The organism is Compostibacillus humi (genome assembly GCF_014637175.1).
Taxonomy (GTDB): Bacteria; Bacillota; Bacilli; order Bacillales; family Amphibacillaceae; genus Oceanobacillus; species Oceanobacillus humi.
Window position 1 is genome coordinate 1 of the sequence record NZ_BMEV01000010.1, and the last position, 57,671, is coordinate 57,671.

A 57,671-nucleotide genomic window follows, 5' to 3' on the forward strand; every position below is an offset into this window, starting at 1 on the left:
GCGAAAATAAAAACAGCTTAGGGGAACCTCGAATTTCCCCTAAGCCATCCGATTACATATTACCAAATAATGTCACTAAAATTTATTCACCAACACCATTTGACAAAGAACCGAAATTTCACTATAATAGGTGTAGCTGTTTGTCATTTTTTGTCGGGAAGCAGGGGGAAGCAGTGATTACTTTAAACAATGTTACAAAAACTTACACACAAGACCAAACGGTGTTCCATGCGGTGGATTCAGTATCCTTATCCGTAAAAAGCGGGGAAATTTATGGGATCATTGGCAGAAGCGGGGCAGGAAAGTCAACTCTCCTTCGTATGATTAATCTTCTTGAAATTCCAACGAGCGGTTCTGTTATCGTCGATGGAATGGAATTAACAAACTTGAAGGGGAGAAAATTACGGCTTGCACGGCAGTCCATCGGCATGATTTTTCAGCATTTTCATCTAGTCACCAACAAAACGGTATTGGCGAATGTTCTCGTTTCTTTAGAGTTGGCGAATTACCCGAAAAAAGACAGGAAAAAGCGTGCACTGGAAGTGTTGCGCTTTGTCGGGCTGGAGGAACATGTTTCGAAATATCCCGGTCAGCTGAGCGGCGGCCAGAAACAGCGGGTCGCAATTGCGAGAGCATTGGCAAATAAGCCGAAAATTTTATTGTGTGATGAGCCGACATCGGCATTAGACCCGAATACGACTAGAGAAATTCTTGGCGTGCTGAAAAATATAAATGAACGCCTCGGGGTGACCATTGTTATTGTCAGTCATGAGATGGACGTAATAAAGAGCATTTGCAGCCGGGTTACCGTAATGGATAAAGGAAAGGTATATGAAACTATCGAGGTGGCGCCTCAAGGAATTGTTGATTCAGATCATACTCCTGAATGGTTTGTAAGACAATTGCGGGAGGAGGGGGATCATGCCTGAAGTTCTGGTGCAATATCAGGCAGAAATTTGGCAATCAATAGGGGAAACCTTTATGATGGTAGGTGTGTCGATTTTATTTGCCATCGTTTTAGGATTACCTCTCGGGACGTTGCTTTTTCTGACGAGAAAAGGGCAGCTAATGGAAAACCGAATCATTTTCTCTATATTAAACTTATTTGTTAATATCGTTCGCTCTTTCCCGTTTTTGTTATTTGTCGTTTTCCTTATTCCTTTTACAAGATGGATTGTCGGTACGGCGATCGGCACCGCTGCAGCAACCGTACCGATGTCGATTATGGCCATCGCTTATTATTCCAGGCTGGTGGAACAGTCGTTAATTGATGTTCCGAAAGGCGTTATCGAAGCAGCCATATCGATGGGCGTTTCCATCCCGGAAATTGTGTTTAAATTTTTACTAGTCGAAGCAAGGTCAGGTTTAGTGTTAGGGTTGACTACTTCCACCATCAGTTTCATATCCTATTCAACGATTGTCGGCGTCGTTGGCGGCGGAGGAATAGGCGATTTTGCTATCCGCTATGGCTATCAGCAATTTGAAACCGAGCTTATGATTTATATGATTATTATCATGATTATTCTGGTTCAGTTGATTCAATTTACCGGGACTACGGTTTCCAAAGCAATTGATAAACGATAATACATCATGGAGGTAAACGCAATGAAAAAAATACTTATGTTATTAGCAGCTATCGTACTAATTTTGGCAGGCTGCGGCCAATCAGAAAATCGTTCAGAGGAGAGCGGGACAAAAGAAGAAGGAACAGAAACGACGCAAGAAGAGATAAACATTAAAGTGGCTTCAATAAATCCGCCGATGACAGAAATACTTGAAGTAGCTCAGCCGCTGTTGGAAGAAGAAGGAATCAATTTGGAAATCGTATACGTAAGCGATAATATTCAGCCGAACAATGCAGTAGTAGAAAAAGAAGTAGATGCTAACTTCTTTGGACATGGCCTTTGGATGGAAACGTATAATGAAAACAATGGCACCGATTTAGTTGTTGTAAAACCTATTTATCATGCAACCCTCGGGCTTTATTCAAAAAATTATGGTTCCGTCGAGGAACTGCCTGAAGGTGCCACGATTGCCATTCCTAATGACCCGACTAACCGCGGGCGGGCATTAGCTTTCCTTGATGATCAAGGTGTCATTAAGCTGAAAGAAGGAACAGGAATATATGGAACAGTACAAGACGTGGAGGAAAATCCGAATAATTTTGAACTGCAGGAAGTAGATCTTCTTATGCTTGCAAGAATGTATGATGATGCCGACGCATCCGTCATGTATCCTTCCTATGCTGCACCGCTTGATTTATTGCCAAGCCGGGATGCGCTTCTCGTGGAAAATCCATTGGAAGAGTTTGCCATTTCCTTAGTGGCACGGGAAGATAATGCCGATTCGGAGCCAATTCAAAAATTGGCGGAAGCAATGACAAGTCCGGAAGTAAAAGCATTTCTTGAGGAAAATTATCCTGAATCCGCCATTCCCGCTTTTGAATGATAATAAACCACCAAAAATGTATATAAGCAGACACGAAAAACTTCAGTCAGCAATTTTTGCGGATTGAAGTTTTTTTACATTACCCTATTTAAGAGAAAACGAAGTGCGATGTTGCAATTTGGGTTAAATCCGTCCGTATACCTTATGGAATAATTTAAAGCTGTCCCCGGTCAAGAACATCTCCGGCAAATTGACATCTTTATAAAAAGGGATGTCGGCTGAGAAAGCAGCCGGGTTGCCCGATGGCAAGGAGAGGACTTATCTCTCCTTTTCTTTCCAAAGCTGTTCAAGGATAATGACGAGTCCTGTCCCGAGCAATAGTCCGTTACTCATTACATTTTGAACAATGGATGGCAGCTCTGCAAAAACTTCTGCCGGCAAAAACATCGTTCCCATCCCTATGAGGTAGCTAATGCCTGCAATCGTCACTTTTCTGGAGTCAAGCGGCTGCAACGTTAAATTATTGATTGCAAGTCCGACTAATTGGACAAAGGTTGCCATTAACGCTGCGTTGGCAATGGGAGACGGAATGCTGGAAATCCATTGAATCAATGGCGGGAAAAAAGTAATGAACGTTAAAAGCAATGCTGCATACAAAAATGGCCGTTTCCGATGTTGCCCCGTCAAAGCGATAAAACCGCTCGACACAGCTAAAGGAACATTGGCGATGGCAGAAAACATGCCGGCTAATCCGTGTCCTATACCGGAAAAGGCAGTTCCCCGATTTACTTGGGCGCTATAATTTTTATCCTTCACACCTAGCGTTTGATTCATTGCTACAATTGACGCCACGAGGTTGGATATAAGAATAATTGCGGTGATTAATGCCATCGGAATGACACTCATATCAAAAGCAGGAATGCCGAAGGCGAACCATTCGGGAACGGAAAAAAGCTTCGCAGGTTGTACTTGCTCCGCATTGCCAATAAAAATAATATGCATTATCCAGCCGATCAAAATTCCGATAAACACGGCATAGCTGCTTAGCCATCCTCTCGCAAAACTTGATAATCCGAGGACGACAAAAAAGGTGAAAAATGCGATGGCAGCTTCAGGCAATTGAATCGTTAAGGAATTTCCCTGCAAACCGAGCATTCCTTTTAAAAATGTGCCGCTTAGTTGTACTGTAAGAAGCAAAAAGAAGGTCCCCGTTACGAGTGGAGTGAAAATCGGCAAAATTTTTTGTGACAGTTTCAATACACCAAATAAAAACAGGAAGAAACCGGTGAAAATCATTGTCGTTTCCAATGTTCGCAACGTATCTTCGAGGGGGATACCGCTTTGTACCCCGGTAACAGCCATTACTGCAAAAATGCTGATCCATATTCCAGCAGGTCCTTCAACAATCGGCAAACGGTGACCGATGAACGCTTGGATAAAGGAGGTCAGTCCGACAACAAAAAAGGTCCGCTGCATCAGTCCGGACACTTCAGTGCTGTTCATTTCGAAAATGGCCCCGATAACGATAGGAATCGCGACGGAACTCGCCAGCAGAAAAATAAACCATTGAGCTGTTTCCATCGTAGTTTGGATAACCTTTGGTTGTTTATTCAATGAACACACTCCTATACATGACGAAACATCGTTAATATGAAATATTTTATCATTTATCCGCAGCCGGAATAAAACATTTCATCTAAAAGGGATTGACTATCTCTGCTTATACGGAAAATTCCCTGGAATGGCAAAAAGTCTTTTGGTTGAGAAGCATAAATTAATAAAGGTATTATTAAGATAGGATAGATGAATTGAAGGAGTTTTTCAGATGAAGCGAATATTTTTTGTCATTCTTGGCTTTATATCTTTAGGGTTTGGCATTGCTGGAACCGTATTGCCGGTACTCCCCGGTGGTCCCTTCTATTTGTTTGCCGCCTACTGTTTTACGAAAAGCTCCGAACGGTTAGACAACTGGTTTAAGAGCACGAAAATTTATGACAAATATGTCGTAGGATTTCGGGAAAAGCGAGGGATGACGAGAAAGGAAAAAATTCGCATCAATATAATCGCGGACTTTTTTATATTATTTTCTGTCTTCTATGTAGATATCCTAATTGTGCGCATCATATTAATTGTACTTATGCTTTACAAACATTATTACTTCATCAAAAAAATCAAAACGATTCCTCCAGAAGAAAATTCTGCCTAGGCAAAATCATGGTAAGGGGACCCTGAAATCAGGGTCCATTTTTTATGAACGTTCCACCTGGCAGAAAGAGTTATTCCCGCATTTTAGGCAGAACGAAGTCATTTCAAGAAGATAAGGCAAAGGAAAGAGGGAAATTTCAGTTATCCGTAGAATAGTAAGTATTCAGACGGCAGATTGGTAACTTGTATGACTGTAGGAGGGAGAAAAAAGGTGAAACCGTTAATTTTTATCCACACAATATCAGCCATTCTATTTATCGGCAATATTATGACTGCTGCCTTTTGGAAAATGAAGGCGGAATTTACGAAGGATGAAACACATGTTCATAGAACGGTAAAAAATATTATGCTGGCTGACTATATTTTTACGATTCCGAGCACCATCGGTTTACTTGGATCTGGGTTTCTATTGGCATTCCAAAGCAATTACTCCTTGCAGGAAATCAACTGGCTAACCGTATCGATAGGATTATTTATTTTAACCGGAGTGATTTGGTTGTCGCTTTTACTGCCGCTGCAGCGAAAAATGATGAAATATAGCGGTACGCCATTTAACGATAAAAAATACTGGAAAATATCAAGGACCTGGGATGTCATTGGTACGATTTCTGTTCTCCTGCCGGTTAATATTTTGTACTTGATGATTGCGAAACCTTTTTAAAAAATGGATACAGACGAGTTTCTGCTGAAGACAATGATAAGTTTATTACAATCTTTTTACAAAAAAGCCTTTAATTGAAAAGGAAAAAACGATAAGATGAAACTATGCTTCTAAAAACCTATGTCATAATGGGATAACGATGTAATAGATTTTAATCTAAACAAAATTAAAGGAGAAAAATATGGCGATTATACACGAAAGCAAGCAGAACAGCATGAAGGAAAAAGCCAGTCAATATTTTTTCATTGCGATGCTTTTCTTTTCTATACCAATTATTTATTTTATTTCCTTTACGCAAGGAGTTTACTTGTACGGAATTTTTCACATATTTCCCTTTATGCTGGGCGGTATCGGGATGATTTTTTTAAATAAGCATTCTATGTTAAAAGCTGGAATTGAAGGAAAAGAAGCAGCAGCTCATGCTTTACGTAAGCTGCCTGATTATTATGAAGTATACGAAGGTATAGAAGTACAAAGGGATTCTAAAACGGTCCGATTCGATTATGTCGTTGTCGGAGATAACGGAATTTTTGTTGTTAATGTAAAAAATCATAATGGAACGATTGAAGGAAGGGAAGACGCTTCCTCCTGGCAACAGCATAAAGTTGGCCGGAAAGGCGGGCATTATTCAAACACCATCCGTAATCCGATCAAACGGGTCAGATGGCAAGTTCATGTATTAGCAGATTATTTAAAAGAAAAGCAAATTTCCGCCTGGGTCGAAGGAATCGTATACTTTGCCAATCCATCCGTTAGGGTGAATGTTCATACAGAAAGGACTCCTGTCATCGATTCGCCGGAAGCTTTACAAAGCTACATAGACAGCTATGTTCCGAGAAAACTGCTGGAATCGCATGATTTAAATACGATAAGAAGCATTTTCATTCATGACGATAGGAAACATGAAGAGGATAAGAAAAAACTAGAAAATACGGTTTACGCCAGAAAAAATTAGGGAAGGAGACAGGGATAGATGCTAGGAATTATTGGACTATTTATCGCAGTTGGAATTATTATAACGATTAGTTCGCGGAGGGACGTTCATTCAGGACCCGAATTCGAATCTTCCCGAGAAGATCATTTATTCACCCATGCTGCAGCTGGAGCAGGGGGAGCGGCCAGCATGTTCTTCCTGCAGCAGATCATGGAACAGCAACAAATCAATGAAGAAATGTTCCGTCAGATGGAGCAAATGAATCTTCAGCAAATGACAGATTTTGCTATGCAGCAGCAATGGCTGGAGCAGGAAGAAATTCAACGGATGATTGAACAATCAATGGATCCGGTCATTAACCCCGGCTTGGATATTGTAACCGATGAAGTATTCCACGGAATTGATCATGGCACCTCTGATGTACATCACCATGCGGACCAGCTCGATATAGATACAAATATGCATGACGATTTGTACGGAGATGATCCTTTCTTTGACGATAATCACTTGGATATGGATGACCACTTCCAAACGGATCATGATTGGAATAGCGGAATGGACCATATGGACAACCATTTCCATGATACCCATCATCATTTTTAAATCCGTTTGCTGCCAAATATAGCTTGTTTTCTCTTTTTGTTGTAAAATTAAATAAAATCAGAAAACGAATGTTTAGGAGGCTATTTCATGGCAGAAAAGCTAACTGGGAAAACATTGGAGCAAATCATGACCGAGATTGAAAAGGCTTTGAACGAAAAACCAGAGCCAATGAAAGGGCTGAAAGCAACTTTTCAGTTTGATATTAAGGAAGAAGGAAGTTATCAGCTGCAAATAGCTGACGGCAAAGCAATGATAACGAGTGAATTGGAGGATACTCCCGATTGTACCCTTCAACTATCCTTCCCAAATTTTTGCAAGTTTCTCTCCGGGGAAATGAAAGGAACTGCAGCGTTTATGACAGGGAAATTAAAAGTTCAAGGGGATGTATCAAAGGCGCTAAAACTGGAATCCTTATTGAAGGAGTTTGATTTTCCTGTTTAATCTCTTGCATGGAAAGGCGATGCCTGTAAAAAGGCTCGCCTTAAATTAATGGGGTATTTGCAATATATTATGAACAGAAAAATATTTTGCAGGAGGAACAGAAATATGCGATGCGGTGCAAAATGTTTCCTTATTCAAACCGAGGATGCAGACGGAAAAAGGCAAATTACTTCGGTGAATGCAAGGACTCCGGCGGAAGCCAGGAAACGTTTCCGGGAAGAATCGGGCAAAGACATACAGATTATCTCTGTCCGTGAGAAAAAGAGAAGCGGCTCTACTTAACTGTAAAGGAAATTGTGTTATAGTATATGTTATATTTAACCATTTTTCAGGAGAGTAGAAATGAAACAATATATCGGTGACGGCATGTTGCTCGTTACGGCCTTTGTTTGGGGAAGCGGATTTGTCGTAACAGCAATTGCCCTGGATTATTTAACCCCTTTTCAAGTGATGGCAGGAAGGTTTATCCTGGCATCTATTATTCTATCACTACTGTTTGCTTATAAATTTAAAAGTTTCACGAAAGCAATTGTATGGAAAGGGGCAATTTTAGGGACGATATTATTTATTGGTTTTGCTTTGCAGACTGTTGGCTTACAGTTTACGACCCCGTCCAAAAATGCTTTTTTAACTGCAGTGAATGTTGTTATCGTCCCTGTTATTGCCTACTTTATCTTTAAACGGAAAATCGACCGTCATGAAACGATTGGCTCGATTTTGGCCATCATCGGTATCGGATTTCTGACGCTGCAAGGAACACTTACGATGAATATCGGGGATGCCCTGTCTTTAGCATGTGCCGTTGCCTTTGCATTTGATATATTTTATACAAATCTATTCGTTCAAAAGGAAGATGCTATTTCCTTGACAATCGTACAGTTTTATACAGCTTCTTTATTAAGCGTGCTCATTGTTTTCCTGCAGGGGGATATACCGGTTTCTTTCGAAAGGGAAGCGATATTATCCATCGTCTATTTAGCGGTGTTTTCTACGACCGTTGCTTATGTTTTTCAAAATGTTGCCTTCCGCTATACGACAGCAACGAAAGCTGCCATTATCCTTTCTTTAGAATCATTTTTCGGAATGCTTCTATCCGTCCTGTTGCTTCATGAAGCATTAACGGGCCGGATGGTCATTGGTGCAATCCTTATCATGGCTGCCATCCTCATTGCCGAAGTGAAACCGAGCTTTCAGCATAAAAAGATAAAAGAAGGAATGTAAAGATTAATGTTCTGGCTTTTGGCCAGGACTTTTTTGTTTAACAAAATGATGGTCGGAACATACTATACCCGACCTCTGAGAAAGGAATGATTGCATGAAAAAAATCGGGATTATTGTCGGCAGTATTCGGAAAGACTCGTTTTCAGGCAAAATTGCTGAAAATATTGCGGAATTATTTCCAGACGGCTATGAGACAGAAACGATAGAAATTGCCAATTTGCCATTATACAATCAGGATTATGACGCCAACTCACCGGAAGTGTACCATACGTTTCGGAACAAAGTAAAATCTATGTCTGCCATCCTATTTGTCACCCCCGAACATAACCGGTCTATTCCCGCAGCTTTAAAAAATGCTTTAGATGTCGGATCACGCCCATATGGAGAAAGTGTCTGGAACGGAAAACCGGCATTAATTATTAGCCATTCAATAAGCAATTTAAGCGGTTTCGGCGCCAACCACCATTTGCGGCAGGTGCTTACGTTTCTAAATATGCCGACAGTCCAGCAGCCGGAAGTATATCTGGCCAATTCCCAAGATTTACTGGATGATAGCGGAAAGTTTCAAAGCCGGGATACGGTGGAATTTTTACAGTCAGTTGTGCAAGCTTTTATTGAGTTAATAAACAAATATGAAGATAGCTAGTTCTCGGCTTCCCTTAAGGCCCGTCATTTTAGTTATTCACATTTCTATCAATAAATTGTCGAAAAATGTTTGAAATTGTCGGTTTTGCATGTTACAATATAATCAGAACAAAAGGGGCTATAAATAAATTTGAAAACGTTTCCTATTTTTGAGGAAAAGTCGCTACGATAATAGGGGCAGCCATGGGATGGGTATGTAATCTAAGTAAAAAATGCTTTCAATGATCCTTTTTGGATATTGGGAGCATTTTTTTCAATCATTATTTGCTAAAATAGAATTGAGTATGGAGGAAGCGAAAAGGGGAAAAGTATGCGAGAGGAAAAACGTATTCCGAGAATATTATCTCTACTGGAAGCATTATGGAAACAGCAGCCCGAACTGCGTTTTCATCAGCTCATTTCCAATTTACAGCATGTCTATTCGGATGAAAATGCTAATTATGGAAAACAGCAGGTAAGGAAATTAGACGAATCCGGTAATTGGGTGCCATCTGCTTGTTTGGATTTCTTTTACTTGGAGGACGAAAAATGGGAAGCTTTTTTGCAAGAACAACTAACAAAGACAAACGATAACATCCTATGGTTTCATCATGTTACGGATCATAAAGATTGTACCCATTTTTACATCGACGAAGAGAATGAATTGCTTCTGTCTTCGTTACACTTGGTCAACCATAAATATTATCCTGTCTACTATGACAATGAGGAAAAAGATTACTATATCGTTAATGAAAGCGGGAAACGCTGCTATTCTATAGATATTGCCGTTAAGGTAAAGATGTTAAAACAGAGGACGTAGACTTTTATCTTAGAGGAAATGGAGTAATAAAACTTTTCCTCTATTTTTAAATAAAAGCAGTACAGTGAAAACTGTACTGCTTTTTTATCGGCAGAAGGGATAAAAATTAATTTTTATGCCTTTATGCCTTTTATTGCCGTATACAAGTCTAAACTTTAAACTTTTGAATCAGCTGCTGTAATTTCTCTGACATTTCGGCTAATACTTCCGCGGATGAAGTGATTTCTTCCATCGTTGCCAGCTGCTCCTCTGTCGTAGCCGCAACATGTTCGGCAGATCCGGCATTTTCTTTCGCATTGTCTTGAATGATGGCCGATGAATTGGCCACCTCGTTAACAGCTTGGATTACTGCTTCTGCTTCTTTTCGAATCTGATCTGTTTTTGCCACCATTTCTGCCATTTTGTCATTGACAAGGGTGAATTTCTCTTCGGTTAGTTTTGTAATTTCCAGTCCCTTCTCCACGTTTGAATTCACTTCCTGCATTGACTGCACCGTTTTGTGGCTGTCGATTTGGGTTTCCTTAATCAAGTTTTCAATTTGTTTTGCTGATTGCTGAGATTCTTCCGCCAATTTTCGCACTTCATCGGCAACGACGGCAAATCCTTTTCCATGCTCGCCGGCTCTTGCAGCTTCGATAGCAGCGTTTAATGCAAGCAAGTTCGTTTGTTCGGCAATTTCACTCATAATTGTTAAAATCTTGCCGATTTCCTTTGATTTTGAATCCAATGTTTGCAAGTATTGGTCAGACTGAGCAACCGATTGTTTAATGGAATTCATCTGTTTTAACGTCTCATTGACATACTTGCTCCCAATGGTTGATTCCGTATAGGTGTCATCGGTAATCTTTTTAGCTTCTTCTGAAAAAGCAACGATCTGGTTTGCTCCTAAAGTAATTTGTTCTAAATCCTGTTTTGTTTGACTGATTGATTGTAATTGCTCGTCAGCACTTTTAGAAATGTCGAGGATGGAACCGGATATTTCCTCCGATGCTTTGACAGACTCATTGGTACTGGCAGACAATTGTTCGGCAGATGCAGCAAGCTGTTCGGAATTTATGGAAATCTGTAACGTTAATTCTTTCATTGATTGTGCCATCCGCTTAAATGCAGCGTAAAGTGTACCAATTTCATCTTTATTTTTAACTTTTGCCGAAAGGGTATTTTCCGCTTCTCGCAAATCGCCGCTTTCAATCTGAATCGCAGCCTTTTCTAATATGGAAAGGGGCTTAATTACCCGGCGCAAATACAGTAACATACCAGTGGTAAATAGGATAAACAGAATGACGAATACTCCGATAATGAGCGGCAGATTATTGCTTATTACATCATGGAAAATATTTTTCACATCTTCCGCAGCGATATCAAGGCCGATTACTCCAACGATATCCCCATTTTCATTTGTTAACGGGACATAGGAAGACACGTATTGGCCGTATTCAGGATCATCAACAATGCCTGTACTTACCGGCTTGCCCTCGTGAATAGGTGTGAGATCTACCGGCTCTAAAACTTCTCCGATTTCGGATGCCATTTCAGACCCTTTTGGTTGTCCGTCAATCAACAAAACAAGGTCTCCATTCTCTTCAATGGATGCAGTAAATAGATATAGTGCGTTCATCTTTTCTCGAAAGTCATTTAATTCATTTCGCAATTCCCAATATGTATCCGTTTCAACAGGATTACTAAGAAATTCATTGTAGGCATCCATATCTAACTTGCCAGCAACGTTTTCAGCAAGGTTTACAGCATAGTTTGATAATGTATAACTTGTTGTCCGATCCGTTACTAATATTGTGGCGAGAACGACAAATACGGAAAATAGGAGCAGACCAATCGTAACAGAAATTCCAATTCGTCTAACAATAGTCGTTTTTTTCAAAGTTACACCTTCCCCTCGAAGTTTCATAAATTATATTGCACTATTAATCGTAAAAAAAAAAATTATACCGACAAAATTATACATATTTTTTTCTGTATATTCAAATAGTATGATTATTCTGTTTGGAGTTTTCGCCCGTGAATACAATCTCTATGATTGAGGAAAAAAGGAAAGATGGAACTAGATTTCGATGCACTTATCTTGCGGAAAGATGAATTTTGGCTAATCCATAGTGATAGAATCGAAAAAATTTAAGGGGTTTGATGGAGAAAGCAGAGATCGTATGTCAAGAGTAGGTCGCTACATCCAATAAAGCGCTTTAGGGAATACGAAACAAAAAACGCTTGAACCCAGAAGAATACGGGATTCAAGCAGCTTATAGCATTATTATTTCCACTGTCTGAAAAACTTGGAGCAGTTCAATTTCGCAAGGTGCAGTTATTATTATTATTTGTATTATATTTTTACTTTTTCTGAAATCAATTTATATATTCTATCACTCACTTCTTCTTCTGTAAGGTCCAATGCGATAGCTAATTCCTTAAATAATATGTTCTCGATTTGTTTCAGAAGCCTGCTGTCATTTTCGTAAAATTTTTTGCCGTTTATTTCTGTTTCTATTTTTTTGCGAATTAGTGCATTGGCAACGCGGGAAATTTCTTTCCTGTTGCCCGAGTTAATTATTTTGGAAAAGGTTTGATGTCGTAATTGGGCTTTTTCAATCCAATCTGACCCGTCATCGGTATGGAATGATGCGATAATTGTTTCGGCTTCTTCCTTGTCCATTAATTTAAGTATATTTTTTTCGTTATCTACTGGTGCATTTATCGTTAATCCTTGGCTGTTTTCAATTGGGTGCAACACGTAGTACGTTTTCTTCCGACCTGCGAAGGTTTTCTCGCAAATATTATCGATACGACAAATACCATGTCCGGAATAAATAATTAATTCCCCAATATTATGCATGGAATTAGCTCCTTAAGTAATATTGTCAACTTAGTTGACTATATTAATTGTAAACCTAATTGATAAAAATGTCAACTTGATTGACAATGGATGGCTGCTTCTGTATATTAATTTTGATAATGTTATAGGAGTGGAATGATGAGCAGGGAAAGAACAGAATTAGATTTAATAGATTTAATTAGTGAACGGCATCAAACACTACGCAAGTTGCTGCAAGACAAATGGAACGAACGGAGCAATATATATTTATCCAATTCGGAATGGTTTATTTTAGCAAGAATATATCAGCAAGGAACAACGACAATCTCAGATATTACCAAAACGGTCGATATCTCAAGGCAGGCAACCCATAAGTTTATAAGGCAGCTTGCGGACAAGAATTTAGTTGAGATACAGAGCCTTGAAAATAATAAGAAGAAAAAGGCAATCTGTTTAACTGAACTAGGCAAGGAATGCTATGAGAAAAATGTCGGAATGAAGATCGAACTTGAAGGAAAAATTGCCAATCAGATTGGGAAAGAAAAAGTTCATGCACTGAAGGAAATACTGCAATTAGATTGGGGATTGTAGTTGGCGTAAACATTTCGTTTACGCTTTTTCTTTCGTACATAATTCCCTTTTCTGTGAGAAATGATAGTAATAACAAGATAAAAGGAGAGCAGAGAAATGGATGTTTGCCCTTTATGCAATGGGTTAGAGACGATTCGGATTCAGTGTCCGCAATGTCAGTCGGCTATGGAAGACCAAGGGAAAATTACCGATTACTTTGATGACTACAGCCCTTATTTGGATATCGAAATAATGAAGATGACGGATGGCAATCCCCGTTCTTTGGAAGAACACCAATGCCTTCATTATTTTTATTGCAGCAGATGTAAATATGAGGAAATAAAAGGAGTTCAGGAATAGCCGCTTGAAAAATACATTCCCTCACTGGTCCCTCCTTAGTAAATTTATTCTCCCTCGCAAGACTTTGCATTTATTCCAAAATATATTTCAAAAAAGTTCTATATTTCACCTTTTCGAATATGTTTTATAAAAAATAAGGCAATGAATGTACTTGGACATTTGACAATCCAAAAATGTAATCGCTTCCAATAATTGTAGTGCAAAAACGGGAGGTGGTTCATGATTATCCTGCCAGACTAGGAAAAGTTGTCCGTAAAAATAGTCATAGAAAGGTAGGTAATGAATGAGCTTAACAAAGAAAATTTTAATTGCCCTTGTACTTGGGGTTATTGTCGGTATTATTTTTACATTTGTGCCGGAGAGTGCCTTTTCTCCTGTCAATCAATATGTGCTGACGCCAGTAGGGAAAATATTTGTTAACTTAATTATGATGCTCGTCGTTCCCATTGTCTTTGTATCTATTGTGCTCGGTACTGCCGGCCTTGGCGAACCGGCAAAACTAGGAAAAATTGGTGTTCAAACGATTAGTTTTTTTCTCGCCACTACGGCGATTGCCCTATGTATTAGCCTTGCATTAGCATATGTGATAAAACCGGGGACTGAAGGTGTATTTGACGTAAGCATTGCCGATTTCGAAGCAAATGAAGCGCCGCCAATTGTGGAAACGCTCGTAAATATTATCCCGACGAACCCAATTGCTTCAATGACCGCCGGTGATATGCTGCAAGTGATTGCCTTTGCCATCTTCGTTGGAATTGCTCTCGCCTATTTAGGGGAGAAAACAAAAGGAATATATCGGTTATTTGAACAGGCTAATGAGATTCTAATGCTGCTAGTAAATATGATCATGAAATTTGCTCCTTATGGTGCTTTTGCATTGATTGCTTCAGCCATTGGCGGAGCTGGATTGGATGCGATTGGCTCCATGGGTGCTTATATGGGAACGGTTATTTTAGGGTTGTTTGTCCATGCTGGTATAACTTATAGTCTCATAATTTGGTTTCTCGGACGGGCGAACCCGCTTCACTTTTATAAAGGATTTTTCCCGGCTATGTCAGTCGCATTTAGTACATCCAGTTCCAATGCAACCTTGCCGATATCGATGAAAACGGCTCAGGAAAATCTTGGGGTAAGCAAAAATATAAGCAGTTTCGTTCTGCCATTGGGCGCCACCATCAACATGGACGGAACGGCTATTATGCAGGCTACGGCGGCAGTATTTATTTCCCAAGTGTATGCTATTCCTCTTGAATTTAGCGATATTATCATAATTATATTAACGGCAACATTGGCAAGTATCGGTACAGCGGGGGTTCCTGGGGTCGGGCTAATCATGCTGGCCATGGTGTTAAACCAGGTCGGACTTCCGGTAGAAGGAATCGCACTTATCATCGGCATCGACCGAATTCTCGATATGCTAAGAACGGCTGTCAATATTACAGGAGACGCCGCTTGTGCATATATTATTTCTGAAAACGAAAAGCGCAAACTGAAAAAAGCAGGGTAAATGAAAGAAACCGCCACGGCAATTTCGGTGGCGGTTTTCTTGCTAAATCTTCTCCTTATAAAACACAATATCGATATAATTTCCCTTCCCTTTAATAATTTTTAAACCTTGCTCCCTTAATTCACTCCATATTTTATAGTCGAGGGAGAAGGGAGACCGGTTTTTCAAGTATTCCAATTCCTCTTTGCCCACCTTTACAAGGTAGGATTCTTTTTCTCCATTTTGGACAATAATTTCATAGGTTTGCAGCTTCCAAATCACAAGTTCGTACCCTGAATCCCATTCCTTTAATTGGTTCTCCATCGTTTTGGCAACAGTTAGAAGAAATTTCTCTCCGCTGAAGCTTTTGGACATATACCCTCTTATCATTCCGCTGACATTCATTAAATTTTCCTCCTTTATGGCACCAAGAGGCAAACGAAAGAAGCCCTTTATTGCCTGAACACAACAAAGGGCTTAAGGCCGATGTCATCATTCAAAGCAATAAGCTTTGCTGGTTGGAGCACCTTACCATATCCGGCAGGTTGCTGTGAAGTCATTGAGCCAGTTCTCTCGTTCACTCTTGATAACCTTATTTAATTTCCTCCATTATACCATAAATAGGAAAAAATCTATTCGGCTAGTTGTCCCCGGTTATATTTGGATAAATGCCAAATTGTTTTAATTCCCGAACGACACGGGAAACAGGCAAACCGACGACATTAAAATAATCTCCGATAATTTGTTTGACGAAAATGGCTCCATAATGCTGAATACCGTATGCTCCTGCTTTATCATATGGCTCCTCGGTAGCAATATAGGCTTCAATTTCCTCTTTTTTTAATGGCCAAAATTCCACCTTTGTTCGTTCCGCAAACACTTTTTCTCGGTTTTCTGAACGGATACATACACCGGTATAAACGTCATGGATGTTTCCGCTTAATGAAGAAATCATTTCGAAGGCATGAACTCTATTATTTGGTTTTTCCAGGATTTGCTCCTCAAATGCCACAATCGTATCTGCTGATAAAATTACTTCATTGGAGTTGCTTATTGGAACTGCTTGTCCTTTTCGCTTAGCCAGCTCGGTTACTTTTTCCATTGGGTCCTTCGTTTTTATTTCAGATTCATCAATGTCAGGTATTCGTATTGTAAAAGGAATATTCACTTGCTTCAAAATCTGTTGTCTTCTCGGTGACGCAGACGCAAGAATCAATATTTTTTCCAAAACTAAGCCTCCTCTAGAATAGTAAACAAAGATACATAACGACTAGAATGATAAAATTGAAATATGCGCTTGGGATTTATGACTCTTTTTCCATACTATTGTACAAAAATGGAAAAGAAAAAGATACCAGTCTGGAAATACAGACTGGTATCTGTAAAATTTGTTATCGGAATAAGTCTAAAAGTCTCTCCCAAAATCCTTTCTCTTCTTTCTTCTCCGCTATTTCCGTTTCTGCTTCTTCCTTTGTCACACTTTCCGTTTTGATGACAAATTGAACCGAATTAATCTTTTCATTATTTTTCTTGGAGACGAAGGAAACTGGCTCAAAGTCGGATGAGTCATACTCCTCCATCATACGGTCGATTTCTTCTTGCATTTCTTCCGGCAAATGCATCGTCGATTTATGCAACTCGTTCGTTCCCTGATGGAGCTCGGAAGCTCCCGTTTCCAGATTATTTGTTCCTTCCGACAGACCGCTGATTCCCGAGTGAACATCGTCATAGGCGCGGGACAACTGTTTTACTCCATCCGTATAGCTGACCAGTCCGTCATGGAAAGCGGCATAGTGGGAAGCAATGGCGCCTATCCCATCTTGCAGCTTGGATAGAGATTCCTCGATTTCCGTATTATTTAGGGAGGCAGATACTTCTTGTGCCATTTCTTTGACTTGATCTCCCATCGCATTCACCGATTCACTTAAGGCTTTTAACGCGCCGTCAACGGTCAGAAAACCTTCCTGCAGCTGATGATAGACTGCTTTTGCGGTGACGGCATTTTTGTACGCATCTAATAATTGTTGAATGACTTCTTTATCGGCGTTGCTATTTAATAAAGACTGAACAGATTCCTCTGAAATCGGGGCGGAAGGCAATGTTTCCATTACATCGTTCATTGTTTCGTATGCGCTAACGTAACCTTCCCGCAGTGCGGCAATTTGGTCCTTCGTTTCATACAATCCATCTGCCAGTTTATATAATCCGTCAAATAATGCATCGATTTCATCCAATGCCGGTGAATTGCTATCCTGCATCGATTTTTCCATCGTTTTCAAAGAGTGTTGAATCGATTCGGATGCTTTCACCAGCCCGGCGGATGACTGGCCTAACTGGGAGATTCCGTCTTTATACTGGGAAGAGCCATTTTTCAATTCGCTTACGCCGCTATTTAATTGGGAAACCCCGTCTTGAAATTGAGATACTCCTTCATTGACAGATTCGATGGCATCAGCTAACGATTCCATATCCTTTGTCATTTCCTCCGTTTCCGGAAAATCAATGGCCATCGTGGAAGGGACTGCAGAAATTTCGATTCCCGCAAACTCAAAATCAGCGACTTCTGCTTCTAACGTAAAATCTCCCTCTTTGCCTGGCAGGACCGTAAAGTTAACTTGTTTATTTTTGCCGGCGTTGGCAATGATTCCGTCATCTGCTTTAATGTGCTTATAAATATCAGAATCTAAAGTAAATGAAATTTGTAACAGGTAGTTCTCAAAAAATACTACATCTGCTTCCTCGTTAGGAGATGTTTTGATTCGGATTGTTAATTTTCCGTCTTTCCCGAGCATTTCCTTTACATTCATTTTTTTGCCGTCTAATGAATAGGAAAACTGAAAATTCCAAGGCAAAGGCTGATTGTCCAAGTTCCCTTGATAGTAAAATCTCCCATCCGGAGCGTCAAATGAAATTTTATCCCCGTTTTTTTTGATTTCCGATGTATCGGTTAAATTTTTCAGGTTTGAATAATTGCCGTAATCGGTAATGCTGCCAGCTTTTTTTATTTCAAAACTATTTACGATATACAATTCATGCTGTTTTCCTTCTGGTGACAGCTTTGCGTATACGACTTCATCCTTCGCAGAATAATCCCCTGCTTCACCTGAACTTGCAGCCAAAGGTAAGGATGGAAATGCGAGCATCATCGTCATTGCAATTAAAAATATTTTTTTCATAGTTATCGTCTTTCCTCCTTACTAATTAATTTGAAGCATCTTCTGTATAGACGTCTCGTTTCCAGCTCATTTTATTGATCCATTTGTCAAAAATAACGAGCATGGCTGGAAGGAAGCAAATTACCATCGCAAAGGACAGCAATGTTCCCCGGCCCAGCAACAGACCGATGGAAGATACAATTGGATTTGATGAAGTATACGATAGAATAAATCCGACTAAAGATAAGATTAAAGCAGATACGGTAATCGAATATATTTTTTCATCCATCGATTTATGAATGGCTTGAATGGCGCCCATTTCTTTCCGGTTGTTCCGGTAATCTTCCGTTAATAATATGGCGTAATCGACGGTTGCTGCCAGCTGAACGGTGCTGATAATTAAGTAGCCGACATACACTAACGATGTATCGGTAAAATAGGGAATGGATAAGTTAACCCATACGGCAACTTGAATCGTTAACAGCAAAACTACCGGAAAGGAAATTGATTTAAAGGTGATTAGCAGCACGAGCGCAATGGTAGCAACAGTTAAAAAGTTTACTAGCTTGTTGTCCTTTTCCACCGTATGTTTAATATCGTATAGAGACGCACTTTCCCCGACTAAGTGTATTTCTTCTCCATAATATTGCTGTGCAGTTTCTTTTATCTTTTCTACTAAGGAAAAGGCCATATCACCTTCGGTGCCTGTATTCGTATGGAGAATCAGGCGGCTAAAGTTTTCCGAAAAAAAGTTTTCCGTAATCGAATCATCCAAAAATTCCGGAGGGATGGCAGCACTTACTCTGTTCACATAGGATAAGATGCTTGTCACTCCATCTAAATTTTCCAATTCTTGCACTAAAATTTCTTCCTTAGCCAAATCTCCTTTAGGAACGAGCAGTACCATAGGAGCATATTCACCAAATGCTTCCTCAATTTTTGCACTATCTTTCCCGGCACGGGTAGATTCCGGATGCTCCCCGATTCCATAGATAAAGTTCGTTTGTCCCTGTGCCAAAAAGGCAGGAACAATAACGAGAAATACGAGAAGAACGACAGGGTACTTCAATTTTAATATTGGTTTGGCAATACCTTTTGGTTTTGGCAGCAATGCTTTATGTTTCGTCTTATCGATCCATGTATAAAACAGCAGCGTAAACGCCGGCAAAAACACCATTACACTAATAAAACTGAGGAGGATTCCTTTGACGAGATTGATGCCTAAATCCGCACCAATTTCAAAATTCATGAGTGATAGTGCCATAAAACCGAAAAATGTCGTCGACGCACTGGCTGCAATGGCCGGAAACGACCGCTTCATTGCCAGCTGCATGGCCTCATGCGGATCTTCCGTTTTGTTCCGGTAATCGGAAAAGCTATGAAGAAGAAAGATGGCATAATCCAGCGAGACTGCCAGCTGAAGCACCGGTGCTACCGATTGGGTGACGAAGGAAATTTCGCCGATGAAAATATTTAATCCCATATTAATTAATACGGAAATTCCGATGGCGGTAAGGAAGAAAATCGGTTCTGCCCAAGACGTCGTGGACAAAATTAATATAATGATAATGATTGGAATTAATAATAGTGCTGCATTCAGCGATTCGGCGCCGGCCATTTTTTGGGAGACGGCATTATCCAACGCTTCGCCGTCCATGGCATTTTCTTCCCCGATGATTTCATAAATGGCATCGGTTGCTTTTACTTCCTCACCGTCGCGAATCGTCAAAGAAAATAACGCTGTTCCGTCTTTGTAGTAATCTTCTACCGTATCCGAGTCAGCCATTTCAATCGGTGTCGTAATGTCGATCGCATCATCCAGCCAGGTTACATTTGTGACACCTTCGATAGAAGCGAATTTTTCTTTATACGAAAGGGCTTCCTGAATCGAAACGTCGTAAACCATAACTCTTGTATTTGGAACGGATTCATCAAATTCTTTTTCTATCACTTCCTTCCCAACGGTGGAAGGGGTATCCTCCGGCAAGTAGTCTGCCATGCTGTAATTTACAGAAACATAGAATTGCAATATCGCACTAATAATAGCAACGATAAAAAATAAAAGCACAATCGTCTTTTTATGTCGTAAAATGGATGCGGAAATCTTGATGATGATTCACCCTCTCTTGCAATAGGAAAATAACTACTTTATTATTATATCGACACGGTGTTGTTTTAACAACAAAGAGTTCTTTTATATACATAAAGTTGATTAATCGGTTTGACAAAGTATTCATGCAATCAATGACAAAGGAAGGCGGAATGACGATGAACGAGAAAATGGATCGGAGAAAAAAATATACCCGAATGGTTTTAAAAGAAAGCCTTATTGAATTATTGCGCAAGAAGCCGATGTCGCTCATTACAGTAAAAGAAATATGCGAGTTAGCGGATATTAATCGCTCTACTTTTTATTCCCATTACACCGATGTATTTGATTTGTTACACTCCATAGAAGACGAAATCGTTGCCGATATGATTGCTTATTTAAACAAATACAATGTGACTAAAGAAGAAGAGTCTTTGTATATAACCGAGAAATTATTGGAGTATGTTGCTTTGAATCAGGAAGTTTGCAAAACTCTTATATCTGAAAATGGGGATATACAATTTCAAAAACGGGTAATGAAAGTAGCACAGCAGTTTTTGGTTGAAAATTGGGTGGAAGTCAGTGCGCTGGATGAAGAATTGTATGAGTATTTGAGCACCTTTGTTATCAGCGGGTGCATTCACGTCATTAAAGAATGGCTGGAACGAGGAATGGATAAATCTCCGAAGGAAATGGCGAAAATGATTAATACTTTTGCCAACAAAGGATTGGCGTCATTGCGGTCAAGCTAATTTGTGCTTGAGCTGTATAGATGAATGTACCGTGTTCATGAAAAGCGCATACAATATCGTGAAAAATATTTCCGGAAAGGGATGGTATTCACATGTATTATGCGCCTTTCATGTATGTGTATCCTGCATATCCAGCCGTACCGCTGACGTTTCGTACGATTAGAAATGAACAGATGCAGGATGCAAATCACCTGCAATTGAATGATGCTGGAAAACAGCCTTTTGTTGTTAATATTGAAGAAGCGAGTGTGCAAAATCAAAATTATCGTACCGCCATATGGACTGGGGATAGGCTTCAAGTTACGTTGATGAGCATCCCTCCAGGCGGAGATATCGGGCTGGAAGTTCATCCGGATACGGATCAGTTTTTGCGGATCGAAAAAGGGCAAGGTTTGGTGCAAATGGGCCCAAGGGAGGACCAGTTAACATTTCAACGGACGGTCGGTGATGATGATGCAATTATGGTGCCGAGAGGAACTTGGCATAATTTGACAAACATGGGCGCCGAACCGTTAAAGTTATATTCGATTTACGCACCGCCAGAACATCCTTTTGGCACAGTTCATACAACGAAACAGGAAGCAATGATGACAGAAAGGAAGCATTATTAAAGAGGAGACGTACCGCAGGGATTCCTGCGGTATTTTTAATTGTCCGTTCGTGTTTCCCGCATGTTACAATTAGTAAGACGATATTAAATATAGAAGGGATATATTATGAGAACGGTTCATTATCATCCCGATGCATCTTTATATGCGATAAAAGGAGTATTGACGGATCAACAGAATCTGACAATCGGCAAGCTCGGTTCCTTCCGTTTTCCGCCAGGGTTGTATGTGTATGTCGGCAGTGCTAAAAGGAATATTCGTTCCAGAATTGAGCGGCATTTAAAAGTGGACAAAAAATGTCATTGGCATTTCGATTATTTGCGTCCGTATTTGGAGATTACTGAGGTTCATACTTTTCCAGGGCAAGAGGGAGAGTGCGGCTTGTTTCAGCGTCTTTTGGGAGAACAGCAAGGAAAAATTGTTATTCCCGGATTTGGTTCTTCAGATTGTACGTGCAAAGCCCATTTGTTTTTTGTCCCCCTTTGATGTACGGGTCCGGGTTTACTGAAACAGCACCAGCATTTTCTGCTGGTGCTGTTTTCGTCCTTATCCTTGTTTGGAATCAAGGTAATCTTTTATCATTTTTATTTTCCCTAAAGCTTCCGATTCCCGATGGGACAGCACAATGAGCAAATCACCATGGGTTTGAATTTGTCCATACGGCACTTTAAACTTAACTTCCGATTTCCAAAACAATTCATCGAATTGATTGATGCGCTGCTGCTGATCGATAAGGTCGTTGATCAATTGTTCCAGGCTAGGCGGCGCCAAATTCCAGTCGGATACAGAAATGTCAGAACTGAACAGCTCTGCATATTCTTTAGGAATATTTTGTGAATGTTTCTGGCTGACAAACATCAGTTTTTCATGAACGAAAAGTACGTTTCCGATATGCCAGCGAATGGTTTGGGCAAATGCTGGATCTTGACGATCAATAATCCTTTCATCCAATTCCTGGATAAAGGTGAGAAATGAAGTTCTGGCAAAATTAAACGATTTGATTGGCGACATGAACATTTCCTCCTACAATTTTTCAACCTTAGTATAATGGAAGGAATATCAAAATGAAAGCAGGAGGAGTCGAGCCCGGTTTTTAAAGTATTCCAATCATCATTAATAAATTCCTATGGTATGATAATAGGGAGCAAATTAGTAAATATCGTAATCGGTAAAACAACTTTTTTCCCGACATTTGATACCTGAATGGCTTTTCATTCGTATATAAAAATAGAGCAATTATTGTTTCATAGTATAAAGCAAATAAAAAGAAGCTGTATGTTCCTGCAGTTGTTTGGCTTCGAACAAATTATTATTGGAGGGAGTATTTATGGGAATTATTAAAGCGGCAGCAGAAGCGGTACGGGGCGGCTTCGCCGATCAGTGGCAGGAAGTCATTGAAGCGAAGTCGATGAGTGATACGACAGTGATGTCGATTGGGGTGAAGGTGCGTCCCCGGGACAGAAGAAACCAAAATTTTAAAGGGACGGACAGTACGATTTCCAACGGTTCGATTATTCATGTCCATCCGAATCAATTTATGATGCTCGTTGACGGAGGAAGAATTGTCGATTATACGGCTGAAGAAGGATACTACAGGGTAGAAAATTCATCGATGCCTTCTCTGTTTAACGGCGAGCTTGATGAGGCGTTGCGGGAAACCTTTGAGCGGATTAAATTCGGCGGGGTGCCTTCCTCTTCGCAAAAGGCCTATTTTATTAATTTGCAGGAGATTAAAGGGATTAAATTTGGAACGAGAAATCCGATCAATTACTTTGATAACTTTTACAATGCAGAACTGTTTTTAAGAACACATGGTACGTATTCGATAAAAATTGTCGACCCGATTAAATTTTTTATGGAGGCGATTCCCCGGAATAAATCGGTCGTCGATATTCAGGAAATCAATTTGCAATATATGTCTGAATTTATGAATGCCCTGCAGACAGCCATTAACCAAATGTCCAGCGACGGCATCCGGATTTCCCATGTCACTTCAAAGGGAATGGAGCTGGCAAAGTATTTGTCCAACGTGCTGGATGAAGAGTGGACCCGATTAAGGGGTATGCAAATTGAGTCTGTCGGAATTAACAGCATTACTTATGATGAAGAATCGAAAAAGCTTATCAAGATGCGTAACCAAGGCGCCATGCTGTCTGACCCGACAGTACGGGAAGGGTATGTCCAAGGATCAATCGCCCGGGGAATCGAAGCAGCCGGTTCCAATAAAGGCGGAGCGATGCAAGGTTTCCTCGGTGTCGGGATGGGAATGCAAGGTACTGGCGGATTTTTTGGAGCAGCATCGGAAACGAACCGCCGGCAGATGGAGCAGGCAAACCAGCAAGGAAGTACCCAAGCACCAATCCAGCCGAACGAGAGTGCAGCGTGGAAATGCAGCTGCGGACAAAGGAATACAGGAAAATTTTGTACGAACTGCGGCACACCTAAAGAAGCAGCACAAAAAGAGACGTGGACTTGCTCCTGTGGACAGAAAAATAACGGCAACTTCTGCATGAATTGCGGGAAAAAGAGACCGAAACAAGTTGCCTGCACGAATTGCGGCTATACACCGCCGGCTCACCTGCAAATGAAATTTTGTCCGGAATGCGGCACAGCTTTTAAACAGGAATAGGGAGATGAGAATTTGGGGGTTATCGTATATAAGTGTATTAATTGCGGCGGACCGTTAGCGTTTAAAGCCGAAACCCAAGACTGGACCTGTGACTACTGTTTAAGTCAGTTTACGGAAGAGGAAGTACAGCAATTTATCAAAAAAGAAGAACAATCTCAGGAATTTTCTGCGGAAGAACAGGTGAGAGAGCAGGAATTTCAGGAAAAATCAGTCGGATACAGCTGTACGAGCTGCGGAGCGGAAATTGTAACTGATGATACAACGGCAGCGACATTTTGCTATTACTGCCACAATCCGACGATTATTCCGCGGCGTCTGGAAGGGGAATTCCGGCCGGAAAAAGTAATCCCTTTTAAACTAAGCAAAGAAAAAGCGGCGGAACTATTTATTGCATGGTGCAGAAAGAAACCATTGCTGCCAAGGGTATTCGGCTCCCAGTCCCAGCTGGAAAAACTAACGGGAATCTATGTGCCTTTTTGGCTGTTTGATTGTGATGTTTCTGGTAATGTGCAAGGAAAAGCAACGAAAGTGCGCAGCTATGTGCGGGGAGATACGAGAATTACCGAAACGAGGCATTACCGGGTTGGCAGAGAAGGAAAGGCGATTTTTCAAGGAGTTCCGGCAGATGGTTCGAAAAAAATGGATGATGATTTAATGGCTATTCTTGAACCGTTTGATTATCAGGATTTGGAGGATTTCTCCATGTCCTATCTGTCAGGCTACTATGCAGAAAAATACGACATGGACCATAATGAAGTGTATCCGCAGGTTACCCAGCTGCTGCGGACCCATATGCAGACACTGCTTACAAATACAATTCAAGGATACAGCACCGTATCTATCCAGCATTCCAATGTAAAGTTTCATAACGTCAAAGTTTCCTATTGTTTGCTGCCGGTGTGGATGTTTACGTATCAGTTTCAGGGGAAAACGTATGTTTTCGCTATGAATGGACAGACGGGCAAAATTGCAGGCGAACTTCCGATAAGCAAGGCAAGAGCTTTCGCCTGGTTTGGCGGTGTTGCTGCCGGGGTATTTGCCATCCTTAGCGCGGGAGGACTGTTCTTATGGTAAGGCAGATTTTTATTATTATCGCAATTTTTATTTCTTTTTCTCCTTATCTTATTTACGCTGAAGGAACAGAAGAAAGGGTATTTGACCAGGCAGCGCTTTTTTCCCAATCAGAAAAAGAACAACTGGAAAACCTGGTCCAATCAATGATTCAGCATACAGAATTGGATATTGCCATCGTTACTGCAGATGATGTGCAAGGAAAGTCTTCCGCCGACTATGCCCATGATTTTTACAATGAACATTCCCTTGGATACGGAAGTACGGCAGATGGATTATTATATCTGATAAATATGGATGACCGGGAAGTATATATTTATACGCGAGACCGGGGCTATGATTATTTCGACGACTCACGAATTGACAAAGTGCTCGATCAAGTCGTTCCATATCTTTCCGACGGACAATATGCAAAAAGCGCGGAAACTTTCTTACATGAAGCTGAACGGATTGTGTTAACGGAAGGAATCGTTACGAGTCCAGATGGGGAAGAAGAAGGAAGCATCTGGACGGAATTTGCTATCTACCTTGGTATATCCGTCGTTGCTGGCGGGGCGGTCATCGTCGTAATGATACTTGGCAATAGGGGGCGGTCGACTGTCCATGAAGGAACCTATTTAAAAGACGGATCCTTTCAGGTGACGAACCGGATGGATCAATATTATACAACAACCGTTACCCGTCAAAGAATCCAAAGAAACCGGTCCGGAGGCAGCGGACCGAGAATCGGCGGCGGAGGGAGAAGTTTTTAAGCGGGGAATCTAATAAAAAGCAGAGCGAGTGCGCTCTGCTTTTTTATAGCAATGGTTCGGGCTTGCCGAGTAGAAAACCTTGGCCGAAGGTAATTCCTAAACTTTTGGCAGACTCCAAATCCTCTTCATGCTCTAACCCTTCTAAAATAACGCGGGAATCGGATTCAAAAAACTCCAGCAGCAATTTTAGCAGTTTTTGTTTTTTGGAGGATTCCTTTAATCCTTGAGAAAAAAAACGGTCTATTTTTGCAATTGTTGGTTCCAATTCAACAATGGAACGGAAAGTAAATTCCCCTTTTCCCAAATCATCCAGCGCTATTTGAAAGCCATAAGATTTTAATTCATTTAATATGTGATTCAAGTCCTCTAAGTTTTCAACTTTTTCTGCTTCATTCACTTCAAACACAATGTGATTTGCATCGATTTTATTTTTTGCTTGCAGGGATCCGAACTTAAGCAAAAAGTCTTTATGCAACAGTGTAGACGGAAAAATGTTGATGAAAAGATACTTGTCTTCAAGTATTTGCTTATGTTTTTCGATTGTCTGAAAAGCTTCTTCAATCGATATCATATCCACTTCATACAGCTGGTTATTTTTTTTCGCCAGAGAAAAAAACTTTTCTGGATTCGGATGCGATGCCGAACGCAATAAAAGTTCATAACCATATATTTCGTTGTTTTTCAAATGATAAATTGGCTGAAAAACATGGTGGATATTTGAAAATTCCTTTGATGTATATTTCATTAAAATAACCTCTCTGACATTTACTCAAAAAAAGGCCATCCTTTATCTTAAGGACAGCCGAACATTCATCTCACTGTACATTAAAGAATGTCAAAATTGGCAGCCAGGCTATCATAGTTTCTGTATGAAACCTTAGACCCTTAGCTTTGCGTCCTATCTTTTCAGATAGTTTGCCCTTAGCTCATTTTTATATGAAATTTTCATCGAATTTATACTAATCATACCTTATATCCGAACGTCATTCAACATAATTCTACATTTTTCAGTTTCGTTTCGTTGTGAAACCGTTTTCGTCCTAATCCAAAAATAAGCAATTTTGTGTATCTTTTTTAAGAATTTTGATATGATTTAGATTATCCTTCGATAAATTTGAACATAAAGGCAGGTAATGGGAATGTCAGGTCTTCGCTGGTCGGTATACTTCATCGGTCTGGTCATTTTCAGTTTGGGAATAACGATTACAATTAATGTGCAGCATCTCGGGCTTCACCCTTGGGACGTGCTCAATGTTGCTTTTTATGAAAAATTCGGCTTAACGATAGGATCCTGGGCAATTATTTTTTCTGTTTTGCTGATTATTGTTTCTTGGATTTTAGATAAAAGCTATATTAAGGTAGGTACTTTTCTGAACGCTGTTTTAGTCGGCGCTTTTGTTGATTTATACATGTATCTTGATTTTCTGCCAAAAGCAACCCATACGTGGACAGATATATTAGTGATGATCATTGGTATCATCGTTATGGGAATTGGCGGAGGTGTTTACAATGCAGGAGGCATAGGCTCTGGACCGAGGGATGGGTTTATGTTGTCCATTTCTGACAAAACAGGAATGTCCATTGGCAAGGTAAGAATCATTACAGAAACTATAGTTTTAATTATTGGTCTCCTTCTTGGCGGTCCGGTTTTTGTTATGACGTTTATCTTTACTTTTATCCAAAGTCCAATTTTTCAGTTTACCTATGTTGGATTAAAAAATTACATCGAGCAGCTGGAAGAAAAAAACAAGAAGAAACTCACGGCATAGTAAATAAAGTGCAGGGGGAAGTCGATGAGTAAAGATAGATGGTTTACGGTTCAACAGCTCGACCATTCTACCTTTTGCGAGAAAATAATCTTGCCAGGTTTGGAACAGGAATTCATCAATTTAATGGCTTTAGTATAAAATTTTAATGAAAGAAAAACCAAGTGAGCGACTCACTTGGTTTTTTATTTTAGCGCGCCATCGACATTATATTCCGCCAAATCTATTTCTATTTCTTTACCCAGGGCCAAATTTGCCAATTGTTTTCCGACAAAAGGTCCCATTGTTAATCCGGAGGAACCGAGACCATTGGCAATCAGCAGGTTATCCAGTCCAGGAATATTTCCAATGACTGGGAGGAAGTTCGGTGTTACCGGGCGAAAACCGACTTTTGCTTGCAAAAGGCTGCTATTAATTAATCCCGGGGCTATCGGGAGTATTTTATTCAAAATTTCATACATTGCTCCGATTGTCGGCCGGGAATCAAATTCTTCCGTATCTTCATGGGTGCTGCCAATGACAAGCCGGTCGGCAAAACTTAAAATGAGCTGGCTTGTTGGCGTAAGCACGACTGGCCACTTGGATGTTTCCATATTCGGCAGCTGGACGTGCAAAATTTGCCCTTTTTGCGGAGCCACCACAAAATGAATGTTTAAAGGGAGGAGAAGTTCTTTCATCCACGCTCCATTGGCTGCAATGACGATATCTGCTTCCAAGACTATTTCATTCACTTTGCAGCCGGATAACTTACCGCCGGAATGGATAAGCTCTGCATTGCCTTTTATGAAAGCTGCACCGTATTTTTCCGCAGCACGAATTAAAGCGTGACGCATGCGTTTTCCGTCTACCCTGGCAGCACCGCTAATATAAACCGAACGGAACCCGTCCGCCAGAAGAGGAAACTGTTCTTTCGTTTCTTGTTCGTCGAGAAGTTCTATTTTACCTATTTCCGGTGCATCTGCCCGGCGTTTTCGCGCACGTTCCTCCATCTTCCTCATTTTATCTTCATCCTGGTGCAAACTTAAGGCACCGACTTGGGAGAAGCCAGTCTCTGTTTCACCCATTTCCTCCAGCTCTTGAACGAGTTCAGGGTAAAGGCGGGCACCTTCTTTTGCCAGCTCGTACCAGGCTTTATTTCGCCGTTGGGATATCCACGGACAAATCATGCCTGCAGCCGCATCGGTTGCCTGTATATTGTCATTGCGATCAACAATGACTACTTCTGCTCCGTTTTTTGCAAGATAATAGGCGGCGGATGCTCCTAAAATACCTGCTCCAACAATGGTAATGCGCTTCATGATTTTGTAATCACTTGGTGCATCGCTTTCGCTTTTCCCAAATGTTCGCTTTCATGCTGGATGATCATTTGGAAAAGTTCACCAAAGGTTTTAAAGTTGCCAAAAGGCAAGGTGAATGGCAGATTTTTCTCAAAGAAGCTGTCGTCCAATGCCATAATTCGGTTTTTTTGCGCTTCTAATTGGTCAACAAGTTCCTTTAATGAAGGAGGTTCATTTTTCCAATCGGAAGGTTTTGTCCCTGTTCCGAACAGTTTTTCGTAATGTTCGGGAATATTGGTTGAATGTTTTGGAAAACCAAATAATAAACTTTCTGCCGCAACGAGAATATGGCCGATATGCCAGCGAATCGTATTGTTAAAATAGGGAGCTTTTTTATCCGCTGCCCCTTCATCCAATGTGTTGACATAAGAAATTACTGCATTTCGTGTGTATTCAAATACCTCTATCAAGATTCATCCCTCCAATTGATTTCTATTTATACTATAAAAGATGGGACGAAGAAAAGTAAATAAAATTGCTATTCACCGTTAAGCGGAGGAAGGGCTTGCAGAATGGCATAAATCATTTGTTTTCCGGCTATAATATCAATTTAAAGCATCTATGACTCGAATAAGAGAAAATACTACTCATCCATGAAAAAAGTATGATAATCTATAAGATGGAAATCTATACATAAAAGGAGAATCGACTATGGCAAAGACTTTGGTTTTTGGACATAAAAACCCGGATACGGACACGATTTGTTCTGCTATTGTATATGCGAATCTGAAAAACAAATTAGGGTTTTCGGCCGAACCGGTAAGATTAGGAGAGGTGAACAAGGAAACCCAGTATGCCCTCGATACTTTTGGAGTAGAAGCTCCACGGTTTATTGAAAAAGTAGAGGATGACGTAGAGTCGGTTATTTTAGTAGACCATAACGAGTTCCAGCAAAGTGTGGATAACATTCGTGACGTCCGTATTGCTGAAGTAATTGATCATCATCGTATTTCCAATTTTGAAACAAAAGACCCGCTTTATTTCCGGGCCGAACCGGTCGGCTGTACCGCAACGATTCTTTTAAAACTGTACAAGGAAAATAATGTGGAAGTGAGCAAAGAAATGGCAGGACTTATGCTTTCGGCCATCATTTCCGATTCCTTGTTATTCAAATCGCCGACCTGCACCGAGGAAGATGTGCAGGCTGCTAAAGAGCTGGCAGCTATTGCCGGGGTGGACGCAGAGAAATATGGTCTCGACATGCTGAAAGCCGGGGCAGATTTAAGCGATAAATCGGCGAAAGATTTGCTTACTTTAGATGCAAAAGTATTTTCTATGGGCGGTCACAAAGTGGAAGTCGCTCAAGTCAATACTGTAGATGTAAGCAAAGTCTATGAAAACCAGGAAGAAATAGAAAAGGAAATCTCCCAGCTTATTTCAGAAAAAGACTTGGAGCTATTTTTATTAGTCGTAACCGATATTCTTAACAATAACTCGGAAGTGCTTGCTATCGGCAATGGACAGAAGAAGGTGGAAGAAGCATTTAAGGTGATGCTGGACAACAATCGGGCATTGCTGAAAGGCGTCGTTTCCCGGAAAAAACAAATCGTTCCTGTTTTAACGGAAGCATTTAATCAATAAAAATATTTAAGCCGGCAGGATAGGAGGAATTCTATTCTGCCGGCTTATATTTTCCATTCATTTTTTGCGCTTTCATTGTATTCTTTACTTTATAGCTGCTGTACGTTATAATTTAATATAATCTTAATTTACAGAATATATAAAATGTTCGTAATCAAGAATTCGTTTATGATGAGGTTCATGTTATGGAAAAGTTATTTCATCAATATATTAAAAAGAAACAGAGGTTTGTCCTCGTCTCCGTTATTTGCATCTTTCTCTTTTACTTTTCTTTGCCGCTGTCGTTAATTTTTTTTCCGCAGTTAATGAAAAATAACAAAGATTTCCATATATTTTTTGCTTGGGGATATGCCTTTCTTCAGTTTTTTATGACATGGTTTATCGGCTGGGTGTACACACGGAAGGCAAAATATTGGGATGAGCTGCTTGAACGGATGAAACAGGAGGAAAAGCGGTGAACATTACCTATTTCCTTTTCTTTATTTGTATTGTTGTGTGCACGTTGATTATTACATATTGGGCTGCGAAAAAAAGCAATACGACAAGTCAATTTTATACTGCTGCTGGCAGTTTAACCGGCACACAAAATGGACTGGCCATCGCCGGAGATTATATTAGCGCTGCGTCTTTTTTAGGTATCATTGGGGCGATTGCTTTATACGGATACGATGGATTCTTATATTCTATCGGCTTTCTCGTTTCCTATTTAATTGTTTTGCTTCTTGTTGCTGAGCCAATCCATCATTTAGGAAAGTTTTCTTTAGGGGATGTCATATGTGCCCGGTTTCCCAGCACGAAAATGCGCTGGATGATGGCGGTCAGTTCCTTTATTATTTCCATACTATATTTAATTCCCCAATTAGTTGCTGCGGGTCTGTTAATTCGTTTGCTCTTAGATATTAATTACACTGCATCTGTTTTGGTAATCGGCAGTCTTATGACGATTTACGTTGCATTTGGGGGAATGCTGGCTACTTCTTGGGTGCAGATTATTAAGACGATTGTGCTTTTAGGAGGAGTTTTTTTACTGTCGCTCATCGTCTTTTCCCGGATTCAATGGAATATCTCCGATCTTATTCAGCGGGTGGAAGAAGGAACGGTATGGGGAGAAAAATATTTTCTGGCCGGCCAATTGTTTGACAGTCCGATAGAGATCATTTCACTATCCCTTGCTTTAATTTTAGGTACGGCAGGACTGCCCCATATTCTTATTCGTATGTATACCGTCCGAGATACAACGGAAGTGCGGCGTTCCATTTTAACCGCAACATGGATAATCGGCAGCTTTTATTTCATGACATTGATTATCGGCTTCGGGGCTGTCGCATTCATCGGCTATCAGCGGCTGTTTGATGTGGACTCAACAGGAAACTTGGCAGCTCCTCTGTTAGCCCAGGAATTGGGAGGGGATTTCCTATTAGCCTTTATATCAGCCATTGCTTTTACAACGATTGTTGCTGTCGTTGCCGGTCTCGTCATCTCAGCTACGACTGCTTTCTCCCACGATATTTATCATCACATTATAAAGAAGGGAAACTCGACGGAGCAAGAACAATTAAAAGCTGCCCAATGGACAGCCCTTGCTATTGGCATTATTGCTGTTCTTTTTGCCCTCGGATTGGAAAATGTCAACGTTACGTTTCTCGTTTCCTTAACGTTTACCGTTGCCGCTTCCAGTAATTTTCCGGTGCTTTTATTTACTCTTTATTGGAAACGATTTAATGAAACCGGTGCAATTGCAGGAATGATTTGCGGATTAATAACGTCTCTCATGTTATTGCTCCTCGGCCCCCATGTAATGGACCCGAATGTTGGCTGGATTAAAAGAGAAGCATTTCATAGTTTATATAATCCAGGGATATTTGCTATTCCGGCAGGTTTTTTAAGTGCAATCATCGGATCATTTTTTGCAAAGCCTGAGCCGCACGATGTTTTCTGGCGATTTTATCAAAAGGCACATACTGGTGCAGACGCGGGGAGAGATGAGAAATGAAAGATTTAACCGTCGTTCTGTTTGAACGGTTAGGGCTTGTATTGATCTTCGCCTTTGTTCTTACGAGAACCCCGGGGTTCCGTTCGTTGCTGTATCGGGAGTTTAATCGGAAGATGATTTTCGTACATGCTTTCGTCTTCGGCCTGTTTGGAATCGCCAGCACGATGATGGGAATTATTATTGATGGGGATACGGTCGTTATTCCGAACCTTTTATGGTCGGTGGAAAATGATCAGGTTGCAGTAAGCTCCAGCTTAGTAGCTGTCGTTATTGCCGGCTTGCTCGGAGGTCCTCTTGTAGGACTAGGTGCAGGGATGATTGCGGGTATTCATTTATTTTTCCTCGGCGGCATCGGCTGGCTGGCAAATGTTTTCGTCAATCCTTTAACAGGCCTTCTAGCAGGGCTTACTGCCAGGTTTTTCTCCCAGGAAAGGGTCATTTCCCCTATGAAAGCATTGTTTATCGGCGTTTTTCCGCCTATTTTGCAGATGCAGCTCATGCTAGTTTTTCATCCGCATGCAGATCATATGGTAGCCGTTGTCGATCAGATCGGACTGCCCCTTGTGTTATCGAATAGTATTGCCATTGCTATTTTTACGGCAATGATAGGCATTGTATTGAAAGAACAGGAAAACGAAGCTGCCATGTCTACGAGACGGGCACTGACGATTGCCGAAGAAGCACTCCCGTTTTTAGAAAAAGGGTATCGGAAAGAGATGGCCATCGGCATTTCCAATTTGCTGTATGAACGTCTGGAAATTGCTGCTGTTTCTGTCACAGATGGGGAAACGATATTGGCCCATAAAGGGCTGGGAGCGGACCATCACTTGCCGGGAGAGGAGATTGTCACCACTATTTCTCAAGAAGCATTGGAAAATAAAAAAACAAAGGTTGCCTATACACGGGAGGAGATTCAATGTCAGCATCCGAATTGCCCGTTGGAAGCAGCAATCATTATTCCTATTGGAGCATCGGATCACGCGAAAGGTTTAATCAAATTTTATTATCGTAAAGCCCAGCACATCCGTCCTGCCGATCTCGTGCTGGCAGAAGGGTTAGGAAAGCTGATTTCAAACCAGCTGCAAGCGATAGAAGCGGAAAGATTAAAAGCCTATATGCGTGATGCCGAATTAAGAAATCTTCAAGCGCAAATTAATCCCCACTTTCTTTTCAACACATTGCATATCATCGCTGCTCTTTTTCGCAAGGAACCGGAAAGAGCGAGACATATCACCGTTCAATTAGCAAATTATATGCGATTTAATCTTGGGCTCGTATCGAATTCTCTCATTGAATTGGAAAGAGAATGCGAACATGTAAGAGCATATATTGAAATAATACAAGCCCGTTTTGCCGGCAGACTGCAAATCACTTTCCATCAGGCGCGGGGGATTTCCCAAGTTTATGTACCGCCATCAACTATCCAGCCGCTAGTAGAAAACAGTGTCCAGCACGGATTGAAAAATGTAATTCATAACGGAAAAATTGAAGTAAGAATCGAAAAGATGGAAGATTCCATTCGAGTGACGGTTACAGACAATGGCTCTGGCTTTCCTGAACATATTTTAACCAATGCAGGGGAAAAGGAATTGACAAAAGGTGAAAAATCGACAGGCCTGTATAACGTGAACCAGAGGCTAATCCGCTTATTAGGCGAAAAGTCGCGGCTTCATATAAAAAATTTGCCGGCTGGGGGCAGTGAAGTATCATTTTCCATTCCAATGGTGATTCAAAAGGAAGTTGAGGTGTCTTAATGATGCGTGTTTTAATTGCGGAAGATGAACAGTTGGTTCGGGAAGAGCTGATTTACTTATTAGAAAGGGAGGAGGATGTTACTTTATGTCCGGAAGCAACGACAGGGGATGAGTTAATCACACTATATAAAGAGAACAGGCCAGATGTCATTTTTCTTGATGTGCAAATGCCAGGTAAATCAGGGATTGAAGCAGCGAAGGAAATTTTGAAAGATGAAGGAAATCCGCCTTTATTCATTTTTACGACTGCCTATGATGAATACGCGGTAGAAGCATTTGAAATAGAAGCGGTCGATTACTTATTGAAACCATATGACGAAAGGCGATTTCAAGAGACGATGAAAAGGCTAAGGAAAAAGCTGGCCCAGCAGGAAAAAGAGTCAAAGGAAATGCGGCTAAAACAAAACTCCCGGACAGAAAAACTCCTTATTGATGACGGGGAAAAAATGATCGTATTGTCCCCGGAATCCATTTATTATGCTGTTCCAAATAATCGGATGCTGGAAATTCATACGGAACAAAAAGTAATTTACAGCCGGATGACATTGCAGGAGCTGGAGAAAAAGCTGAAAGGTTATCCGTTTTTTCGCCCCCATCGCAGTTATCTCGTAAATATCGAACAGATTCAGGAAATAACGCCGTGGTTTAATGGTACGAGCAACATAAAACTGAAGGATAAAAAGAAAACAGTCATCCCGGTCAGCCGTTCAGCAAAGCGAGTTTTATTCAAAATTTTCGAAAGATAGCCATTCATTTTTAAATCCCGACCGTTCGAGCGGGATTTTTTGCAATTGATGCGAAAAATAAATACAACCCTCCTTATTTTACTATACTTTGAAGTAAGCGTTTTCAAGTAATAATAAGGAGGGAATTTTTTATGAGTCGGTTTGAAGAAATTGAGAGTTCAAAAGAGTTTCAGCAGCTGAAACGGTCGAAACAGAAGTTTATTTGGCCAATAACGTTGATTTTTATTATCTATTATTTGATTTTGCCTTTAATGGCCGGTTATGCAAAACCGTTAATGACCAGCTTCGTATTTGGAAATATTACCTTTGGTTACTTGTACGGCATTTCCTTCTATATTGTAGCATGGGGACTGGCTTTTCTTTACGTATATCAGGCACGGAAATTTGATAAAAAGGCAGCAGAAATTAAAGAAAAATACAGTGTAGGCAAGAAGGGGGCATAATATGAGTCCTCAAATATTCGGCGTTATTTTGTTCGTCGTCATTGTTGCTTTAACGATGTATGTCACCTACATCGCGGCAAAAAGGAATAAGGATACATCGGATTTTTATGCAGCAGGAAGATCGTTAACGGGCATGCAAAACGGTTTTGCTCTCGCTGGAGATTATTTAAGTGCAGCCTCCTTCCTTGGTATTGCAGGACTTGTTGCGCTTCATGGGTATGACGGATTTATGTATGCCGTCGGCTGGCTGATGGGATATGTCATCGTCCTTTACATCGTTGCTGAACCATTTCGAAATTCAGGAAAATTCACCCTTGCTGACGTTTTATCTTACCGCCTGAAGGCAAGACCGGTCCGAAGTGCGGCTGCGGTTGTAACATTGGCGGTTACCCTTTTTTACATGGTCGCCCAGCTCGTTGGGGCAGGGGCAATCATTCAGCTTCTTGTCGGTATACCGTATGAAGCGGCGATTATATTTATCGGCATATTGATGATCATCTACGTTACATTCGGGGGAATGCTGGCGACAAGCTGGGTACAAATCATAAAAGCGGTGTTATTAATGTCTGCGATGATTATTATGATTCTCTTTATTGCCGTGCTCTTTAATTTTAATTTATCTTCCCTGTTTGGTGCGGTCATTGATGAAAATGGCGTCGGCTTCTTAGAACCAGGCCGGCTCTATACGAATCCGATTGATCTGTTATCATTGGGCCTTGCTTTAATTTTGGGAACAGCCGGTTTGCCACACGTTCTCGTCCGTTTTTACACGGTTCCGGATGCCCAGGCGGCGAGGAAGTCAGTTATTTGGGCGATGATGCTGATTGGGTTTTTCTATATCATGATTACGTTAATCGGTTATGCAGCCAGTGTATTTGTCGGCCGTGAAAATATCGCTGCCGTTGATCCGGGTGGAAACATGGCTGCGCCGTTATTGGGGCAGTATTTAGGCGGCGGTGAAGGTACATTTGGCGGCGAACTGTTTATGGCTGCCATTGCCGCAGTAGCTTTTGCAACGATTATTGCGGTAGTAGCCGGTCTCGTCATCACGGGTGCAGGAGCATTTGCCCATGATATTTATACAAATGTCATAAAGCGCGGAGAGGTGGACAGCAAGAAACAATTTAAAGTTGCCCGCAATGCAGCCTTAGTAATCGGAATTGTGTCGATTATCGTCGGCATCCTTGCGAAAGGATTAAACGTTGCATATCTCGTTGTTCTTGCATTTGCTGTAGGAGCAAGCGCCAACTTGCCGGTTATCATCTTCTCCATTTATTGGCGGAGATTTAATACAAATGGTGCGGTGGCAAGTATGCTCATTGGTACGATTACGGCGGTGACCCTAGTAATGATTGGGCCGAGCGTTATGGGGGAAAATGCCATCTTTCCATTGGCCAATCCGGGAATCATTAGTATTCCGGTAGGGTTCCTGTCCGCGTACTTGTTTACTATCTTCAGCAAGAAGGAAGAGAATGCACAGAAATTTGCGGAAATGTCGGTGAGGGCGAATACCGGATTAGATGCCGAGTAAATACAGCAGTTCGTACACAAAGAGAGGTTTTTTGCCTCTCTTCTATCCCCATTATGAACAGAGGGGGTGACGAAATTCCATCGACTATAAACATGGAAAAGTGCTTTTGCTGGGAGCCGGGTTAACGTTCAAAATCTGAACATAGGAGACTAATAGCAAGGGAGATGGGAAAATGAGTCAAATCATCGCTCCGCAGACGGATAAACCGAATATGCCGCCTTATGAAGAAGTCTATCGGAATTTTGATTGGAAAGAGGTAGAAAAGAATTTTTCCTGGCATGAAACAGGTAAAGTAAATATGGCGTATGAAGCGATTGACCGCCATACGGAAACATGGAGAAAAAATAAAGTAGCACTATATTATAGTGATGCAAAGCGAAATGAAAAATATACGTTCCAAGATTTAAAAGATTTATCTAATCAATTTGCCAACGTCTTGCGGAAAATCGGGGTACAAAAGGGAGAACGGGTTTTCCTGTTTATGCCTCGGTCGCCGGAAATTTATGTTAGCCTTCTTGGGACGATTAAAGTCGGAGCCATTGCGGGCCCGCTATTTGAAGCGTTTATGGAACAGGCAGTCCGTGATCGGCTGGAAAATAGTGATGCTTCAGCTTTAGTAACGACACCAGAGCTGCTGCCAAGGGTACCTTATAAAGAATTGCCAGCATTAAAGCATATTATTCTCGTCGGAGACGGAGAAATTCCGAATGATGACGGGGATACGAAGTTTTATATCTACCAGAAAGAGATGAACGAAGCTTCCCGTGAAGCAGAGATTGAATGGGTTGACCGGGAGGACGGCCTCATCCTCCACTACACGTCCGGTTCAACGGGAAAGCCTAAGGGAGTTTTACACGTTCATAATGCAATGATTCAGCATTATCAAACGGCGAAATGGGTTTTGGACTTAAAAGAGGATGATATTTTCTGGTGTACGGCAGATCCGGGCTGGGTGACGGGAACTTCCTATGGAGTTTTTGGTCCTTGGCTCAATGGAGCGTCCAACTTAATTCGCGGCGGCAGATTTAGTCCGGACGATTGGTATGCTACGATTGAAAAACATCGGGTTACTGTATGGCTCAGTGCTCCGACAGCATTCCGCCGGCTTATGGCAGCGGGAGATGAAAAAATAAAGGAGTATGACTTAAGCTCTTTGCGTCACATTTTAAGTGTTGGTGAACCGTTAAATGCGGAAGTCGTCCATTGGGGAAGAAGAGTTTACGGGTTAAGCATCCATGACCATTGGTGGATGACAGAGACTGGTGGAATGCTCATTGCCAATTATCCTTCCATGCCTATTAAGCCGGGTTCCATGGGAAGAGCATTTCCAGGCATCGAAGTGGCAATTTTAGACAATGAAGGGAATGAAGTCCCGCGGGGACAAATGGGATCCTTATGCATTAAAGCCGGCTGGCCGTCGATGATGAGAAAAATTTGGAAGAATGAGAAGAAATATAACGAGTACTTCCAATTCCCGGGCTGGTATATATCTGGAGATTTAGCTACGATGGATGAAGAAGGATACGTTTGGTTCCAGGGACGGGATGATGACGTGATTATGACCTCGGGGGAGAGGGTCGGTCCGTTCGAAGTAGAAAGTAAATTAGTAGAACATCCGGCTGTGGCAGAAGCTGCTGTTATTGGAAAGCCGGATCCGGTTCGAGGTGAAATTATTAAGGCTTTCGTTTCATTAAGGGAAGGTCTTGAAAAATCCGAAGAGCTTGCAGAAGAACTAAAAATATTTGTCAGAAAAGGCTTGGCGGCCCATGCAGCACCGCGCGAAGTGGAAATTAGAGATTCTTTACCAAAGACACGGAGCGGCAAAATTATGCGTCGTGTATTAAAAGCGTGGGAATTGGGCTTGCCGACAGGAGACCTTTCGACTATGGAGGAATAATTTCAAAAAGAAGCTTGTCTTCCTGAATAGAAAAGAAGATAAGCTTCTTTATCTGTTGACACAAACAATTTAAAAAGGAAACTATAGCAAGATGAATAATTAATGGGGGATGCAAAAGACTAATGAAAGGAAAGAAGGGAGGTATGTTATTGGCGAGCAGACCAAAGGGACCAAAACAGCAGCAAAAAGCGAATTTGCCGAAAAGTCCTGAGCAGCCTTACGGGGAACCTTTAAGCGGTTCAAAAAAAGTAAAAAATCAAAATCACTCCCGGCAAAATCATAACCCCCATCATGATATGTAAATGCAGACAGACCCGATTCAATCAGGGTCTGTCAGCGTTTCGGCCAATCAGCTAATGGTCGCTCTTATATTTTGGCCTTTTAAATAAACGTTGCACGATGGGGAGCCTTTACGCGAGCATAACGAACATTTTTCGCTATCCACTATCCCGATTGCATAATCGACAGCATCTGTGGAAGATTGAAAGAAGTATTTTTTGCCAATCTCATCATATAACCCGCTGATTTTAAGCATGTGCTCTACTTTCGGGTTTACTTCAGAAAAAAGCGTCACTCCTCCTGTTTTATGAAAGTCCCGTACTAAAGAGGATAAATTCGCGATTCCTGTTGCATCGATGATGGATACATGTTTCATTTTCAAAATGAGCACTTTTGGCCTTTTATTAATGTGGTATGTAATTACCGATTCAAATTTGTCAGCAGCACCGAAAAATAGCGGCCCCTCTACGGTAAAGAAAGAGATTTGCGGACAAGTAGATTCGAATTTGTGCATTTCATCGTTTGCGTTGTTTTTCAGTCGGGCAGGAATAACTCTTTCGATCTCCAATACTTCACTCATTCGCTTAATAAATGATGCCATTGCCAATAACAGACCAATTGGCACAGCAATGGTCAAATTGACAAATACGGTCAGCAAAAAGGTCACTATAAGAACTAAAGAATCGCTCGTTTTCAATTTCACCATATGGATGAATGATTTATGTTCACTCATGTTAAAGGCGACAACCATCAATATTGGAGCTAGCGAAGCTAAAGGAATATAGGCGGTATATGGTGCGAATAAAAGGAGCGTAATTAAAACGATGAGACCTTGAAATATGCCGGATAGCGGGCTTGCCGCACCGCTTTTTATATTTGTAGCCGTTCTTGCAATTGCTCCTGTTGCAGGGATTCCGCCAAATAATGGGGTGACCATATTGGCAATACCTTGTCCGACAAGTTCCCGATTGGAATTATGCCGTTTTCCCGTCATTCCGTCTGCGACAACGGCAGAAAGGAGGGACTCAATTCCGCCGAGCATGGCGATCACAAAGGCTGGCTGCCAAAGGGTCAATACTTTTTCCAATGTTATTTCTGGAAAATGTATACGCGGCAGTCCTTGCGGAATTCCCCCAAATGCGGAACCGATTGTCACCACCTGATTTGGGTAAAATACGGATGCAATGATGGTTGGAATGGCGATTGCTACCAGTAATACAGGGATTCTCGGGAAAAGCTTTGGAACAAAAATAATGACAGCAAGGCCGATGGCAGCGGTGAAAATGCTAAACCAATTAACTTTATCCAAATTTTGCATGATTTGAATCATGTTTTGGTGAAAGTATTCTTTCTTTTCCAATCCTTCAATACCGAGAAAATCACCAATTTGCCCGCTGAAGATGATTACTGCAATTCCTGCCGTAAAGCCAATCGTTACGGAACGGGGGATGTATTTAATTAAATTTCCCAAATTAAAAAAGCCCATTAAGATGAGCATCAGTCCTGCCAAAAAGCCGGCGATTAATAAACCTTCATATCCATACTGGAGTACGATGACGAGCAATATAGGTATGAATGCACCGGTAGGTCCGGCAATTTGATATTTTGAACCTCCAAACAGACTAACGAGTATTCCGGCGATAATCGTCGTATATAAACCATATTCCGGTTTTACCCCAGACGCTACCGCAAACGCCATACCTAGCGGGATTGCTACAATACTTACCGTTAAGCCGGCAATAAAGTCACGCTTTAAAGAATTTGGGGTTAACCCTTTAAAACGCTCATCTTTTAACAATGATGTATCACTCCTAATAGAATATTAAAAAAGACATGCATATCTATCATAGCATATAAATTTTTAAATTGTTAATAAATTAAAAAATGGGTCGGAAAAGAGTGGTAATTAACGCCGTCTTTTTGTTCATTAATGAAAAATGGAAATATTGCAAAAGAAGAGGGCTGCCGGAAATAGAGCTTTTTCAGAGGATGAGGAAGAAATAATTATCATACATAACTGCTAAGCTGGCTGCTTTAATATAATCGGGCAATATAAAAAGCATTCACCAATTCTTTGGCGAATGCTTAAACAGGCTGCTTATTTTTTTCAGCTGCAGCATGGATCCTTCGCAACATAATGGTTTGCCCAATCATAAAGATTCCGCTGACTGACCAGTAAAGGGGGAGTACGGCAGGGGAATTCAAGGAAATAATACCGATTACTGCCGGTGAAATAACACCGATAATTGCCATTTGCTGTTTCACTTTCACGCTCATGCCTATTTGAGCTGCCTTAAATTGGATAAAATAAACGCAGATGGCAATCACCGTTAAGATGAAATCCCTGCTCCCCAAGTCAAACCATAAAAAGGAATGGGCTGAAATCTCTGGTGTTCTTAAGATGGCATAGTAAAAGCCAATCAGAATGGGGAACTGCAATATAATCGGCAAACAGCCTGCAGCTGAAGCCAATGGATTTATATGATGTTTTTGATAAGCTTTCATCAATTCCCGCTGCATCTCCAGTTGCGCATTCTGACTTTGTTTATTTTTATACTTATTCTGGATTGCTGTTAGTTCCGGTTTTAGTGCATCATATTTTTCCTTTATTTGTAGACTGCTTCTCGTCTGCCGCAAAAAGAAGGGCATCAGCGCAAGCCGGATGGTGACCGTAAGCAAAATAATGGCAAGTCCATAGTTATCGTTCAATAATCCGGCAATCCCTTTAATGAATAGGGAAAAAGGATATACAAAATATTGATCGAAAAAACCGCTGGAATCGGCATGTATTGGTTCGGCTGCGGTACAGCCGGCAAGAAATAATAATGCTGGCGCGAAAAAATTCTTTTTAAGAAATGAGAATACAGATTGTTTTTCCATCGTTTTCCTCCTCGTTTGTTATTTTTGTTTGTTAACGAGAAGGAATTGCTGTCGGCATCATCGTCATCATCGTGTCCCGCTCTATTCGTTTTGCGGATAATCCAATTTGTTATTTCGGAAATGACTGAAACAACTTGTTCCAGCAATCGTAACTGTATTTGGATTTTGCCGGAATGGCGAATAAATAAATTTGTGCTGTCTGATTTTCGGTGAAATGATACTCCTAAACGAATAAGGGGAACCATCGACAAAATAAGGCCGAACCAAAAACATATCAGCGAATATTCATAAAAAAGTTCATTTAATAATTCGATGATAATCTGTATTCACCTGCCTTTGCGGTTTTTATTTACTACGTTCTTATCGTATAATAAGTTTCAATATTGCCTTATGACAAAGGGGGAGGAAATTTTGGCACAAAGAACGGCTTTATTTTTTAGCGGGGGAAAGGATAGCTGTTTTGCGCTGCACCGTCTGCAGCAGCAAAAAATCGATGTCGTATGCCTAATGACAACGGTTTGGAAAGATAAAGACGAAACCGTTGCCCATGGCGAAAAGCTGGAACGTATTAATGGTCAGGCCAAGCGTTTGGGTATTCCGGTGCAATTTATTCCTGTAACTTTTGAAACATACACGGAAGATGTTGTTAAGGCGTTAAGCCAATTAAAGGCTGCGTATCGCTTGCGCGGGGTTGCCTTTGGCGATATTTACCTTGAAGGACACCGGGAGTGGGGGGAACAGGTTGCAAAGGATACCGGTTTAAGCCCTTATTACCCGTTATGGACTGATGAAGAGGGTGCAGTTCGTTTATTAAAAGAATTTGTTGCATCGGGATTTAAAGCAGAGGTAATCCGGGTAGACGAAAGCAAGCTTCCGAAAAGCTGGGTCGGCCGGCTCCTCGACGCAAGTTTTATCGATGATATTCAGCACAAAGATGTATGTCCAATGGGGGAATCGGGAGAGTATCATACTTTTGTATACGATGGTCCGATCTTCCGGAAGTGAAAAATCCCTTTTATTTTTGGAAAATAGGTACTTGTTTATACACTCCAATGATAAATTACATAGGTTAATAGTGTATCATAACAAGAAAGGGGATTACTATGCGACGCAGACATCACGGACCACATTGTGGTTGTCCGAAATGTATTGTGCATCCGGTTAAGCATAATACGGTTCATACTTGTTCTGAAAGTGAGGTACTACACGTTCATCCGTCTCATACAACGGTCGTTAACCATCATTTAGTTAAAAATCAGCATATATTCCCGCATTCGACTTCATTCCAAAATGTAACCAATAGTGTAGATCAATTTGGTCCATCTTTTGAAGTCCCTGGTCCAGGATTTGGCCCAGGTCAGGTAGCGGGAGCAATGCAGCCGGGATGTGGACCGGGTCAAGTAGCAGGGGCGATGCAGCCGGGATACGGAATGGGTCCTTGGAACAAGCCGAAGAAAGGATGTTAAGCTGTATTACGCTGGCATGTTGTATTGCCAGCTTTTCTTTTTGTTTATTGTATTTAACGAAATCATTGTTTTGAAATCGCTATATTAATGATGCTTTTTTCCTGAAAGTTCTGCTTTCAGCATGTACAATGTGGAAAAGACAGGCTGTATTGATTCATTTGATGATGACCGTAAAGGAGGCGTTGTAAATTGAAAGTATTAGCCGTTTCGGGGTATAAGCCGATGGAAATAAATATTTTTGCGGAAAATGACCCAAGGATTCATTTTATAAAAAAAGCAATCGAGAAGAGATTGGAACAGCTAATACATAATGGTCTTGAGTGGGTTATCGTTTCCGGACAAATGGGCGTCGAATTATGGACAATCGAAGTTGTATTGGATTTAAAAGAAAATTATGATATTCAAGTGGCTGTATTTCCGCCTTTTGAAAATCAGGAAAGCCGCTGGCCGGAACATCTGAAAGAAAAGTACCAGGAATTAACGATGGCATCTGATTTCTATAAGCCTATTTATCAAGGAGACTATAAAGGAACTTATCAATATCGGGCAAAAAATTTATTTCTCGTTGATAAAAGTGATGGCTGTTTGCTGCTGATGGATGAAGAATTTCCCGGGAGCAATAAATATTTGTGGGAGATTGCGAAAAAGAAGGATGAATATTCTATATTTCTTATTACACCGGCAGATTTAGAGGAAATTGTCGAAGAAATACGCATGTCTAATCCGGAATACTGGAATTAAATTCCCTTCATAAAAATATCGATAAGATTTAATGTTAAAAATAATTAAAGGATTTAAAAATAAAGTATAGAAATATACATTAGTAAGAAGATGTACACTTTAGCAATTGATGTTGGAGGGAAAATATGAAGGATTTTCCAGTGCTGGAAACAAAGCGACTTCATCTTGTAAATATTTGTCCATGTTACACAAAAGATTTATATGATATTTTATCCCGGGATAATGTAACCCGATACTATGGTGTGGATAGTTTAGAATCTATTGACGAAGCTGCAGAGTTAGTCGAGCAAATCCAGACCCTTTTCAGGCAGGGCCGAAGTATTCGCTGGGGGCTCGTATTAAAGGAGACGGGCCAATTTATCGGAACTGCAGGGTTAAATAATATTCATTATTGGAATAAAAAAGCAGATATCGGCTATGAGCTGCACCCGGATTTTTGGCGAAAAGGGTTCATGTCGGAAGCGGTTTGCTGCATTCTTGAATACGCCTTTGAGGTGATGGAATTGTATCGGATCGGGGCGTTGACTTACCCTGAGAATATTCCTTCTATCCGTTTATTAAAGAAATTGTCCTTTCAGCAGGAAGGCATCCTCCGCGGATATTTGCAACAGAGCGGCCGTTCCCATGATGTTATTATGCATTCGTTGTTAAAGCCGGAATGGGAGAAGTTAAACCATCAGACAGGTGAGGAAAAACTTTTTCCTGTCCAGCAAAGGGAGAAAAAGTTATATCAGTTGACCACTATTCCGTACCTACCGCACTCGACAATTTTGGCAAAGGAAATAAAAGTATTGAAAAAAGAGATTCATCAATTAAAAGGCAGGGAACGAAGAAAAAAAGAGAAACTCTTAAAGAAAAAATTAAAAATGTATCAGCAAATTTGCCCCCACTCACTGAAGGATCGTTTAATTAAGTAAGTTTACAGATCGATGGAATATCCGGGGACAATAAGAGATTGGACACGGGATGATAAAGGTTTTCTCTTGGCCATTTGCTTATATTTGCAGGAGCAAATATACAATGACCGCCAGACAACACACTATACGGCTCGTTTCTTTCCCGTGTTCATCGCTGCAGGCCGCATGTATTATGTTATAAATTAAGTGAATGTCTTTAAAAGGAAAAAGTTCTCGTCCGCTTGATATATTTTTTCTATTTTCCTGGAATTCCTGGCCAAAGGTTTGGGCGAGACAACGAAAGAAGTAATCGTCGGTATCTGCTTCCCGGACGATTTCAATCATCTCCCTCGGATTTGCTTCCCCGTCGTTCACTGGTTTGGCCGGAAAAAGGATAAATAATAAAGTGACCGAGAGAATGCTGAATAGGGAAAGGATTTTACGAAAAGTATTTTTCATAGAAAGTTTAGAGCTACCTCCCTTCATAGAAAGCATTCTATGAAAGGAGGGGTTGTACAGTGTGGGTACGCTGTTTAGCTTTTCATATAATAGGGTAATGTTTATTGTCTTTTTTCCTTTTTCATTTTGCGGATGATTAGCTCCTGCTGTTTAACTTCGATCTCCATTTCATCCCCGTGGGCCAGCCCTGCTTCGTGCAAAATATCTTTTGGGAACGTAACTCCGTAGTTTTTCCCGATTTTTGTAATTTTTCGCTGTAATTTTGTCAAAACCATCACCCCATCTAGCATTTTATAAACTATTATACTTTTTTTCTCATATTTTAAGAAACTGATTTTTACAGTATCATATTATTCCATACTATATTAAAATGGAAAGTAACCGAATGGATTAGGGGGAAAAGCATGGATACTTGCATTCGGGAAATGACAAAATCCGATATACCGATTGTCCAGGATATTGCCAGGGAAAGCTGGCACGATACATATGAAGGGATTATCCCAATAGATATCCAAGACCGGTTTTTAAATTCCGCATATCATCGCCGAAATATGAAAAGAAGGCTGAAGCAGTCACATATTTTTGTTGCGGAAGTGAAGGGGAAAGTCGTCGGTTTTGCTAACTATTCTCCGGTATCGAAAGACAGATCGGTTGAACTTGGAGCAATTTATTTATATCCGGCGTACCAGGGACAGGGTCTTGGTACTAAATTATTAATCGCCGGGGTTGAAAAGCTTAAACCAGAAAAGATTTATTTATATGTCGAGAAAAATAATGTTAAAGGGATGCGCTTTTATCAGGCAAGAGGTTTTAAAAAGGTGAAAGAATTTGAGGATGAATTGTATGGGCATCCTTTGCAAACCGTGCAAATGGTGCTGGAAATAAACGAAATGGAAAATCAATCGAGGAAGGCTGAATTATAAAATGACAGGATGTTTTTATGCGTAAAATATCACAGGGAATCATGAGTTTTTTGGAGAAAGCCGTTGTATTTTTCACCGTCTTATTTTTAATCCTCTTTGCTTTAATCTTCGTTTTGCTGCTGTATTTTTTTGGCTTTGCGGGATTTTTTTTCCTCTTTCAAGTGGAATACGAGTCGTTAACGGTACTGCTGTTATACGTTATTTTCGTTCTTCTGTTCGGATTTGTTATCGATTGGATTGCGAAAGTTTTTGTCATGATATGCAACGCAAACGTAAAAAACTACCATTACTCCATGATTATTAAACTATTTATTGAAATGATGTTTGCGTGGGTCACTTTGATTATTGTTGATGAGATGCTGGAACAGGTTACTGTCTCTATATGGCTCGAACTGCTTGCGGCATCCATAATGACCTTGGCAGATTTTACGTTTGAAAATAAAAGCAAATGGAAAAAGAAATTATCTCACTAAAAATAGAGGATTTTTTTAATAACAGTTTTGATGACTGTTATTTTTTTTATGAAAATTTTTAATGTATAATAATTTTGAATTGTTTTTGAATAAGGTGAATCGAATTCGATTCAATCATTGGAAGGCGGGGATTGTATGAATGGAGATTTTATAAAAGATCTACACTTCCATAAAATATTTAATCATTTAAATGATGGAATTTTTATCGCCGATCAATATGGTTATGCTATTTGGGTCAATGAGACAAGTACAAAACAAATTGGCGCACCGAGGTCAAAAATTATCGGGAAACATGTGGATGATTTGGAAAGTAAAGGATTTTTTACACCTTCTGTAACGAAAATTGTATTAGAGAAGAAGGATGTTGTCTCAAAAGTCCAAACGTCCAATGGCAGGCAATTTCTTGCTACAGGATATCCGGTCCAGATAAAGGAAGATAATACTGGATATATACTTGTCCATGTCAAAGATATTACAGAAACAGTAAAAACAACTTTTCAATTGGAGAAGGCAGAAGCACTTATTCAGCAATATTGGCAGGAATTGCAGCGGATGAAGTCAGCTTATCAGCAGAACAATGAAGAAAGCAATATCATCGGACAAAGCAAGAAACATGAAAAAATGATAAACAAGATTACACGGCTTAGTGATGTGGATGCAACGATACTGATTACCGGAGAATCAGGAGTAGGGAAGAGCAGAATTGCGGAGGAAATACATAAAAGAAGTTCCAGATCGAAGAAACCATTTCTATCGATTAATTGCGGCGCGATACCGGAATCTTTATTGGAGTCAGAATTGTTTGGATATAAGAAAGGAGCCTTTTCCGGCGCAAATCAGAAGGGAAAAACCGGCTTAGCAGAAATGGCAGAAGGGGGAACATTGTTTTTAGATGAAGTGGCAGAGCTGCCGTTATCACTGCAGCCCAAACTTCTGCACCTTGTTCAAGATAAAACCTTTATCCCTATTGGAGCTACCGAACCAAAAAAAGTGGATATTCGCATCATTGCAGCAACTAATCAAGGCCTTTTGCAAATGGTAAAGGAAAAAAAGTTTCGCGAAGATTTATATTATCGTCTAAATGTTGTATCCATTCATGTGCCGTCCCTCAGAGAGAGAAGAGAAGATATTCTGCCACTCGCATACCATTACTTTAATCATTATAAGAAAAAATACAATAAACAAGCGTCGTTAAGCAATGAACTGATAGATTTTTTTCAATCCTATGACTGGCCTGGAAATATAAGGGAATTAGAGAATATCATCGAGCGTTTAGTAATTACCTCTGAAGGCAACATTATCGGAGCAGAAGATTTGCCAGACCAGATGATTGTAAACATGGAAAATCGAACTTATTCATCTGCAGACTTAAAGGGGAAAACGTTAAAACAATTTTTGGAAGAAATTGAAAAGAGATTGATTGAAGAAGCAATGGAGAAATATCGATCCACAAGAAAAGCTGCTGAATCATTAGGAATGACCCAATCGTCATATATGCGCCGCTTAAAAAAGTATAATTTATCTAAAACGTTGTGATGAAAGCATAGATTTTATATTTTATAGAAAACAAAATTTATGGCATGGATTTTGCAATAAATATATAAAGGGAATTTAGGAGGAGATAAAATTGGTTAGAACTTGGTACACGATGCCGAAAGAAGACGGTTTTCGGATGCCTGGCGAGTTTGAAGAACATAAAGGTACGTGGATGCTTTGGCCGCAGCGGACAGATACTTGGAGGGATGGCGCAAAACCGGCTCAAAGGGCATACGTAGAGGTTGCCAAGGCGATAAGTAAATTTGAACCGGTGACAATGTGTGTGAATCAGGACCAGTACGAAAATGCGCGTGCCATGCTGCCGAGCCACATTCGGGTAGTTGAGATATCGTCCAATGATGCATGGATGCGGGATATAGGCCCTACCTTTGTTAAAAATGATAAAGGAGAAGTACGGGGGATTGACTGGAACTTTAATGCTTGGGGAGGATTGGAGGAAGGGTTATATTTCCCGTGGGACCAGGACCTTCTTGTGAAACAGAAAGTAATGGAAATAGAAGGAATTGACAGATATGAAGCAAGGGATATCGTTTTAGAAGGGGGTGCCATTACGGTAGATGGGGAAGGCACATTGATTACGACGGAGCAATGTTTATTGCATCCTAACCGCAATCCTCATTTGACGAAAGAACAAGTGGAAGAAAAATTGGAGCAATATTTAGGCATCGAAAAAGTCATTTGGCTTAAAAATGGTCTTGTTGGGGATGAAACTGACGGACATGTAGATGAAGTTGTATTTTATGTTCGTCCAGGGGAAGTAGCGTTAGGATGGACCGACGATCCAAATGATCCTAACTATGAAGTTTTGCACGATGCCTTTGAACGATTGCAGTCCGCCGTTGATGCAAGGGGAAGAAAGTTAAAAATTCATAAAATCCCAATGCCACAACAAATCCGGTTAACGGAAGAGGAAAGCAAAGGGATCGATTTTTCGGAACATAGTTTTGAACGGACAGCGGAAAAGCAGTTTATTGCTACATATATCAATTGTTATTTATGTAATGGAGGAGTAATATTGCCAGCCTTTGGCGATCCCCATGATGAAATTGCTGCAGAAATGTTCCAGAAAATCTATCCCGACCGGGAAGTCGTTTCTGTTTATACGAGGGAAATATCCCTTGGCGGAGGTAATATTCACTGTATCACTCAACAACAGCCAAAGGGGTAAATAAAACAGGGTTGTCCTCTTTTACGGACAACCCTGTTTTTTGGATCAGTTTATTGATTTGCAAAGTACGGGCGTTTAAGCTTCCAGCTCCTCAAATTCAATTTCTGGCGGTTCCTTCTTAAAGAAATTCGTAGAAACGACTAAATAGATAAATCCGATAACCGTCCAAATAAATCCGATGAGCAGGGATAACTTATCTAAACTAATCCATAGATAGACGATGAATGCCAACCCGATAAACGGAAAAATCAGATTTGTTATCGTAAATCCAATTCCCTTCCCATTTCGATTCCGGAAATAAGTAATCATGACACAAATATTTACAAAGGAGAATGCGGTAAAAGCTCCAACATTAATAAGGGATGTTGCTCCTTCTAAATCAAGTAAAAGTGCCGATAAAGCCAGAATACCGACTAAAATAATATTCGGAATTGGTGAGTTGTATTTAGGATGCAAATAGCCAAAGAATCGATTTGGCAGTACACGGTCTCTGCCCATCGCATAAAGCAGGCGGGATGCACTAATTTGTGCAGCCAATCCCGAAGCAAATACAGAGAATAATGCTCCAGCCAGGAAAAAGGAAAGGAAAAGATTTCCCCCGATTATTACAGCAATTTCTGGTGAAGCTCCTTCAATATCTTGGAAAATCGAAACGTCCGGGAACAAGGACTGCATAAAATACGTAACGATAAAGAAGAAGATTCCGCCTATGGATGCGACAAGAATAATCGCCTTTGGAATCGTCTTTTTCGGATTGATCGTATCTTCGGAAAGGGTAGTTATAGCATCGAATCCGATAAAAGATAAGGCGAGTAAAGCAGCTGCAACAAAAACTCCATTGATATCACTGACTGCCGGAATCAAATCAGGAACGGTCATAAAACTTTCCGGCCCAATAATAATGGAGCGGATTGTAAGGGCAATAAAGATGACCCCTATTAATACTTGGAAAAGCACCATAAGCAAGTTTACAGATGCAGCCAGCTTGACGCCAAATATATTCAGTATCGTGATTACAACAATTAAACCAACCACCCACGCCCATTCTGGAATATTAGGAAATCCAGAAGATAAGTAAATGCCGGCAAGGAGCGCGTTAATCATTGGCAATGCTAAATAAGCGATAAAGGAAACCCAGCCAACCATAATGCCCACATATGGATTAATTAAATTTTTCGTATACGTATAGACTGAACCGGCATTCGGATAAATGCGCACGAGTTTGCCATAACTTAGTGCAGTGAATAATATCGCAGTAAATACGACAATATATGCCGTCGGGACGAGTCCGGACGAGGCATCGGAGGCGATGCCAAAAGTATCAAAAACTGCAAAGGGCGACATATAGGCTAATCCTAGGGCAACAACGTGCCGCAATGAAAGCTTTCGTTCTATTTTATTCGTTTGGCTCATCAAATCTCTCCTTTAATAAAATGTTGTTTGGATTGTATAGGTGAAGTAAATTGATGTGGTGTTGCAGCTTCAGTTTTATAATTTAAAAGATTCCAACTTTTTTGTGCGCATGTCTTTAGTTTAAGTTAACCCACACGCTTTTTACTTCTGTATAATTCTCTAGGGCGTAGGAACCCATTTCCCTTCCGAATCCTGACTGCTTATAGCCCCCAAATGGAACTGCCGGGTCTGTTAAGTTGTAACAATTTACCCAAACCGTTCCAGCTTTTAGTTTGCGGGCAATATTGTGGGCATGTTTCACATTTTCTGTCCATACACCGGCAGCAAGTCCGTACTTGCTGTTATTTGCTCTTGTAATGACTTCATCAATCGATTTATATGGCATGGCAACAACGACAGGGCCAAATATTTCTTCTCTTGCTATCGTCATGTCATCATGGACATTAGTAAATACAGTCGGGGTAACAAAATATCCTTGCGGCAATGTTTTTCCGCCCGTTATGAGTGTTGCCCCTTCTTCAATCCCTTTTTCAATGTATGAGCAAACTCTGTTTTGCTGTTGTTTGGAAATTAGCGGTCCCATTTTCGTACTTTCGTCAAGCCCATTGCCAAGCTTAGTATTTACTGCATAGTCAACTAATCTTTCTACTACTTTTTCGTACAGATGGTCCGGAATATATACCCTTGATCCTGCACAACAGACTTGGCCTTGGTTTGCCATAATGCCGGAAAATACTCCTGGAATGGCCTTGTCCAAATCAGCATCAGGAAGAATGATGTTCGGCGATTTGCCGCCTAATTCGAGCGTTACCCGCTTCATTGTATTTGCAGCTTCTTTCATGATGGATTGCCCTACGGCGGTAGAACCGGTAAAGGCAATTTTGTCAATGCCAGGATGTCTGACGATTGCTTTTCCGGTTGTTTTTCCCGGACCGTTCACGATGTTAATGACCCCTTTTGGAAATCCTGCTTCCTGGATTAATTTTGCTAAATATAAGGCAGAGAGCGGAGTCTGTTCCGCCGGCTTCAGCACGATGGTACAGCCTGTAGCCAATGCCGGGGCTATTTTCCAAAGAGCCATTTGGATTGGGAAGTTCCATGGAATAATTTGTCCGACAACTCCAACTGGTTCGTGAAGTGTATAGTTAAAATAGGAATTGGAAACAGGGACGGTCTGTCCGGTCATTTTGTTCGTCCAGCCGGCAAAATAGCGCAGCTGTCCTATGGCGTTGGGTAAGTCCCCGTATCTCATTTCGTGGATAGGTTTTCCGTTATCTAAAGTATCCAGCTGAGCCAGCACTTCAAAGTCTCTCTCCATTAAATCTGCCAGTTTATGCATTAAAGCAGAACGGTCAGCTGCCGATAAAGAAGGCCATTCTCCTTCTTCAAAAGCTTTTCTTGCTGCTTGGACCGCAGCGTCAACATCCCTTTCGCTAGCTTCATATACCGTTGCAAGTACTTCTCCTGTTGCCGGATTATAAGTTTCAAAGGTTTTCCCATCCAATGATTTTTGAAATTCTCCGTCAATAAACAGTTCTTTAGGTCCTTTTAGAAAAGAAACTACTTTTTCATGCAAAGCATAAGGTAAAGTGTGCATAATCAGCCTCCTATAAAATCTTTTGGGAGGTGTAACTTACACCTCCAATAAGGGCAGTGATATAGGAATAGAGATTTTCTATATTTTGTTCGATAAAGCTTTTAAGGAATCGTCAATAATCGCAATGATTTTTTCTACTTCATCCTTCTCAATGATGAGCGGCGGAGCTACCGCAACGATATTCATTCCAGGCTCAAAATCAAATGGACGGATTAGCAGATTTCTTTGGAAACATTCATCAACTAAAGTGACCGCTGCCTTCACCGACTCTTCAAAAGGAATATTTTCTTCGGGCGAACGCATGAGGTCGAATCCTCCGAGCAGACCGACATTTCTTCCTTTCGTAAAGAATGAGTATTTTCCTTCCAAATATTCAAAACCTTGGCGCAACACTTCGCCCATCTCAACAGCATGTTGAACTAGGTTATCCCGTTCTAATATTTCGATGTTTTTCAGTCCGACAGCACAGGCTGTTGGATGTCCGCTGTACGTAAACCCATGCGGGAGCATGCCGTCATATTGGGCAATTGTATTGCCGATTTCGTCGGTCATTGCCACTCCTCCAAGCTGGGAGTAGCCGCTCGTAATTCCTTTAGCAAAGGTGATTAAGTCAGGTACAATGTTCCAATTGTCGGCGCCGAACATTTTGCCAGTTCGGCCAAAACCGCAAATCACTTCATCGAGAATGAGATGAATGTTGTTTTCAGAACAAAGTTTCCGTACCGCTTCCAAATATCCTTCCGGCGGAATATGGACACCTCCAGCCCCTTGAATAGGTTCCATGATGACTGCGGCGATATTTTCTGCTCCTTCTTTTTCAATAATGCTATGGATGGAGCCTTCATACTCTGGGTGATTTTTGTCTCCTTGTTCGCACTCGGTGAGATGGGGCTTCGCATTGACAATATTCGGATCAAGGGAACCGGAAAAATTGCGGTACACTTCAATTCCAGTTGCCCGCTGTGCTGCGACCGTCACACCGTGATAGCCTCTGCGCAGGGAAATGATTTTCTTTTTATTTTTGTATCCTTTTAATTCCCAGTAGAAACGGGATAATTTGAAGGCGGTATCGTTCGATTCGGATCCCCCGGAGGTAAAGAACACTGTGTTTAAGTCTCCTGGTGTTAATGATGCGACTTTTTTTGCCAGGCGGGCGGTCGATTCATTGGCATAGCCGTAAAAAGCGGAAGCATATGCAATGCTGGACATTTGTTCATAGGCAGCTTCTGCCAGCTCTTTGTTTCCATGTCCAAGATTCACGTTCCAGAGCATGGAAACACCGTCAATATATTCCTCGCCTTTTAAATCATAGAGGTAGATTCCTTTTCCTTCTTTAAAGACTAGCTTTGGCCCGTTGTCCCGATGGAACTTCGGATTAGTGGATGGATGAATATGGTGCAGCCGATCAATTTCAGAAAGTTCTTTTAATAGCGTCTCATTTGTTGTATTTTTCGTCATAAATCATTCACGCTCCTATTTGTTTTTTGCTTAAAGCTTTAGCTAAATCTAACACTACTTGAAGCAGAACATTTGCTCCCTTTTCGATATCGCTATCTAAGCTAAGTTCTTCTTCATTATGGCTAATGCCATTAATGCTCGGGATAAAAATCATCCCAGTTTCTGCAATGGATGCCATGTATTTTGCATCATGTCCCGGCCCGCTAAATAATTCCATAGAAGAGTAGTTCAGTTTGTCGGCAGCGTTTTTTATCGACTGTATGACTGCAGGTGAAAACTCTACCGTATCCGAATGCCAATCCGTTGTCATATCCATTTCTACATCATGAAGTAAAGCAATCGTGCTTAGCTGTTCTTTCATCCGTTCCAGGGCATACATTCGCAATTCATTATCTTCGTGACGAATATCAACGGAAAACTCCACTTCACCTGGAATTACATTTGTTACATTCGGTTTCACATATACTTTTCCGACGGTAGTTTTTAATCCGTCAATTTCCTTTGTCAGCTCGTTGATTTTTATGATCATTTTTGCGGCAGGCACAAGGGCATCTTTCCGGTGTTCCATTGGTGTAGGTCCGGCGTGATTGGTTTGTCCGATTACTTTTACCGTAACCCAGTTATTTCCTTGGATCCCTTTTACAATGCCGATAGTTTTGTTTTCTTTTTCCAAAATTGGGCCTTGTTCGATATGAAGTTCAATAAAATGTTTTACGTGCCGAATGCGATTTTTTTCTTCCCCTAAAAAGCCGATATTTTCCAGCGCCTCTTTAAAAGTGATACCGTTTTCATCTTTTCGGCTGTAAATGTAATCCTTCGTAAATTCATTCGCAAGACCGCCGGAAGCGAGCATAGGCGGTGTAAATCTAGCCCCTTCTTCATTTGTAAAATTAATGATTTCGATTGGGAGTTCGGTTTCGATCTGATTGTCATTTAACACCCTTACTACTTCTAATGCTGCAAGAACACCTAATACTCCATCGTATTTTCCGCCGCAGGGCTGTGTATCCAGGTGGGAGCCGAGTGCAATGGCTGGCCCGTCAGCATTTCGGCCTTCCCTGCGCCCGTAAATATTCCCGAAATCATCAATTCTTACTTCTAAGTTCGCTTCCTTTAACCATGTTATGAATTGTTCCCGCATTTTGCGGTCTTCTTCAGTAAGCGCGAGCCGGTGCAGTCCGCCATTTGCTGTGGCTCCGATGGCTGCACTGACGGCAATCGTTTCAAGCAGACGTTTCCGACTGATTTTTAATTGGTCCATATGTTTCCCCCTTCAAAAGTTAATAAGCAAAAATCATGCCAAAATTACTAGTAGGAATTTGGAGATGAATAATGATAATATTTAAAATATAAAATAGATTACGAATCATTATTGATTCAAATTTGAGTCGATTTCGAATCAATCGTCAGTTGCAAAGCAATTTCTTGCTCGTTTACGATGAGAGAAAGCGGGATGGAGGAAAAAGCATGAATTTAAAAATTAAAAATATGAACGAGAAGTATGCCATCGAAGTTTTGTGCTGGAAATACGAAAAACCGTATGACTTTTACAATACGGTTTTGACGAGCAGTGCGATTTTGGAATTAGTTACATACGATTATTATGTCGTTTTTCACAGCGATGAAATAATCGGTTATTTTTGTTTAGGTATACCTGCTCAGGTTCCTGAAGGAGAGAGTTTGGGAGTTTATAAAGAGGACTGTATCGATGTCGGAATTGGAATGAAGCCGGAGTGGACGGGAAAGGGGTATGGCTCTAAATTTTTCTCCCTTATTTTAAGCTTTGTAAAGGAAAAGCATGAAGAAAAGCCCATTCGTTTAACGGTGGCAACGTTTAATAAGCGAGCGATTCATTTGTATGAAAAGTTTGGTTTTACGGAAAAAGAAAGATTTATCCGCAAAGATGTGGAATATATGACGATGATCAAAAAAGCTGAGCAATAGGGACTTGAAACAGGGAAAATGAAAAAGAGCGGCATGATGCCGCTCTTTCTATAAGCTTATGAAATAAAAACGGAGAAGGTGGGATTTGAACCCACGCGGCGCGAAACACGCCCTAATGCATTTCGAGTGCATCCCCTTCAGCCGGACTTGGGTACTTCTCCAGAAAACAATAAATATTATAATCCAAAAAACTGGTTTTGTCCAGTACCTATTCGACAAAATTCGGGAAGTACCCCACACCAGCAAATTTCGCCAAGCTTCTGGAGCCGGCCCTTTTCTAGCGGGTATTTTTGTCCATATGGGCGAAGCCTAAATTCGTGTCAACTTCTCCGTATAATTTTTCTTGCGTTATATCTTCTCCTCTGAGCCAGCGGCGGAAATGAAATTCATACGGCTCCTGATCCCCGCCAAGGGCAAACCATGCTTTCCCTTCCTTCGGCAAATAACCAGACGTATGGATTGTTCCGGCCCAGCTTTTATATTGTTTCGCAAAAATGCCTTTATCTGTATCATTGAAAAACCGAAATGCTTCCAAGGCATCAGGTTTTGAACCGCTGTATTGCTGGATTGCGGTAAATCGTTCCATGGAGTCTTGCAAATAATGGCGATTTTCATGGGTCATTATTTCAAAATGATTCGTGCAAACAGCTGCTTTCCGAACCGTAACGTCCCTAGGGCTTGCTTCGATTACGCAAGTTTTTCCCGAAATATCCATCACAATATAGCTAAATGCCTGACGGTGGGGAATTTCCTGAAGCAAGTGCACGGCTTCATCGACCGTAGCACAAGTTTCTAATATAATCCGGCCGATCATGTGGCAGACAAATCCGTCCCCTAAATTTTTGCGGTGGACAAAATTATATCCCATCACTAGTCCTTTTTCATTCATTCCGTCCATCCGCCCGACGATCCGCGAAGACGGGCCAATAATAGCATACCCTTTATCTTTCGGCTGAAAAAAGGTATATCTGCCGTCATATGTCTTCGGATGAAAATCATAGTTGCGAATAAAATAACCTTCTCCTGCAAAAATGGAGCAGCCGCTTTTTACCGGTTCGACCCGATATCCTCCGTAGTCCCGCAGAATGGTTTCCATCGGCTGCTTTAGCGCATCCATTAAGCCGTTCAATTCCTCCCAGATGGATGGGGCATATTTTTTAAACTGAACTTTTGCTT

Annotated in this window: 60 protein-coding genes, 1 tRNA gene and 2 riboswitches (1 of these 63 running past the window's edge); of the genes, 40 read left to right on the forward strand and 21 right to left on the reverse strand. The window is 40.8% G+C overall.

Annotation, left to right across the window (positions count from 1 at the left end; translation table 11 throughout):
• Positions 1–173 precede the first annotated feature (173 nt).
• From IEV18_RS03790 to IEV18_RS03800, 3 genes are read left to right on the forward strand one after another with little or no spacing between them, the layout of a single operon-like run.
• Positions 174–929: a methionine ABC transporter ATP-binding protein gene (locus IEV18_RS03790; RefSeq protein WP_188391050.1), complete on the forward strand. Its 756-nt coding sequence runs from the start codon at positions 174–176 to the stop codon at positions 927–929.
• Positions 922–1,584, forward strand: coding sequence for a methionine ABC transporter permease (locus IEV18_RS03795; protein ID WP_188391051.1), 663 nt, complete (start codon positions 922–924; stop codon positions 1,582–1,584). The genes IEV18_RS03790 and IEV18_RS03795 overlap by 8 nt, the downstream gene beginning before the upstream one ends.
• A gap of 21 nt (positions 1,585–1,605) precedes the next feature.
• Positions 1,606–2,448 (forward strand): MetQ/NlpA family ABC transporter substrate-binding protein, encoded by an 843-nt coding sequence (locus IEV18_RS03800; RefSeq protein WP_188391052.1) that lies wholly within the window; start codon positions 1,606–1,608, stop codon positions 2,446–2,448.
• 258 nt (positions 2,449–2,706) lie between these two features.
• Here IEV18_RS03800 and IEV18_RS03805 read toward each other — a convergent pair whose 3' ends face one another.
• A complete protein-coding gene (locus IEV18_RS03805) occupies positions 2,707–4,002 on the reverse strand; it encodes a purine/pyrimidine permease (protein WP_229733544.1) in 1,296 nt (431 codons plus the stop codon).
• Positions 4,003–4,213: 211 nt separating this feature from the next.
• On the opposite strand from IEV18_RS03805, the gene IEV18_RS03810 reads away from it, so the two are divergent.
• The 9 genes from IEV18_RS03810 to IEV18_RS03850 all read left to right on the forward strand — a co-directional run bounded on the left by IEV18_RS03810 (position 4,214) and on the right by IEV18_RS03850 (position 9,897).
• Positions 4,214–4,594, forward strand: coding sequence for a YbaN family protein (locus tag IEV18_RS03810; RefSeq protein ID WP_188391053.1), 381 nt, complete (start codon positions 4,214–4,216; stop codon positions 4,592–4,594).
• A 210-nt stretch (positions 4,595–4,804) separates the two neighbouring features.
• The gene (locus IEV18_RS03815) at positions 4,805–5,254 is read left to right on the forward strand and encodes a DUF2269 family protein (RefSeq protein WP_188391054.1); all 450 of its coding nucleotides are present in this window, start codon (positions 4,805–4,807) and stop codon (positions 5,252–5,254) included.
• 181 nt (positions 5,255–5,435) lie between these two features.
• A complete protein-coding gene (locus IEV18_RS03820; RefSeq protein ID WP_188391055.1) occupies positions 5,436–6,209 on the forward strand; it encodes a nuclease-related domain-containing protein in 774 nt (257 codons plus the stop codon).
• A gap of 18 nt (positions 6,210–6,227) precedes the next feature.
• Positions 6,228–6,791, forward strand: coding sequence for a hypothetical protein (locus IEV18_RS03825; protein WP_188391056.1), 564 nt, complete (start codon positions 6,228–6,230; stop codon positions 6,789–6,791).
• A gap of 87 nt (positions 6,792–6,878) precedes the next feature.
• Positions 6,879–7,232, forward strand: a complete 354-nt coding sequence (locus IEV18_RS03830) for an SCP2 sterol-binding domain-containing protein (protein WP_188391057.1) — start codon at positions 6,879–6,881, stop codon at positions 7,230–7,232.
• A gap of 105 nt (positions 7,233–7,337) precedes the next feature.
• Positions 7,338–7,514 (forward strand): hypothetical protein, encoded by a 177-nt coding sequence (locus tag IEV18_RS03835; RefSeq protein WP_188391058.1) that lies wholly within the window; start codon positions 7,338–7,340, stop codon positions 7,512–7,514.
• A 60-nt stretch (positions 7,515–7,574) separates the two neighbouring features.
• A complete protein-coding gene (locus IEV18_RS03840) occupies positions 7,575–8,453 on the forward strand; it encodes a DMT family transporter (protein ID WP_188391059.1) in 879 nt (292 codons plus the stop codon).
• A gap of 94 nt (positions 8,454–8,547) precedes the next feature.
• Entirely contained in the window at positions 8,548–9,099 is a 552-nt protein-coding gene (locus IEV18_RS03845; protein WP_188391060.1) for an NADPH-dependent FMN reductase, read from the forward strand.
• 309 nt (positions 9,100–9,408) lie between these two features.
• Positions 9,409–9,897, forward strand: coding sequence for a hypothetical protein (locus IEV18_RS03850; protein ID WP_188391061.1), 489 nt, complete (start codon positions 9,409–9,411; stop codon positions 9,895–9,897).
• 148 nt (positions 9,898–10,045) lie between these two features.
• On the opposite strand, the gene IEV18_RS03855 is transcribed toward IEV18_RS03850, so the two are convergent.
• Together IEV18_RS03855 and IEV18_RS03860 are read right to left on the reverse strand one after the other, a co-directional pair.
• On the reverse strand, positions 10,046–11,776 hold the full coding sequence (locus tag IEV18_RS03855; protein ID WP_188391062.1) for a methyl-accepting chemotaxis protein: 1,731 nt from the start codon (positions 11,774–11,776) through the stop codon (positions 10,046–10,048).
• Positions 11,777–12,232: 456 nt separating this feature from the next.
• A complete protein-coding gene (locus tag IEV18_RS03860) occupies positions 12,233–12,742 on the reverse strand; it encodes a CarD family transcriptional regulator (RefSeq protein WP_188391063.1) in 510 nt (169 codons plus the stop codon).
• A 138-nt stretch (positions 12,743–12,880) separates the two neighbouring features.
• Between IEV18_RS03860 and IEV18_RS03865 the strand changes: the two genes are divergently transcribed.
• The 3 genes from IEV18_RS03865 (at position 12,881) to IEV18_RS03875 (ending at position 15,158) form a co-directional block, all read left to right on the forward strand.
• Positions 12,881–13,312, forward strand: coding sequence for a MarR family winged helix-turn-helix transcriptional regulator (locus IEV18_RS03865; RefSeq protein WP_188391064.1), 432 nt, complete (start codon positions 12,881–12,883; stop codon positions 13,310–13,312).
• A 96-nt stretch (positions 13,313–13,408) separates the two neighbouring features.
• Positions 13,409–13,651 (forward strand): hypothetical protein, encoded by a 243-nt coding sequence (locus IEV18_RS03870; protein ID WP_188391065.1) that lies wholly within the window; start codon positions 13,409–13,411, stop codon positions 13,649–13,651.
• Positions 13,652–13,934: 283 nt separating this feature from the next.
• On the forward strand, positions 13,935–15,158 hold the full coding sequence (locus IEV18_RS03875) for a dicarboxylate/amino acid:cation symporter (RefSeq protein WP_188391066.1): 1,224 nt from the start codon (positions 13,935–13,937) through the stop codon (positions 15,156–15,158).
• 42 nt (positions 15,159–15,200) lie between these two features.
• Here the strand turns inward: IEV18_RS03875 and IEV18_RS03880 are convergent, their stop codons facing one another.
• The 4 genes from IEV18_RS03880 to IEV18_RS03895 all read right to left on the reverse strand — a co-directional run bounded on the left by IEV18_RS03880 (position 15,201) and on the right by IEV18_RS03895 (position 20,405).
• Positions 15,201–15,542 carry a hypothetical protein gene (locus IEV18_RS03880; protein ID WP_188391067.1) on the reverse strand — a complete coding sequence of 114 codons (342 nt, stop codon included), beginning with the start codon at positions 15,540–15,542 and terminating at the stop codon, positions 15,201–15,203.
• An 81-nt stretch (positions 15,543–15,623) separates the two neighbouring features.
• Positions 15,624–15,730, reverse strand: a riboswitch (SAM riboswitch).
• Positions 15,731–15,777: 47 nt separating this feature from the next.
• Positions 15,778–16,365, reverse strand: coding sequence for a Maf family protein (locus IEV18_RS03885; RefSeq protein ID WP_188391068.1), 588 nt, complete (start codon positions 16,363–16,365; stop codon positions 15,778–15,780).
• A gap of 163 nt (positions 16,366–16,528) precedes the next feature.
• Positions 16,529–18,313 (reverse strand): YhgE/Pip domain-containing protein, encoded by a 1,785-nt coding sequence (locus IEV18_RS03890; protein ID WP_188391069.1) that lies wholly within the window; start codon positions 18,311–18,313, stop codon positions 16,529–16,531.
• Positions 18,314–18,338: 25 nt separating this feature from the next.
• A complete protein-coding gene (locus IEV18_RS03895; RefSeq protein ID WP_188391116.1) occupies positions 18,339–20,405 on the reverse strand; it encodes an efflux RND transporter permease subunit in 2,067 nt (688 codons plus the stop codon).
• Between the two features lie 155 nt (positions 20,406–20,560).
• Here IEV18_RS03895 and IEV18_RS03900 point away from each other — a divergent pair, with 155 nt between their 5' ends.
• The 3 genes from IEV18_RS03900 (at position 20,561) to IEV18_RS03910 (ending at position 22,227) form a co-directional block, all read left to right on the forward strand.
• Positions 20,561–21,133, forward strand: coding sequence for a TetR/AcrR family transcriptional regulator (locus IEV18_RS03900; protein ID WP_188391070.1), 573 nt, complete (start codon positions 20,561–20,563; stop codon positions 21,131–21,133).
• A 92-nt stretch (positions 21,134–21,225) separates the two neighbouring features.
• Positions 21,226–21,744 carry a cupin domain-containing protein gene (locus IEV18_RS03905; protein WP_188391071.1) on the forward strand — a complete coding sequence of 173 codons (519 nt, stop codon included), beginning with the start codon at positions 21,226–21,228 and terminating at the stop codon, positions 21,742–21,744.
• A gap of 105 nt (positions 21,745–21,849) precedes the next feature.
• The gene (locus IEV18_RS03910) at positions 21,850–22,227 is read left to right on the forward strand and encodes a GIY-YIG nuclease family protein (RefSeq protein ID WP_188391072.1); all 378 of its coding nucleotides are present in this window, start codon (positions 21,850–21,852) and stop codon (positions 22,225–22,227) included.
• 60 nt (positions 22,228–22,287) lie between these two features.
• On the opposite strand, the gene IEV18_RS03915 is transcribed toward IEV18_RS03910, so the two are convergent.
• Positions 22,288–22,752 (reverse strand): DinB family protein, encoded by a 465-nt coding sequence (locus tag IEV18_RS03915; RefSeq protein WP_188391073.1) that lies wholly within the window; start codon positions 22,750–22,752, stop codon positions 22,288–22,290.
• Positions 22,753–23,068: 316 nt separating this feature from the next.
• On the opposite strand from IEV18_RS03915, the gene IEV18_RS03920 reads away from it, so the two are divergent.
• The 3 genes from IEV18_RS03920 to IEV18_RS03930 are packed head-to-tail and all read left to right on the forward strand — an operon-like array spanning position 23,069 to position 26,193.
• Positions 23,069–24,370: an SPFH domain-containing protein gene (locus IEV18_RS03920; protein WP_188391074.1), complete on the forward strand. Its 1,302-nt coding sequence runs from the start codon at positions 23,069–23,071 to the stop codon at positions 24,368–24,370.
• Positions 24,371–24,382: 12 nt separating this feature from the next.
• Positions 24,383–25,444: a TFIIB-type zinc ribbon-containing protein gene (locus tag IEV18_RS03925; RefSeq protein ID WP_188391075.1), complete on the forward strand. Its 1,062-nt coding sequence runs from the start codon at positions 24,383–24,385 to the stop codon at positions 25,442–25,444.
• Positions 25,438–26,193 carry a TPM domain-containing protein gene (locus IEV18_RS03930; protein WP_188391076.1) on the forward strand — a complete coding sequence of 252 codons (756 nt, stop codon included), beginning with the start codon at positions 25,438–25,440 and terminating at the stop codon, positions 26,191–26,193. The genes IEV18_RS03925 and IEV18_RS03930 overlap by 7 nt, the downstream gene beginning before the upstream one ends.
• Positions 26,194–26,236: 43 nt before the next feature.
• Here the strand turns inward: IEV18_RS03930 and IEV18_RS03935 are convergent, their stop codons facing one another.
• Positions 26,237–26,938, reverse strand: coding sequence for an EAL domain-containing protein (locus tag IEV18_RS03935; RefSeq protein ID WP_188391077.1), 702 nt, complete (start codon positions 26,936–26,938; stop codon positions 26,237–26,239).
• Positions 26,939–27,033: 95 nt separating this feature from the next.
• Positions 27,034–27,123, reverse strand: a riboswitch (cyclic di-GMP riboswitch).
• Positions 27,124–27,326: 203 nt separating this feature from the next.
• Between IEV18_RS03935 and IEV18_RS03940 the strand changes: the two genes are divergently transcribed.
• Positions 27,327–27,962, forward strand: coding sequence for a YczE/YyaS/YitT family protein (locus IEV18_RS03940; protein ID WP_188391078.1), 636 nt, complete (start codon positions 27,327–27,329; stop codon positions 27,960–27,962).
• 182 nt (positions 27,963–28,144) lie between these two features.
• Here IEV18_RS03940 and IEV18_RS03945 read toward each other — a convergent pair whose 3' ends face one another.
• Entirely contained in the window at positions 28,145–29,257 is a 1,113-nt protein-coding gene (locus tag IEV18_RS03945) for an NAD(P)/FAD-dependent oxidoreductase (RefSeq protein WP_188391079.1), read from the reverse strand.
• The gene (locus IEV18_RS03950) at positions 29,254–29,706 is read right to left on the reverse strand and encodes a DinB family protein (protein ID WP_188391080.1); all 453 of its coding nucleotides are present in this window, start codon (positions 29,704–29,706) and stop codon (positions 29,254–29,256) included. Before IEV18_RS03950 ends, IEV18_RS03945 begins: the two co-directional genes overlap by 4 nt.
• 241 nt (positions 29,707–29,947) lie before the next feature.
• Here IEV18_RS03950 and IEV18_RS03955 point away from each other — a divergent pair, with 241 nt between their 5' ends.
• The 9 genes from IEV18_RS03955 to IEV18_RS03995 all read left to right on the forward strand — a co-directional run bounded on the left by IEV18_RS03955 (position 29,948) and on the right by IEV18_RS03995 (position 39,543).
• Positions 29,948–30,877, forward strand: a complete 930-nt coding sequence (locus IEV18_RS03955) for a manganese-dependent inorganic pyrophosphatase (protein WP_188391081.1) — start codon at positions 29,948–29,950, stop codon at positions 30,875–30,877.
• A 185-nt stretch (positions 30,878–31,062) separates the two neighbouring features.
• A complete protein-coding gene (locus IEV18_RS03960; RefSeq protein WP_188391082.1) occupies positions 31,063–31,335 on the forward strand; it encodes a DUF485 domain-containing protein in 273 nt (90 codons plus the stop codon).
• The gene (locus tag IEV18_RS03965; protein ID WP_188391083.1) at positions 31,332–32,870 is read left to right on the forward strand and encodes a solute symporter family protein; all 1,539 of its coding nucleotides are present in this window, start codon (positions 31,332–31,334) and stop codon (positions 32,868–32,870) included. Before IEV18_RS03960 ends, IEV18_RS03965 begins: the two co-directional genes overlap by 4 nt.
• A complete protein-coding gene (locus IEV18_RS03970; RefSeq protein WP_188391084.1) occupies positions 32,867–34,624 on the forward strand; it encodes a LytS/YhcK type 5TM receptor domain-containing protein in 1,758 nt (585 codons plus the stop codon). Before IEV18_RS03965 ends, IEV18_RS03970 begins: the two co-directional genes overlap by 4 nt.
• 2 nt (positions 34,625–34,626) lie before the next feature.
• The gene (locus IEV18_RS03975) at positions 34,627–35,370 is read left to right on the forward strand and encodes a LytR/AlgR family response regulator transcription factor (RefSeq protein ID WP_229733545.1); all 744 of its coding nucleotides are present in this window, start codon (positions 34,627–34,629) and stop codon (positions 35,368–35,370) included.
• Positions 35,371–35,501: 131 nt separating this feature from the next.
• A complete protein-coding gene (locus IEV18_RS03980) occupies positions 35,502–35,813 on the forward strand; it encodes a DUF485 domain-containing protein (protein WP_188391086.1) in 312 nt (103 codons plus the stop codon).
• 1 nt (position 35,814) lies between these two features.
• Positions 35,815–37,344: a solute symporter family protein gene (locus IEV18_RS03985; protein WP_188391087.1), complete on the forward strand. Its 1,530-nt coding sequence runs from the start codon at positions 35,815–35,817 to the stop codon at positions 37,342–37,344.
• Positions 37,345–37,516: 172 nt separating this feature from the next.
• Complete coding sequence (gene acsA / locus IEV18_RS03990) at positions 37,517–39,241, forward strand: acetate--CoA ligase (protein WP_188391088.1); 1,725 nt, start codon at positions 37,517–37,519, stop codon at positions 39,239–39,241.
• A 143-nt stretch (positions 39,242–39,384) separates the two neighbouring features.
• On the forward strand, positions 39,385–39,543 hold the full coding sequence (locus IEV18_RS03995) for a small acid-soluble spore protein P (RefSeq protein ID WP_373281883.1): 159 nt from the start codon (positions 39,385–39,387) through the stop codon (positions 39,541–39,543).
• 47 nt (positions 39,544–39,590) lie between these two features.
• Here IEV18_RS03995 and IEV18_RS04000 read toward each other — a convergent pair whose 3' ends face one another.
• Entirely contained in the window at positions 39,591–41,318 is a 1,728-nt protein-coding gene (locus tag IEV18_RS04000) for a SulP family inorganic anion transporter (protein WP_188391089.1), read from the reverse strand.
• 287 nt (positions 41,319–41,605) lie between these two features.
• Complete coding sequence (yidC, locus tag IEV18_RS04005; protein WP_188391090.1) at positions 41,606–42,400, reverse strand: membrane protein insertase YidC; 795 nt, start codon at positions 42,398–42,400, stop codon at positions 41,606–41,608.
• 411 nt (positions 42,401–42,811) lie between these two features.
• Here yidC and IEV18_RS04010 point away from each other — a divergent pair, with 411 nt between their 5' ends.
• From IEV18_RS04010 to IEV18_RS04025, 4 genes are all read left to right on the forward strand, one after another.
• Positions 42,812–43,405 carry a Dph6-related ATP pyrophosphatase gene (locus IEV18_RS04010; protein ID WP_188391091.1) on the forward strand — a complete coding sequence of 198 codons (594 nt, stop codon included), beginning with the start codon at positions 42,812–42,814 and terminating at the stop codon, positions 43,403–43,405.
• A gap of 98 nt (positions 43,406–43,503) precedes the next feature.
• Positions 43,504–43,866 carry a spore coat protein gene (locus tag IEV18_RS04015; protein ID WP_188391092.1) on the forward strand — a complete coding sequence of 121 codons (363 nt, stop codon included), beginning with the start codon at positions 43,504–43,506 and terminating at the stop codon, positions 43,864–43,866.
• Positions 43,867–44,055: 189 nt separating this feature from the next.
• Positions 44,056–44,607: an SLOG family protein gene (locus IEV18_RS04020; protein ID WP_188391093.1), complete on the forward strand. Its 552-nt coding sequence runs from the start codon at positions 44,056–44,058 to the stop codon at positions 44,605–44,607.
• A 125-nt stretch (positions 44,608–44,732) separates the two neighbouring features.
• Positions 44,733–45,524 carry a GNAT family N-acetyltransferase gene (locus IEV18_RS04025; RefSeq protein WP_188391094.1) on the forward strand — a complete coding sequence of 264 codons (792 nt, stop codon included), beginning with the start codon at positions 44,733–44,735 and terminating at the stop codon, positions 45,522–45,524.
• Positions 45,525–45,602: 78 nt separating this feature from the next.
• Here the strand turns inward: IEV18_RS04025 and IEV18_RS04030 are convergent, their stop codons facing one another.
• Together IEV18_RS04030 and IEV18_RS04035 are read right to left on the reverse strand one after the other, a co-directional pair.
• Positions 45,603–45,962 (reverse strand): hypothetical protein, encoded by a 360-nt coding sequence (locus IEV18_RS04030; protein ID WP_188391095.1) that lies wholly within the window; start codon positions 45,960–45,962, stop codon positions 45,603–45,605.
• Positions 45,963–46,063: 101 nt separating this feature from the next.
• Entirely contained in the window at positions 46,064–46,231 is a 168-nt protein-coding gene (locus tag IEV18_RS04035; RefSeq protein WP_188391096.1) for an AbrB/MazE/SpoVT family DNA-binding domain-containing protein, read from the reverse strand.
• 135 nt (positions 46,232–46,366) lie between these two features.
• Between IEV18_RS04035 and IEV18_RS04040 the strand changes: the two genes are divergently transcribed.
• The 4 genes from IEV18_RS04040 to aguA all read left to right on the forward strand — a co-directional run bounded on the left by IEV18_RS04040 (position 46,367) and on the right by aguA (position 50,083).
• The gene (locus IEV18_RS04040) at positions 46,367–46,885 is read left to right on the forward strand and encodes a GNAT family N-acetyltransferase (protein ID WP_188391097.1); all 519 of its coding nucleotides are present in this window, start codon (positions 46,367–46,369) and stop codon (positions 46,883–46,885) included.
• Positions 46,886–46,902: 17 nt separating this feature from the next.
• Complete coding sequence (locus tag IEV18_RS04045; protein ID WP_188391098.1) at positions 46,903–47,358, forward strand: YrvL family regulatory protein; 456 nt, start codon at positions 46,903–46,905, stop codon at positions 47,356–47,358.
• Between the two features lie 135 nt (positions 47,359–47,493).
• The gene (locus tag IEV18_RS04050) at positions 47,494–48,894 is read left to right on the forward strand and encodes a sigma-54 interaction domain-containing protein (protein WP_188391099.1); all 1,401 of its coding nucleotides are present in this window, start codon (positions 47,494–47,496) and stop codon (positions 48,892–48,894) included.
• Positions 48,895–49,006: 112 nt separating this feature from the next.
• Complete coding sequence (aguA, locus tag IEV18_RS04055; protein ID WP_188391118.1) at positions 49,007–50,083, forward strand: agmatine deiminase; 1,077 nt, start codon at positions 49,007–49,009, stop codon at positions 50,081–50,083.
• 75 nt (positions 50,084–50,158) lie between these two features.
• On the opposite strand, the gene IEV18_RS04060 is transcribed toward aguA, so the two are convergent.
• From IEV18_RS04060 to IEV18_RS04075, 4 genes are all read right to left on the reverse strand, one after another.
• Entirely contained in the window at positions 50,159–51,496 is a 1,338-nt protein-coding gene (locus IEV18_RS04060) for an APC family permease (RefSeq protein ID WP_188391100.1), read from the reverse strand.
• A 115-nt stretch (positions 51,497–51,611) separates the two neighbouring features.
• Positions 51,612–53,093, reverse strand: coding sequence for an aldehyde dehydrogenase family protein (locus IEV18_RS04065; RefSeq protein WP_188391101.1), 1,482 nt, complete (start codon positions 53,091–53,093; stop codon positions 51,612–51,614).
• A 78-nt stretch (positions 53,094–53,171) separates the two neighbouring features.
• Entirely contained in the window at positions 53,172–54,551 is a 1,380-nt protein-coding gene (locus tag IEV18_RS04070) for an aminotransferase family protein (RefSeq protein WP_188391102.1), read from the reverse strand.
• A 7-nt stretch (positions 54,552–54,558) separates the two neighbouring features.
• Positions 54,559–55,812 (reverse strand): M20 family metallo-hydrolase, encoded by a 1,254-nt coding sequence (locus IEV18_RS04075; protein WP_188391103.1) that lies wholly within the window; start codon positions 55,810–55,812, stop codon positions 54,559–54,561.
• A gap of 206 nt (positions 55,813–56,018) precedes the next feature.
• Here IEV18_RS04075 and IEV18_RS04080 point away from each other — a divergent pair, with 206 nt between their 5' ends.
• Positions 56,019–56,495, forward strand: coding sequence for a GNAT family N-acetyltransferase (locus IEV18_RS04080; RefSeq protein ID WP_188391104.1), 477 nt, complete (start codon positions 56,019–56,021; stop codon positions 56,493–56,495).
• 70 nt (positions 56,496–56,565) lie between these two features.
• Here the strand turns inward: IEV18_RS04080 and IEV18_RS04085 are convergent.
• Together IEV18_RS04085 and IEV18_RS04090 are read right to left on the reverse strand one after the other, a co-directional pair.
• Positions 56,566–56,656 (reverse strand) — tRNA-Ser (locus IEV18_RS04085).
• Positions 56,657–56,772: 116 nt separating this feature from the next.
• On the reverse strand, positions 56,773–57,671 hold the 3' portion of the coding sequence (locus IEV18_RS04090; RefSeq protein ID WP_188391105.1) for a C45 family autoproteolytic acyltransferase/hydrolase. 154 nt of this gene lie beyond the right edge of the window; only the last 899 of its 1,053 coding nucleotides appear in the window; the start codon falls outside the window, past its right edge; the stop codon is at positions 56,773–56,775.

Coding starts and splice junctions, on each gene's coding strand:
- IEV18_RS03795 (WP_188391051.1), top strand. CDS start 922: ATGCCTGAAGTTCTGGTGCAATATCAGGCAGAAATTTGGCAATCAATA.
- IEV18_RS03800 (WP_188391052.1), top strand. CDS start 1,606: ATGAAAAAAATACTTATGTTATTAGCAGCTATCGTACTAATTTTGGCA.
- IEV18_RS03810 (WP_188391053.1), top strand. CDS start 4,214: ATGAAGCGAATATTTTTTGTCATTCTTGGCTTTATATCTTTAGGGTTT.
- IEV18_RS03820 (WP_188391055.1), top strand. CDS start 5,436: ATGGCGATTATACACGAAAGCAAGCAGAACAGCATGAAGGAAAAAGCC.
- IEV18_RS03825 (WP_188391056.1), top strand. CDS start 6,228: ATGCTAGGAATTATTGGACTATTTATCGCAGTTGGAATTATTATAACG.
- IEV18_RS03830 (WP_188391057.1), top strand. CDS start 6,879: ATGGCAGAAAAGCTAACTGGGAAAACATTGGAGCAAATCATGACCGAG.
- IEV18_RS03835 (WP_188391058.1), top strand. CDS start 7,338: ATGCGATGCGGTGCAAAATGTTTCCTTATTCAAACCGAGGATGCAGAC.
- IEV18_RS03840 (WP_188391059.1), top strand. CDS start 7,575: ATGAAACAATATATCGGTGACGGCATGTTGCTCGTTACGGCCTTTGTT.
- IEV18_RS03845 (WP_188391060.1), top strand. CDS start 8,548: ATGAAAAAAATCGGGATTATTGTCGGCAGTATTCGGAAAGACTCGTTT.
- IEV18_RS03850 (WP_188391061.1), top strand. CDS start 9,409: ATGCGAGAGGAAAAACGTATTCCGAGAATATTATCTCTACTGGAAGCA.
- IEV18_RS03860 (WP_188391063.1), bottom strand. CDS start 12,742: ATGCATAATATTGGGGAATTAATTATTTATTCCGGACATGGTATTTGT.
- IEV18_RS03865 (WP_188391064.1), top strand. CDS start 12,881: ATGAGCAGGGAAAGAACAGAATTAGATTTAATAGATTTAATTAGTGAA.
- IEV18_RS03870 (WP_188391065.1), top strand. CDS start 13,409: ATGGATGTTTGCCCTTTATGCAATGGGTTAGAGACGATTCGGATTCAG.
- IEV18_RS03875 (WP_188391066.1), top strand. CDS start 13,935: ATGAGCTTAACAAAGAAAATTTTAATTGCCCTTGTACTTGGGGTTATT.
- IEV18_RS03880 (WP_188391067.1), bottom strand. CDS start 15,542: ATGAATGTCAGCGGAATGATAAGAGGGTATATGTCCAAAAGCTTCAGC.
- IEV18_RS03890 (WP_188391069.1), bottom strand. CDS start 18,313: ATGAAAAAAATATTTTTAATTGCAATGACGATGATGCTCGCATTTCCA.
- IEV18_RS03900 (WP_188391070.1), top strand. CDS start 20,561: ATGAACGAGAAAATGGATCGGAGAAAAAAATATACCCGAATGGTTTTA.
- IEV18_RS03905 (WP_188391071.1), top strand. CDS start 21,226: ATGTATTATGCGCCTTTCATGTATGTGTATCCTGCATATCCAGCCGTA.
- IEV18_RS03910 (WP_188391072.1), top strand. CDS start 21,850: ATGAGAACGGTTCATTATCATCCCGATGCATCTTTATATGCGATAAAA.
- IEV18_RS03915 (WP_188391073.1), bottom strand. CDS start 22,752: ATGTCGCCAATCAAATCGTTTAATTTTGCCAGAACTTCATTTCTCACC.
- IEV18_RS03920 (WP_188391074.1), top strand. CDS start 23,069: ATGGGAATTATTAAAGCGGCAGCAGAAGCGGTACGGGGCGGCTTCGCC.
- IEV18_RS03930 (WP_188391076.1), top strand. CDS start 25,438: ATGGTAAGGCAGATTTTTATTATTATCGCAATTTTTATTTCTTTTTCT.
- IEV18_RS03935 (WP_188391077.1), bottom strand. CDS start 26,938: ATGAAATATACATCAAAGGAATTTTCAAATATCCACCATGTTTTTCAG.
- IEV18_RS03940 (WP_188391078.1), top strand. CDS start 27,327: ATGGGAATGTCAGGTCTTCGCTGGTCGGTATACTTCATCGGTCTGGTC.
- IEV18_RS03945 (WP_188391079.1), bottom strand. CDS start 29,257: ATGAAGCGCATTACCATTGTTGGAGCAGGTATTTTAGGAGCATCCGCC.
- IEV18_RS03955 (WP_188391081.1), top strand. CDS start 29,948: ATGGCAAAGACTTTGGTTTTTGGACATAAAAACCCGGATACGGACACG.
- IEV18_RS03960 (WP_188391082.1), top strand. CDS start 31,063: ATGGAAAAGTTATTTCATCAATATATTAAAAAGAAACAGAGGTTTGTC.
- IEV18_RS03970 (WP_188391084.1), top strand. CDS start 32,867: ATGAAAGATTTAACCGTCGTTCTGTTTGAACGGTTAGGGCTTGTATTG.
- IEV18_RS03975 (WP_229733545.1), top strand. CDS start 34,627: ATGCGTGTTTTAATTGCGGAAGATGAACAGTTGGTTCGGGAAGAGCTG.
- IEV18_RS03980 (WP_188391086.1), top strand. CDS start 35,502: ATGAGTCGGTTTGAAGAAATTGAGAGTTCAAAAGAGTTTCAGCAGCTG.
- IEV18_RS03985 (WP_188391087.1), top strand. CDS start 35,815: ATGAGTCCTCAAATATTCGGCGTTATTTTGTTCGTCGTCATTGTTGCT.
- acsA (WP_188391088.1), top strand. CDS start 37,517: ATGAGTCAAATCATCGCTCCGCAGACGGATAAACCGAATATGCCGCCT.
- IEV18_RS03995 (WP_373281883.1), top strand. CDS start 39,385: ATGTTATTGGCGAGCAGACCAAAGGGACCAAAACAGCAGCAAAAAGCG.
- yidC (WP_188391090.1), bottom strand. CDS start 42,400: ATGGAAAAACAATCTGTATTCTCATTTCTTAAAAAGAATTTTTTCGCG.
- IEV18_RS04015 (WP_188391092.1), top strand. CDS start 43,504: ATGCGACGCAGACATCACGGACCACATTGTGGTTGTCCGAAATGTATT.
- IEV18_RS04025 (WP_188391094.1), top strand. CDS start 44,733: ATGAAGGATTTTCCAGTGCTGGAAACAAAGCGACTTCATCTTGTAAAT.
- IEV18_RS04030 (WP_188391095.1), bottom strand. CDS start 45,962: ATGAAAAATACTTTTCGTAAAATCCTTTCCCTATTCAGCATTCTCTCG.
- IEV18_RS04040 (WP_188391097.1), top strand. CDS start 46,367: ATGGATACTTGCATTCGGGAAATGACAAAATCCGATATACCGATTGTC.
- IEV18_RS04045 (WP_188391098.1), top strand. CDS start 46,903: ATGCGTAAAATATCACAGGGAATCATGAGTTTTTTGGAGAAAGCCGTT.
- IEV18_RS04050 (WP_188391099.1), top strand. CDS start 47,494: ATGAATGGAGATTTTATAAAAGATCTACACTTCCATAAAATATTTAAT.
- aguA (WP_188391118.1), top strand. CDS start 49,007: ATGCCGAAAGAAGACGGTTTTCGGATGCCTGGCGAGTTTGAAGAACAT.
- IEV18_RS04060 (WP_188391100.1), bottom strand. CDS start 51,496: ATGAGCCAAACGAATAAAATAGAACGAAAGCTTTCATTGCGGCACGTT.
- IEV18_RS04065 (WP_188391101.1), bottom strand. CDS start 53,093: ATGCACACTTTACCTTATGCTTTGCATGAAAAAGTAGTTTCTTTTCTA.
- IEV18_RS04070 (WP_188391102.1), bottom strand. CDS start 54,551: ATGACGAAAAATACAACAAATGAGACGCTATTAAAAGAACTTTCTGAA.
- IEV18_RS04075 (WP_188391103.1), bottom strand. CDS start 55,812: ATGGACCAATTAAAAATCAGTCGGAAACGTCTGCTTGAAACGATTGCC.
- IEV18_RS04080 (WP_188391104.1), top strand. CDS start 56,019: ATGAATTTAAAAATTAAAAATATGAACGAGAAGTATGCCATCGAAGTT.